This window comes from Actinorugispora endophytica, assembly GCF_004363075.1.
GTDB lineage: Bacteria > Actinomycetota > Actinomycetes > Streptosporangiales > Streptosporangiaceae > Actinorugispora > Actinorugispora endophytica.
In genome coordinates, this window is sequence record NZ_SNYN01000001.1 from 566,327 (window position 1) to 622,178 (window position 55,852).

Sequence of the window (55,852 nt, forward strand, 5' to 3'; positions counted from 1 at the left end):
CTGGGCCGCCCCTCTCCCGTCAACCGCTGGTCAACGCCGCGGAAGCGGTCCGCTCACTCCCCGCGGCCCGCCGTCTCCACCTGCGCGGTGTCGGGCACCGCCGCGGGCTTGGGCACGCCCCGGAAGGTGAACCTGGCCTCGGTTCCCTCGCCCTCGGCGTCGACGATGACGATCTGTCCGGCCTTCAGCTCGCCGTAGAGGATCTTCTCCGACAGGGCGTCCTCGATCTCGCGCTGGATCGTGCGGCGCAGCGGCCGGGCGCCCAGCACGGGGTCGTAGCCCCGCTCGGAAAGGATCTTCTTGGCGTTCGGACGGATCTCGATCCCCATGTCGCGGTCCTTGAGGCGCTCGTCCAGACGCGCGACCATCAGGTCGACGATGGTGAAGATCTCCTTCTCCGTCAGCTGGTGGAAGACGATCGTGTCGTCGACGCGGTTGAGGAACTCGGGCCGGAAGTGCTGCTTGAGCTCTTCGTTGACCTTGGCCTTCATCCGGTCGTAGTTCGTCTTGGTGTCGTCGGACCGGGCGAAGCCCAGGGGCTGGCCCCTGGAGATGTCCCGGGTGCCCAGGTTGGTCGTCATGATGATGACCGTGTTCTTGAAGTCGACGTTGCGGCCCTGGGCGTCGGTGAGGCGGCCCTCCTCCAGAACCTGGAGCAGCGAGTTGAAGATGTCGCCGTGGGCCTTCTCGATCTCGTCGAACAGCACGACCGAGAACGGCTTGCGCCGCACCTTCTCGGTGAGCTGGCCGCCCTCCTCGTAGCCGACGTAGCCGGGGGGCGAGCCGAACAGGCGGGAGACGGTGTGCTTCTCCATGAACTCGCTCATGTCGAGCTGGATCAGCGCGTCCTCGTCGCCGAACAGGAACTCCGCCAGCGTCTTGGACAGCTCGGTCTTACCCACACCGGACGGGCCGGCGAAGATGAACGAGCCGCCGGGGCGCTTGGGGTCCTTCAGACCCGCCCGGGTACGCCGGATCGCCTGGGAGAGCGCCTTGATGGCGTCCTCCTGGCCGATGACGCGGCGGTGCAGCTCGTCCTCCATGCGCAGCAGCCGGGAGGACTCCTCCTCGGTCAGCTTGAAGACCGGGATTCCGGTGGCGGTGGCCAGGACCTCGGCGATGAGCTCCTCGTCCACCTCGGCGACGACGTCCATGTCGCCGGCCTTCCACTCCTTCTCCCGCTGGGCGCGCTTGGCCTGGAGCTGCTTCTCGTCGTCGCGCAGCGAGGCGGCCTTCTCGAAGTCCTGCGCGTCGATCGCGGACTCCTTGTCCCGACGCACCTGGGCGATCTTCTCGTCGAACTCGCGCAGGTCCGGCGGCGCGGTCATGCGGCGGATGCGCATCCGCGAGCCCGCCTCGTCGATCAGGTCGATCGCCTTGTCGGGAAGGAACCGGTCGCTGATGTAGCGGTCGGCCAGCTGGGCGGCGGCGACCAGCGCGCCGTCGGTGATGGACACCCGGTGGTGCGCCTCGTAGCGGTCCCGCAGCCCCTTCAGGATCTCGATGGTGTGCGAGATCGTGGGCTCGTCGACCTGGATGGGCTGGAAGCGGCGCTCCAGCGCGGCGTCCTTCTCCAGGTACTTGCGGTACTCGTCCAGCGTGGTCGCGCCGATGGTCTGCAGCTCGCCGCGGGCCAGCATCGGCTTGAGGATGGAGGCGGCGTCGATCGCGCCCTCGGCGGCGCCCGCGCCGACCAGGGTGTGCAGCTCGTCGATGAACAGGATGATGTCGCCGCGGGTGCGGATCTCCTTGAGGACCTTCTTCAGGCGCTCCTCGAAGTCACCGCGGTACCGGCTGCCCGCGACCAGGGCGCCCAGGTCGAGCGTGTAGAGCTGCTTGTCCTTGAGCGTCTCGGGGATCTCGCCCTTGACGATCTTCTGCGCCAGCCCCTCGACGACGGCGGTCTTGCCGACACCGGGCTCGCCGATGAGGACCGGGTTGTTCTTGGTCCGGCGCGACAGCACCTGCATGACGCGCTCGATCTCCTTGTCCCGGCCGATGACCGGGTCGAGCTTGCTCTCGCGCGCCGCCTGGGTGAGGTTCCGGCCGAACTGGTCCAGGACCAGCGAGGTGGACGGAGCGGACTCCGACGCCGCGCCCGCGGCCTGCGGCTCCTTGCCCTGGTAGCCGTGCAGGAGCTGGATGACCTGCTGGCGCACCCGGTTGAGGTCGGCGCCCAGCTTCACCAGGACCTGGGCCGCGACGCCCTCACCCTCGCGGATGAGGCCGAGCAGGATGTGCTCGGTACCGATGTAGTTGTGGCCGAGCTGAAGCGCCTCGCGCAGCGAGAGCTCCAGGACCTTCTTGGCGCGGGGCGTGAAGGGGATGTGGCCGGACGGGGCCTGCTGCCCCTGGCCGATGATCTCCTCCACCTGCTGGCGAACGGCTTCGAGGCTGATGCCGAGGCTCTCGAGGGCCTTCGCGGCGACACCTTCACCCTCGTGGATGAGGCCGAGCAGGATGTGCTCCGTGCCAATGTAGTTGTGGTTGAGCATCCTGGCCTCTTCCTGCGCCAGGACAACCACGCGCCGTGCGCGGTCGGTAAACCTCTCGAACATGTCTCGTCGCTCCTCACAGAGCGGTCAGGCAGGGACGGAAGTTCCGACCCTCACTTTTCCGCATATCGGCCCCTCGGGGGAAAGCCCTCCCGTCGGAGCGCTTCCGCACCCGTCTACACCGTGCCGTCCGGTTTCCCGGGCGGCTCCACGAAACACCCATCCACGGATCTCTTCACACGATGTCGTCTAGAGACTTTCCCCGACGATAGGGCGTTCACCCTCATCCAACTACCAATCGGGCCTCTGGTGTTCCAAGTACGCCGCAAGCGAACGGCCCGCGCCTCTCTATGAGTGAGAGAACACGGGCCGTGATGCGCGTTCGCGGGTTATTTGCTCTGAGCGAACAGGATCCTCCCGCCCCTCCCGGGCGGGGGACCGGGCTTTGCGACCCACCGCGAAGCCCCCATTCGTACCATCAGCGGCGAGGCACGAATCCGCCGTCCGCCGACCGCCTGGTCAGCGCTGGGCGGCGTGGTACTCGTCCATGATCGACTGGGGGATGCGGCCCCGCTCGTTGACCTGCTTGCCCGCGGCCTTGGCCCAGGCCCGGATCTCGGCGCTGCGCTCGCGGCTGGGCGCGCTGCGCTGCTTGCCGCCGCGGACCACGCCGCGCTTGCCGGGCGCCTTGCGGGCGGCGTCGACGAACGGGGCGAGCGCCTCGCGGAGCCGGGACGCGTTGTTACCGCTGAGGTCGATCTCGTAGGAGGAGCCGTCGACCGCGAACGAGACCGTCTCCTCGGCCTCGCCACCGTCGAGGTCGTCGACGAGAAGCACCTGAACCTTTTGTGCCATGGATACAGTCCTTTCACAGTGGAGAAGTGCGTTAACAACACCCTGAATATAAAGCTATACCGATCACATAGAGAATGACAATTCAAGCCGGATAAAATTTGTTTCAGCCGGCCTTCGCCGGGCGGGGGAAATCAACATCCGGGCACGCGGAAGCCTCCAACCCGGTCGGGACCGGGCCGGAGGCGCATAACGCCGACTGCGGAGGCGTCATTCCCTACTGTCAGTGCTTAGCGGCCGCCGGGCTCCTCCCGGCCGTCCGGGACTTCGGTCGAAGACCCGGGGGCGTTCTTTGCTCCGCCATCGGCCGAGGCATTGGTATCCGGGCGCGATGCCGTTTGGACATCCCCGGCTTCGGCTTCCTTGAGCAACCGCCCGTCCGAAGTCCTCGGCGCCATCTCCTTACGGAGCACGGTGTAGACGATCGCGCAGAACACCGCCGCGACAACAGTAGGGGGGATGAGCGCCGACAATACGTCCCACATCAGGCGGGCCCCTTCTCCTGGCCGTTCCTTTATACAGTGATTACCCCAGGCGGGGGGTGGTGCGGCCGACACCGCGGGAGGGAGTACGGATCTCCCGCAAACGCGTCCCGGTCATCATAGGCAGGCCCCCGGAAGTTCCACCGGGCCCCCTCCTCGTCTCTTTAGCCGTTCGGGGCGGTCGGCTAAAGAGGACGCTGCCGAGATCTTACTCAGCCCAAATCACCCGGAGCGCCAGGCCAAAAGACGACCGCCCGTAGCCGACGCGGAACTCGAACGGCCGGCCGCTCATGGGTGCGGACCGAATAAACCGGGGGTGCGCAAAGCCCTCGCAAGGACCCGATCGGACAAGACTCCGACAAGACGCCCGACTTCCCGGCCGCAATCCCCAGATTACCGCCCCCTATCGGCCCCGCCGCCTCCCCGGCATTACCGGCTAAGGCGTCCCGGAGTTGTGGGATCGTGGCATGGTAACCGAGACGAGACGCCAGGCCCCGCCCCGGCACACCACGGGGGGCCGGGAAGCCCGCAGCCATGGGCATTGGGAGGATCCCGCAGTGGAGTTCCACGCCGATCTGCATATTCACTCCAAGTACTCGCGGGCTTGCAGTAAGGATTGCGATCTCGAGCACCTCGCCTGGTGGGCCGCCCGCAAGGGGATAGCGCTCGTGGGAACCGGTGATTTCACTCACCCCGCCTGGCGGGCCGAACTGGAGCGCGAACTGGTGCCCGCGGAGCCCGGCCTGTTCCGGCTCCGCCCGGAGATCGAGGCGCGCGTCCTGCGGACACTACCGCCCAACTGCCACCGGCTTCCCCGTTTCATGCTGTCGGTGGAGATCTCCACGATCTACAAACGCGACGGCCGCGCCCGCAGGGTGCACCATCTGCTCTACGCGCCGTCACTGGACGCGGCCCGGGCCATCACCGCCGATCTGGCCAGGATCGGGAACCTCGCCTCGGACGGCCGCCCCATCCTGGGCCTGGACTCCCGCGACCTGCTGGAGATCACCCTGTCCAGTGACCCCGGCTCCTATCTGGTCCCCGCGCACATATGGACGCCGTGGTTCTCCGTACTCGGCTCCAAGTCGGGTTTCGACGCCGTCTCCGACTGCTACGCCGACCTCGCCGGCCACATCTTCGCGGTCGAGACCGGCCTGTCCAGCGACCCCGCCATGAACTGGATGGTGTCGTCGCTGGACTCCTACACCCTGGTCAGCAATTCCGACGCGCACTCGCCGCCGATGCTGGCCCGCGAGGCCACCCGGTTCGAGACCGACCTGGACTACTACGCGGTCCGGCGGGCGCTGGAGACCGGTGAGGGATTCGGCGGTTCCGTGGAGTTCTTCCCCGAAGAGGGGAAGTACCACCTCGACGGACACCGGAAGTGCGACGTCCGGTTCACCCCGGAGACCACCCGCGAGCACGGGGGGCGCTGCCCGGTCTGCGGAAGGCCGTTGACGGTCGGCGTGTTCCACCGGATCCACGAGCTCGCCGACCGGACCGAGGGCTACCGGGTGCCGGGGGCCGCGGGATTCACGAACCTGGTCCCCCTTCCCGAGATCGTCAGCGAGATCGTGGGCGTGGGCCCCAAGAGCAAGCGGGTCATGGGCGAGGTCACCCGACTGGTGGCCGCGCTCGGGCCGGAGCTCGACATCCTGCGGACGACGCCCCTGGACGAGGTGACCGGAGCCGGCGGCGAGCTCCTCGGCGAGGCCGTGGCCCGGCTGCGGCGCGGCGAGGTCGTCCGGGACGCCGGGTACGACGGCGAGTACGGCACCATCCACATGTTCACCCCCGAGGAGCTCCGCGCCGAAGCCGAGACGATGACGCTGTTCGGCGAGAACGAGGTCGTCCCCGCCAAGGCCCGCACCCGGCGCAGGGCCGCGGCCCGCCAGAAGCGCGGCGGGGAGCGTCCGGTCCCGCCCCCCGCCGAGGACCTGCTGTCCCCTGACGCGGCGCCCGACCCGGCCGAGCGCGCGGAGGGCCCCTCAGAGCCCTCCCTCTTCCCGGAGGCCGTGGACGCCGCCCCGGTCCGCCCCCAGGGCCTCCTGGACGGACTCGACCCGGACCAGCGCGCGGCCGCCGAGCACGACTCCGGACCGCTGCTCATCGTCGCGGGTCCGGGCACCGGCAAGACCCGGACCCTGACGCACCGGATCGCCTACCTGGTGGCCGAACGCGGCGTGCGCCCGCAGGAGTGCCTGGCCATCACCTTCACCCGCCGCGCGGCCGAGGAGCTGCGTGAACGCCTGGCCGCCCTTCTTCCGGACCGGGCCGGCCAGATGACGGTCACCACCCTGCACGGCCTGGGCGCGCTGATCCTGCGCGAGCAGCACGAGCGGGCCGGACTCGGCGCGCGGTTCGGTATCGCCGACGAGGCCCGCCGGCTCGAGGTCGCCGCCGAGGTCGCGGGTTCCGAGGCCGAGGGGCGCCGGCTCCTGGCCCGTCGTGGCGAGGGGCCGGACGACGGGACCGGGGACGAGGAGACCGCCCGCTTCGAGGCCCGGCTGCGCGAGCTGGACCTGGTGGACTTCGCCGACCTGCTGCGGCTCCCGGTCCGGCTGCTGTCCGCCGAGGAGGAGCTCGCCGCGCGCTACCGCGCCCGCTGGCCCTGGATCAGCGTGGACGAGTACCAGGACGTCGACGAGACGCAGTACGCGCTGCTGCGGCTGCTCACCTCGCCCGACTCGAACCTGACCGCGATCGGCGACCCCGACCAGGCGATCTACGGCTTCCGGGGGGCCGACGTCGGCTTCTTCCTGCGCTTCGCGGAGGACTATCCGAGCGCCCGCAGCGTCCAGCTGACCCGCAACTACCGCTCCAACGCCACCATCGTGGACGCGGCGGTCCAGGCCATCGCCCCGGCCTCGCTGGTGCCGGGGCGGGCGCTGCGCGCGGTCGGGGACTTCCGCGACCCGCCCAGGATCGGCGTGCACGTGGCCGCCGACGAGCGCGCCGAGGCGTCCTTCGTGGCCCGGGCCATCGACCGGCTGCTCGGCGGAACGTCCCTGCACTCGCTGGACAGCGGCCGGGTGACCGAGGACGGGGACGACACCCTGTCCTTCGGCGACATCTGCGTGCTGTACCGCACCGACGCCCAGAGCGGGGCGATCATCAGCGCCTTCAACAGCGCGGGGATCCCGTTCCAGAAGCGCTCGCACGATCGGCTGCTGGCCCGGCCGGGGGTGCGGGCGCTCGCCGCCGAAATCCCGCACCACCCCGAGGGGCCGCTGACCGGGCGGGTACGCGCCGCCGTCGAGGCGCTGTGCGCGCGGCACGCGGAGGACCCCGACCAGGTGGTGGACCTGCGCTCGGCCGGTGAGCTGGCGGCTCCACTGGCCGAGCGGTGCGGCGCCGACCTGCCCGAGTTCCTGTCCGCGCTGGCCCTGGGCGCAGAGGTGGACGCCCTGGACCCGCGCGCCGACCGGGTCTCCCTGCTCACCCTGCACGCGGCCAAGGGGCTGGAGTACCCGGTGGTGTTCCTGGCCGGCTGCGAGGACGGGATCCTGCCGTTCCGCTTCCCCGGCGCCGAACGCGGCGACGAGGCCGAGGAGCGCCGCCTGTTCTTCGTGGGGATCACCCGCGCCCGGCAGCGCCTGTACCTGTCCCGGGCCCGCGTGCGCGCCCGGCGCGGCGCGGCGGCGGACATGGCGGCGTCGCCCTTCCTGGGCGCGATCGACCCCGCCCTGACCATGCCGGTGGACGAGGAGTCCGCCACCCGCAGGCGACCCAGGGGCCGCCAACTGCGGTTGATGTAGGAACAGCCGGTCCGGCACCCGGTGCGGCCGGCCTCCCGAGGGGAGTCCGCCGGTGGTCCGGGCGCCGGATCAGTCGTCCCCGGAGTCCAGGTGCAGCAGCATCCGGACGTTGCCCAGGGTGTTGGGTTTGACCCTCTCCAGGCCGAGGAACTCGGCGACGCCCTCGTCGTAGGAGCGCAGCAGCTCCTCGTAGACGAGGGCCGAGACAGGGGTTCCGTTGATCTCGGTGAAACCGTGCCGGCCGAAGAAATCGGTCTCGAAGGTGAGGCAGAAGACCCTGCGCACGCCGATCTCGCGCGCGGTGGCCAGGAGCGCCGCGACGATGCGGTGCCCGACCCCGCGCCCCTGCACCCGCGAATCGACGGCGACGGTGCGCACCTCGGCCAGGTCCTCCCACAGGACGTGCAGCGCCCCGCAGCCGACGATGCCGCGGTGCTCCCCGTCGTCGCTCTCGGCGACCCAGAACTCCTGGACGTCCTCGTAGAGGTTGACCGTGCTCTTGGAGAGCACGCGGCGCTCCCCGCTGAAGGTGTCGACGAGCCTGCGGATGTGGACGACGTCGCGGGTCTGCGCCCGGCGGATGGTGAAACGCTCTTCTACTGACATGGCCGGGCCAGATTACCGGCCCCGAAAACGATATGTCCGCTCCTGCGCTACGTGTGTATCCCACGGCACAAGGAGCGGACATCGTCGGTCGGCTGCGGTCGGCGCGCCGGACGGTCTTCTACCCTCATCGAGGACCGTCTCGGCTGGTCAAGTCGGTTCGAAAGATCAGATCAGGTGTCGGCGGGCGGCCCAGACGACCGCCTCGATCGGGGTGTTCACACCGAGCCGGTCGCATACCGCTCGGAGACGGCGGCGCAGGGTGCGCGCGCTCAGCTCGAGACGCCGGGCGGCCACGTCGGTGGTGACACCGGTGGCGATCTCCGCCAGCATCCGAAGATCCTCCTCGTCGAGCCCGCCGGCGTGCATGACCGCGACTCCGAGGTCGTGGGCGGTTGCCTGGGCCGAAGCGACGCTGCCGCCCTCCCGCAGCGCCGAAACGCCTGACTCCTTGACCGTCTGACGTACGAGTGTGGCCTGTTCCACTCCGTCCTCCCTCATCATGGTGAGTGCGGAACAACGACTCATCGCCGCATAGACACTCAATGAGATGTAGGCCGGAGCCTTCCGGTTCACATACTTTGGGTGTTTTCCTTGGAACCCCGAGCCACCCCGCCCCTCCGGATCCCTGGCACCGGAGCGGAGGACCGGTGCGTACCGGGCCCAAGCACCCGTTCGCGGCGATCTGGGACGGACAGATCACGCGAAGGCGTGCTCACCAGAGGATGGACGAAACGACCACGGTCGCTCCGGGTCACCCTCACTCATCGTGTTGTAGGTCCTGCGACGAACACGCGGAATTCTCCGCTCGCAGCAAAACGCTAAGCGGATGACGACAGACCGTCAAGGGCTATTTGACCACGCAAGGTGATGAAACAGCTCTCCATAGTCGCAAAAGGCGAGTGCGAGAACCTACAAAAACCATATTGACCTGCGAAAATAAACTCCATCACACGGGCGCCAGAGAAGCGTCAAGAGATTCAAACAGTATTCTCAAAGTGGCTCTCGGGACAGTCCGCCAAGCCGTGCAATTGCACTTTGGCCGCGGTCGGCCAGTCCTCTTCACGGCGCCGGCACCAATATAACCCTCCGTGAGAAAGCCGTCTCCCGCGGTCGCGGGAGACGGCCTCGCCCCGGATCGGCTGCGCTCCCCCGGGTCAGCTGGGCTTGACCAGCGGGAACAGGACCGTCTCTCGGATGTTCCTCCCGGTGAACGCCATCAGCAGCCGGTCGATGCCCATCCCGACCCCGCCCGTGGGCGGCATCGCGTACTCCAGGGCCCGCAGGAAGTCCTCGTCCAGCTGCATCGCCTCGGGATCGCCCCCCGCCGCCAGGAGCGACTGCTCGGTCAGGCGGCGGCGCTGCTCCACGGGGTCGACCAGCTCGGAGTATCCGGTGCCCAGCTCCATGCCGAACCCGATCAGGTCCCACTTCTCGGTGAGCAGCGGGTCCTCGCGGTGCTGGCGGGTGAGCGGACTGGTCTCCATCGGGTAGTCGCGCACGAAGGTCGGCTGGACCAGGGTGTGCTCCACCAGCTCCTCGAAGAGGTGCTCCACGAGCTTGCCCTGCCCCCACGCCGGGTTCCACTCGATCCCGCGCGCGTCGGCCAGCTTGCGCACGGCCTCCAACGGGCTCCGGGGGGTGACCTCCTCGCCGAGGGCGCCCGAGACCGCCCCGTACAGCGTGACCTCGGGCCAGTCGCCGCCGAGATCGATCTCCTCGTCGCCGCGCAGGACCACCGTGGTGCCGAAGACCGCGGTCGCGGCCTCCTGGACGAGGTCGCGGGTGATGTCGGCCATCACGTTGTAGTCGGCGTACGCCTGGTAGAACTCCAGCATCGTGAACTCGGGGTTGTGCGTGGAGTCCGCGCCCTCGTTGCGGAAGTTCCGGTTGATCTCGAAGACTCTCTCGACCCCGCCGACGACCATGCGCTTGAGGTAGAGCTCGGGCGCGATGCGCAGGTAGAGGTCCAGGTCGTAGGCGTTGATGTGGGTGGTGAAGGGGCGCGCGGTGGCGCCGCCGTGCACCTGCTGGAGCATCGGGGTCTCGACCTCGACGTACCCGCGGTCGTGGAGGCCGTCGCGGATCGCCCGGACCGCCTTGGCGCGCCGGGTGACCATCTCGCGCGAATCGGGGTTCACGATCAGGTCCACGTAGCGCTGGCGGACCCGCGCCTCGGGGTCGGTGAGCCCCTTGTGCTTCTCCGGCAGCGGACGCAGGCACTTGGCGGTCAGCGCCCAGGACTCGACCATGATCGACAGCTCGCCGCGCCGCGAGGTGATGACCTCGCCCACGACGCCGACGTGGTCTCCCAGGTCGATGTCGCTCTTCCAGGAAGCGAGCGACTCGGGGCCGAGCCTGTCCAGCGAGAGCATGACCTGGATGTCCCCGGAGGCGTCCCGGATCGTGGCGAAGCACAGCTTGCCCCCGGTCCGGTACAGCATGACCCTCCCGGTGAGGCCCACGCGCTCGCCGGTGCCCACGTCGGGCTCCAGCGCCCCGTGTTTCTCCCGGACCGCCGCCACGCTGCTCGTGCGCGGGAACGTGACCGGGTAGGGGTCGACGCCCTCCTGGCGCAGTCGGTCCAGCTTCTCGCGGCGGACCCGCATCTGTTCGGGGAGATCATCCAGTACTTCACTCACACAGGCGATCCTATCGGCGGTTGTGAAGACGCCAACCCTCCGCGCGAACCACGTGTGCGGTTTACACATGAGGACCAATATTGATATCGACGAAGAACTGATCACCGCTGCTATGCGGAAGTTCAATGTGCAGACCAAGCGCGAAGCGGTCGACATCGCTCTCCGCCGCTCAGTCGGCGCGCCCCTGACCAAGGAGTTCCTTCTCAGCCTGCGCGGGATCGGGTGGGGCGGCGATCTCGACGAGATGCGTTCCGGTGGGACGGACGGGCCGGAACGGGACCGGTGAAGAAGACCTACCTGATCGACACGTCCGCGTGGATCGAATACCTCAGAGCGACCGGTTCCGACACTGACGCTTTCGTCACCGAACTCCTCACCAGGGACCGCGAGATCGTCACCACCGAGCCGATCATCGCCGAACTACTGGCCGGAGCGAAGACTCCCACCGAACTCATGCAGTTGGAGCGCCTCACCGGCGGCTTGCCGCTGCTGTCAGTCGACAACCGGGTCGACTACCACGAACTCGGCAGGATCTGTCGGGGGCCCGGGTCAAGGGGAAGACCATCCGCAAGTTGTCCGCCTGCCTGATCGCGGCGGTGGCTCTGCGGACCGATGCCGTAGTCGTCCACAACGGCCGTGATTTCGACCGTATCGCGGAGGTCTTCCCAACCCTGCGCACCCAGCGCCACGACAGGAACTGATCAGGTGTTCCGTTCGAAGACCAGGCGCAGGCCGATGAGGGTGAGCCACGGCTCGTGGACGTCGACCGTCTCGCACTCGTCCACGACCAGGGGCGCCAGGCCGCCGGTGGCCACCACGGTGACGTCGTCGACGTTCGCGGTGAGCTCCTGGGCCATGCGGTCGACGATGCCGTCGACCTGCCCGGCGAAGCCGTAGACGATCCCCGAGCGCAGGGCCTCGGTGGTGTTCTTGGCGATGACCGAACGGGGCTTGACGATCTCCACCATGTGCAGCTGCGCGCCCCGCCTGGACAGCGCCTCCACCGAGATGTCGATGCCGGGGGCGATCGCGCCGCCCACGTACTCGCCCTTGGTGCTGACCGCGTCGAAGGTGGTGGCGGTGCCGAAGTCCACGACCACCGCCGGGCCGCCGTACAGCTGCACGGCGGCCAGCGCGTTGACGATGCGGTCGCTGCCGACCTCCTTGGGGTTGTCCATCCGGATCGGCACCCCCGTCTTGACGCCGGGCTCGACGATGACGGCGGGCACGTCGCCGTAGTGGCGGCGGAACATCTCCCGCATCTCGTGCTGCACCATCGGGACGGTGCAGCACATCGCGATGCCGTCGATGCTGTTCCGCATCAGTGAACCGGAGTGGATCAGTCCCTGGACGACCACCGCCCACTCGTCGGCGGTGCGACGGCCCTCGGAGGAGACGCGCCAGTGCTCCAGCAGGTCCTCGCTCTCGAACAGGCCGAGCACGGTGTCCGAGTTGCCGACGTCGATCGTGAGCAGCATGTAGGGCCTTCGGGGTCGTGGCTGGTCAGGACGTCTCGCGCAGGTCGAGCGCGATGTCCAGAGCGGGACTGGAGTGGGTCAGCGCGCCAACCGCAAGATAGTCGACGCCGGTCTCGGCGACCGCCGCGGCCCGGTCCAGGGTGAGCCCGCCGCTGGACTCCAGCCGGGCCCGCCCCGCCACCAGCGCCACCGCCTCGCGCAGTTCGGGAACGGTGAAGTTGTCGAGCAGGATCTCCTCGGCCCCGGCGGACAGCGCCGGTCCGATCTGGTCGAGGCGGTCCACCTCGACCTCCAGCGGCACGTCCGGGAAGCGCTCGCGCACCGCTCGCACCGCCTCGGCCACGCCTCCGGCGGCGGCCACGTGGTTGTCCTTGATGAGGGCGGCGTCGGCCAGGCCGAAGCGGTGGTTCACGCCGCCGCCGCAGCGGACCGCGTACTTCTCCAGGACGCGCAGTCCGGCGTGGGTCTTGCGGCTGTCCCGGACGGCCGCGCCCGTCCCCGCGACGGCGTCCGTCCACGCGCGGGTGGCGGTGGCGATGCCCGACAGGTGGGTGAGGAAGTTGAGAGCGGTGCGCTCGGCGGTGAGCAGGTCCCGGGTGCGGGCGGTGACGCTCATGAGGACGTCGCCGCGCTTGACGGAGTCGCCGTCGGCGGCGTGCCTCCGGATCTCCAGGACGCCTTCGGCGACCGTCCGGAACACGAGCTCGGCCAGCGGCAGCCCGGCGACCACCCCGTCCTGGCGGGCGACCACGTCCGCGGTGTCGATCCGGGTGGCGGGGATGGTGGCGACGGTGGTGACGTCGGCTCCCGATCCGGGCCCGCCGACACTCCCGTCCGGTCCGAACAGCAGGTCCTCGCGCAGGGTCTCGGCCACCAGCCGGCGCAGGAAGGGGACGGGCGCCTCGGGCAGGTTGGCCGGGAGGCGGTCGGCGAAGGCCGCGGCGATCTCCCCGGCGGCGGGCTCCACGGCGTCGCCCGTTCCGAAGGGCTCCGTCCAGCAGACCAGGGAGTCGGCCGCCAGCAGGGAGTTCACCCCCTTGGCCCGGGCGTCCGGCTCCGGGTGGTCGACCCGCCAGTGCGAGCCCCTGCTCTCCTCCCGCTCGATCGCGGCCCCGACGAGCGCGGTGGCGACCGTGAGCATGTTGGCGGCCTGCCAGGCGGCCACGCCGGGTTCGACTCCGCCGCCCTCCGTGCTCCCCGCGAGCCGGCCGAGGGCCCCGCGTGCCGCTTCGAGCCCTTCGGCGTCGCGGCGCACGCCCACGTGGCGCGACATGAGCGTCTGGAGTTCGGGGATCACCGCCGGGTCGACGAGGCCGCTCTCCTCCGCGCCGCCGGGGCGGGCCGGGGCTCCCCGCGGCGGCTCCTCCCCGGCCAGCCGGGCGGCGATCCGGTTCGCGAAGACGATGCCCTCGAGCAGGGAGTTGGAGGCCAGCCGGTTGGCCCCGTGCACGCCGGTCCGGGCCGTCTCGCCGACGGCGTACAGGCCGGGCACGTTCGTGCGCCCGTCCAGGTCGACCACCAGGCCGCCCGAGGCGTAGTGCGCGGCGGGGGCGACCGGGACGACGTCGGTGACCGGGTCTATCCCGTGGGCTCGGCACGACGCCAGGATGGTCGGGAAGCGGCGCTCCCACTTGGCCGCGCCGAAATGGCGCGCGTCCAGGAACACGTGGTCGGTGCCGGTCTCGGCCATCGCGCGGGCGATGCCCCTGGCCACGACGTCCCGGGGCGCCAGGTCCGCGAGTTCGTGCGCGCCCTCCATGAAGCGGCGGCCGCGCGCGTCCACCAGGAACGCGCCCTCCCCGCGCACCGCCTCCGACACCAGGGGCTGGCGGCCCTTGGCGTCGGGCCCCAGCCACAGCACCGTCGGGTGGAACTGGACGAACTCCAGGTCCTGGACGCGGGCCCCGGCACGCAGGCCGAGCGCGATCCCGTCGCCGGTGGAGACCTCCGGGTTGGTGGTGGCGGCGAAGACCTGGCCGAGGCCGCCCGTGGCCAGGACGACCGCGCCGGCCAGCACCGCGCCGACACCGTCGCGCTCGCCCTCGCCCATCACATGCACGGTGACGCCGCGGACGCGGTGCCCGATCCCCTCGTCGCCGGACTCCCCCAGCAGCAGGTCGGGGACGAAGGCGTGCTCGATCAGCTCGATGCGCTCCTCGGCCCGGACCGCCTCCACCAGTGCGCGCTCGATCTCGGCGCCCGTGGCGTCGCCGCCCGCGTGCGCGATGCGGTCGGCGCGGTGCCCGCCCTCACGGGTCAGCGACAGCTCTCCCGCCTCGGTGCGGTCGAAGGCGGTGCCCTGCTCGATCAGCCAGCGCAGAGCGTCGGGGCCCTCCTGCGCGAGCACGCGGACGGCGGCGGGGTCGCACAGTCCCGCGCCCGCCTCGATGGTGTCCACCATGTGCGCCAGCGGGTCGTCCCCCGGGTCGACGGCGGCCGCGATGCCGCCCTGGGCCCAGCGGGTGGACCCGTTGGCGAGCACGTCCTTGGTGACGAGTACGACCCTGCTCTCGGGCGTCCGCTCGATATGGCGCAGTGCGGTGCTCAGCCCGGCGATGCCGGAGCCGACGACGACCACGTCGGCCTCGACGGTCCAGCCGGGTTCCGGTGCGGTCAGCCGAAGCGGGAGGGGGGAAGGGGTCGCACTCACGACGATTCTCCCTTAACGGGTGGAGAAAGTGGATTACAACGTCATTGGCACGTTATCAATCAACCTTGTCTCACCCACCCACGCGGCCACGACGAGCACGGCGTCCCCCGTGAAGCCGTCTCCCACCTCGGCGAACGTCCTGGTGTCCACGAGTGCCAGGTAGTCCACGCTGACCGGGGGCCTGGCGCGCGACCCGTCGCCGAGCACCGAGCGGGCCGCGGCGAGAATGCCGTCCGGGCCCGAGCCGACGGCGGCGGCCCCCGCGAACAGCGCCCGGGACAGCGCGAGGGCGCTGCGCCGCTCCTGCGCGCTCAGGTAGACGTTGCGGCTGGAGACGGCCAGCCCGTCCTCGTCCCGCACGGTCGGCCCGGCCAGGACCGTGATCGGCAGGCACAGGTCCCGGACCATCCGGCGGACCACCGCCAGCTGCTGGGCGTCCTTCTGCCCGAAGACCGCCACGTCCGGGCGGACCAGGTTGAACAGCTTGTTCACCAGGGTCAGGACACCCTGGAAGAAGCCCGGCCGGAACTCCCCCTCCAGGACCTCGCCCATGGCGCCCGGGTTCACCGTGACGACCTGCCCGAAGTCCTTCACCCCGTCGGCCGCGTCGGGGTACATGACGTCCGCGGAGGGCGCGAACACCACGTCCGCGCCCTCCTGGGCGCAGACCTCGAGGTCGGCCTCGAACGTGCGGGGATACCGCTCGTAGTCCTCGTTCGGCCCGAACTGCAGGGGGTTCACGAAGACGCTGACGACCACCGAGTCGGCGTGCTCGCGGGCCGCGCTGATGAGGCTGCGGTGCCCCGAGTGCAGCGCGCCCATCGTGGGGACCAGGGCGATCCGGCCCGATCCGGGGCGCAGCGCCGCCAGCTCCTCGGGGGTGCGTGCGACGACGGGCGTCCTGCGGGGGAGTGCGGTCGGTTCGGTCACGGCTCGTCTCCGGTCTGTCGGGAAGTTCGCGTGTGTCAAGCGAGGACGTCGAGCAGCCGCTCGGCGTCCTGCGGCTTGAGCAGGCCCGCCGCGAGGGCGCGGTCCGCTGTGAGGCGGGCCAGAGCCACGTAGCTCGCGGCGCTTTCCGGGGAGTGCTCGCGTAGCTGGGCGATGTGCCTGGCGACGGTGTCGGCGTCGCCGCGCAGCACCGGCCCGCTGAGACCGTCGATACCGAGCCGGAGCGCGTTGTCCAGCGCCGCTCCCAGCAGTGGTGCGAGCATCCGGCCGGGGTGGTCGACCCCGGCCAGGTTCAGCAGTGAGGCGCTCTCGGCCACGAGGGTGACGAGGTGGTTCGCGCCTCCGGCGAGGGCCGCGTGGTAGAGCGCCCTGTGCTCCTCGGCGATCCACACCGGTTCGGCGCCCATCTCCACGACGAGCGCCTCGGCGATGGGACGCAGCGGCTCGGGCGAGGTGACGCCGAAGGAGCAGTCGGCCAGCCGGGTGAGGTCCTCGTCCCGGCCGGTGAAGGTCATCACCGGGTGCAGGGCGAGCGGCAGCGCACCCGCTCTGGTGAGCGGGCCGAGCACACTGTGGCCGTACGCTCCGCTGGCATGCGCGACGAGTTTTCCGGTGACGTCCACACCGGTCTCGGCCAGCCCTCCCGCCAGTGGTTCGAGGGCGTCGTCGGGCACCGTCACCAGGACGAGGTCGGCCGCGGCGACGACTTCGGCGGGTTCGTGGACCCGCGCGTCCGGAAGGCGCGCGGCGACCCTGCCCCGGGACGCCTCCGACACCGCGGAGGCGGCGACGACGCTGTGCCCGGCGCGCTCCAGCGCCGCTCCGAGGACCGAGCCGACCCGGCCGGGTCCGATGATCCCGACAGCGAGGCGCGCGGGACGCTGGCGTGTGGTGTGCGCCGTGTTCATAGGTGTTCTGTTCCAGTCCACTCGGGTACCGGACCTGCTGAGGGCCAGGTTACTCGCCGGTCGGCCGCGGCCGTCACGCGGGGCGGGGCCCGTGCGGACGGCGACGGCCGCCGCCGTCCGCAGGAGCGGTCGGCGGCGGCCGGATGCGCGGTTCCGGGTCTGCCCGCTAGTCGATCACGAAGGCGCCGGACTTGTAGCAGTCGGCGCCCGCGATACCGATGATCGCGATCGCGTTGCCGCAGACGTTGGCCGGCACGTTGGCGTCGACGTCGACCTGGTTGCCGCTCAGGATCGAGCCGTTGCCGGAGGTGATGGCGTCGTCACCCGAGTAGGCGGAGGCCGACGTGGCGCCCGCGAGGAGCATTCCGGCGGCGGCGGCGGTGACGGCGGCGGCGGCGAGGGCCTTCTTCAGCACAGCGAATCTCCTTGGAACGGGCCGGGCGGCAAGGGGACACCCGGCCTTTTGCTGACAATGCGTACTTCTTTGAACACATGTCGTGTTCGCCCTCCATCTAGCCACATCAACGAGCGCTCGAGAGGGTTTTCACCGAAAGTGAATAACTTAGGGGAGTTTTTCAATGACACCGAGTAGTGGAAAATGTCGTGATTTGCCAGTGGAAAATCCCGCCACCCAGACCGCGTCGAGTGACGGGAGTCACATTTCCCACGAAGACATCCCGATGACGTCGCCGTCGGTGTTCCACGACGGCGGATCGTGGAACACCGACGGCGAGGCCATCGGGAGAGGCGCGTCCGCGGCTCCCTACTGGCGGGTGTCCGTGTCGCTTCGGGTCGCCCAGCGCTCGGGTCCCCCCGAGGCCGCGCGGGCGCGCTCCGCGCGTTCGGCGACACCGTCGACCACCCGCCGGGCCTCCCCGAGTTCACGGTGCGGAGCGCGGGCGCGGACCGGACCCGGCGGGGTCTCCACCTCGACGGTGGCGGCGCCGAGCATCCGGGCCAGCGGCCCCGCCGTCAGGCGCAGGGTCTGCATCCGCGAGTGCGGGACGATCTCGACCACCCTGCAGAACAGGCCGCGCCGGGTGACGAAGAGCGAGTCGTCCACGCCGAGCGCCTCCTGGCCGGCCTGGCCCAGGTGGGCGGGGTGCAGCGTGACCGAGGAGACGTCGGTCCCCGGGAAGAGCTCCCCGACCAGCGCGTAGGCCAGCCGCTTGGGCACCACCGGAAGCAGCGTCGAGGAGTCCGTCTGCCGCTCCCCCACGTACCCGGCGACGTTCGCCTCGACCCGCACGACGTTGAAGACCCGCCACAGCAGCGGCTCGACGATGCGCACCGCCTGCACCCGCCCCGGCGGCACCGTCTGCATCCGCGCCTGGAAGACGCCGTAGCGCAGCCGCAGCCCGTCCGGCGAGAGCGAGGCGTAGAAGTCGATGTACCGCAGCAGCGGTCCGAGGAAGCCGCGCATCAGGCCCAGCAGCAGCGGGACCGCCCCGCCGAGCACGCCCGGCTCGCCGAAGGCCAGGCCCGCCACGATCAGCAGCATGAAGAGCACGAAGGCCGCCAGCACCGGGACCCGGAAGACCAGCGCGCCGATCAGCAGCGAGAACGGGAGCTTGTACAGCGGGGTCTCGGGCGCCTCCGGGGTCCGGCCGGAGAGCCCGGCGGCGTGCGCGAGCAGGCTCGCGCGCAGCCGCTCGGCCTGACCCCGTCCGAGGTAGCGCAGCCGCAGTTCGCCGCTGTCACCCCCGGCGAGTTCCACCCGAAGCTCGGCAAGCCCGATGACCTGCATGAACAACGGCCGGACCACGTCCACCGCCTGCAGCCGGCTCAACGGGATCTCCCGCGTCAACTGCCGGAACAGCCCGGTGTGCAGGACGAGGTGGTCGCCTTTCAGCCCGAAATAGGTGTTCCACCAGGCCACGAGCGAGTAGGCGGCGGTCCCCATCGCCACCGCCAGGGTGAGCAGCAGGGTCCACCCGATGCCGAAGTCCAGCAGGATCGGCCCGGGCAGCGCGAAGAACACCAGCGTGACGACGGCCGTCCGAAGCGCCACCGTCGCACCGTGCAGGCGGTGCGAACCCGTGGTGATGTCGGCCTCGGGTCTGGGCGGCAGCGAACCGGGGAGCGGAGCGGCGCCGCTCCTGGGCTGCCACGCCCCCGGAGGCGGAGCGGGCTGGGTGTACGGGGCGAACCGCACGTGCGAGCCGGTCGGCGCCGGGGGCCCGTAGTGGTGTCCGGGCGGCGGCGCGCCCGGGTGGGGGCCCTGCGCGGCCCACTGCCCGGGGGCCGGGTGCTCCGGACCCGACGGGCGGACGTTCGTCGTGGGCGGTCCGACGGGCGGCGGGTACCCCGCTCCCTGCGGACCCCCCGGAGGCGAGGCGGCCTGACCGGACGGCGCGGCGTACCCCGGGGGCACCGGCGGCACATAGGGGCGGCCCTGGGTGACGGAGGGCGGCTGCGGCGTGGGCGGCGCGTAGGCCGGCGCGAACCGGGGCCCCTGGTTCCACAGCGGCTGCCGCGGCCGTTCGGGCTCCTCCCGCGCCGGGGGGCCGGACCACAACGGCGCCGACGTCTCAGGCCCCCGACCGTTCGGGTCGGCGGGGTTTCCCGGTTCCGAGCCCTCCGCCCTCGACCCCCAGAACGGCGTCTGACCGGGACGCGCCCTCCTGGCGGCGGCCTCTTCGGGCCTCTCCGCTCCGGGAGCCGCGTCGCCGCGGCCGTCCTCGACGCGCGGGGCCTCGGCCCGGACCCCCCAGAACGGGGTCCGGCCGGGCTCGGGCGCTCCGGGTCCGGGTTCGCCCTTCCGCTCCCCGGGGGCCCCGCCCCGGTCGGAGGGCCGCTCGGGGCTCGGCGCCCGCTCGGGCCCGGCGGCCGCCTCCTGGACCGGAGGAGCCACGGGGGCGAAGCCCGGCTCGGGCCCGGGCCCCGGGGCTGCGGGGGGTTCGATGTGGGCCGCGTCGCGCAGGGCCTCGAAGGACCAGGCCGAGATCGGCGCGGGCGCGTCGATGTCGACACGGTTGGTGTCGGTGGGCGCGGTCACCTCACGCAGCGGAGGCGTGGGGTCGGGGCGCTCGGGATGGTCGAAGAGCCAGCCGTCCGAGTCCTGGCGGCCGGTTCCGGCCGCACCGTCCCCGGCCGTCCCGCTCCGGGCCGGGCCGGGGTCGGGCAGCGGCTCGGGGTCGGGCAGGTCGCCGTCGTCGTCGGACGCCTCCCGGGCGTCGAACCAGTGCGCGTCCAACGGCGCGCGTCCGACGGGCGCGGCGTGGTCGGCCTGCTGTTCCTGGGGAATCGGGCCCCGTTCCGGTTCGGTCACGCGTCACAGCCCCGTGGAGAAGGTCTCGCTGCGCGCCGCCAGCCGGTCGCGCAGTGCGGTCGCGTCCTGCAGGCTCAGCCCCGGGATGCGCGCGTCGGCGGTGGTGGCGGCCGTGCGCACCCGGACCGTGGCGATCCCCAGCGACTGCTCCAGCAGGTTCGCGGTGACGTCCACGACCTGCATCCGGCCGTAGGGAACCACGACGAGCTGCCGGATCACCGTCCCGAACGTCAGGTAGAAGTCGCTGCGCCCCTCGGCGTACCCCCACGACTCCCGGGTCCGCCCGGCGACGAACCAGACGGCCGCCCCGGCCAGCAGCGCGAGGACCGCGAGCGCCGCGCCCGCACCCCAGTTCAGCCGGACCCCGAGGCCCGCTCCGCCGAGCACGGCGACCGGCACGGCCACCATCAGCGCGAGCAGCCTGCGGTACCACGTGAACGCCGGGTCCACCCGGTTCCACGAGGTCCCCTCGGGCGCGGCGAAGGCCGCCTCGACCGGAGAGCTCTTCGGCTTCTGGACGTCGGACGCGGTCATTTCGGGCTTCTCTGGAGATTCGGCGAAATCCACGATTGCAGTCAACCATCCTCGAACGGATCAATCGTTCTGCTATGCCGGACTTCCCCGACGTTCCCGGCCTTATCCACGCGATGCGGCCGGTTTTGTGGTGGAGAAAGTCAAGATCCGTGCCACTCACCCGTCGGATCGGGAGTCCTGGTCGTCCTCCGGGACCCTGCAGGCGTACTCCAGGAACAGCGCCGCGCCGATCAGGAACAAGCCGGACAACGCGGTGCCGCCCGCGACGAACGCGTCGGTCCGGGCGTGCGGACTGTGCAGGAGGTCCAGCAGCGCCAGCCCGAAACCACCGAAGCCGCCGAGGGCGACCGCCCCGAACAGGACGCTGGCCTTCGCGAACGCCACCAGCCGGGCGACGCTGATCGCCTCGATCGGCTCGGTTCCCGGAGCCCTGCGGATGCGGCGGCGGGTCTGCACCGCGGTGATCAGCTCGCCCAGCGCCAGCAGCGACAGCGTGGGGATGGCCGTCCAGGGCAGCAGGAACAGGCTGGTGTAGGCCTGGCGCACGACCAGGAACACGACGACGCCGGCGACGAGGGCGATCACCAGCGGCATCCTCCACCCGGTGGGGCGCACCCGTCCCTCGCGGTCGTCGTGCTCGTTCGACGGGAGGTTCACTCGGGCACCCTCAGCACCAGGTCGTCACGCCGCCGGACCTCCTGGTCGCCGAGCCCCGACAGCAGCTCCCGGACGCTCCCCCGGCCGACGATCTCGGCCTCGGGGTCGGCGTCCGCCCAGGGCCGCAGCACGAAGGCGCGCTCGTGCGCCCGGGGGTGCGGGATGGTCAGCTCCGGGTCCGTGCGGGTCTCCGCGCCGTAGGCGATGACGTCCACGTCCAGTGTCCGGGGCCCCCACCGCACCTCGCGGAGCCGGTGGAACGCCTCCTCCACGCCCTGGGCCCGCTCCAGCAGCGTCTCGGGACTGAGCAGGCTGTCCGCGACGACCACCGCGTTGAGGTAGTCGTCCTGCTCCGGGCCGCCCACCGGAGCCGTCTCGTACACCGGGGACAACCCCACCAGGCGCAGCCCGCTCGTGTCGAACAGGGCGTCGACCGCGCCCTGGAGGTTCTCCAGCCGCTCGCCCTGGTTGCTGCCGAGCGCGAGCACGACCCTGCTCGCCCTGGTCCAGTCGGTTCTCATGCGCGGCTCCGGTGAATGGTGACGGTCACGTCGTCGAACGGGTGCGGGATGGGCGCGTTGGGCTTGTGTACCGTGACCTCCGCCGCCATGACGCCCTCCTCGGCCAGGCAGACCTGCGCCAACCGCTCGGCGAGCGTCTCGATCAGGTTCACCGGTTCGCCCCCGACGACCGCCGCGAGGCGGTCGCTGAGGACTCCGTAGTGGACGGTGTCGGCGACGTCGTCGCTGCGCGCGGCCGGGCGGGTGTCCACCTCCAGGAGGACGTCCACGACGAACTCCTGGCCCTCGCGCCGCTCGAAGTCGAACACCCCGTGGTGGCCCCTGGCGCGCAACCCGCGCACCGCGATCCGGTCCGGCGCCGGCGGTCCGGGTCTGTCAGTCATCGGTGCCCTCGTCCTCTTCGAGCATCACCGGCGACGCGTGGTGCGACCACAGCCGCCAGCCCTGCTCGGTCCGGACGAACAGGTTGGTGGTGACCACCTGACCGCCCGCCACGAACCCGGGGTTGTCCTCCTCCGCGGTCAGCACGTTCTCCTCACAGGTGACCATCGCGATCTCGCCGTCCACCCCGACGTGGGTCTCGGTGAGCACGTACTGGATGTAGGGGATGTTCGCCATGACCAGCGACCACGCGCGCATGATCTCGGCGCGCCCGCGCAGCATCGGCCAGCCGGGGTTGACGCAGACCAGGTCGGGAGCCTGGTCCTCGTTCGCCCACACCCGGTCCATGAGGTCGATGTCACCGGTCTCGATCGCCTGGTAGAACTCCGCGTTGGCCTCGGCCACGCGGTCCACGATCTCCTGCCGGGACTTCACTGGCCGCCCCGGGTCCGGGGCGCGTCCGCGCGGCCCTCGTCGAGGGACGCGCCCCCGCTGCGCCAGGCCTGCGCGACCCGGACCGCGTCCGCGTTGGGGCGCACGTCGTGCACCCGCACCCCCCACGCCCCGTTGGCCGCGGCCAGTGTGGTCAGGGCGACGGTGGCGTCGTCGGACCCGGCGAAGGAGCGCGGTTCGCCCTCGGCGTCGCTGAGCAGGCGGCCGAGGAAGCGCTTTCGCGATCCGGCGACCAGCAGCGGACGGCCCATGGCGGTGAAGCGGTCGAGGCGGGCGAGCAGCGCCCAGTTGTGGCCCTGCTCGGGGGTCTTGGAGAACCCGAGGCCGGGGTCCAGGACGATCTGGCCCGGATCGACGCCCTCGTCGACCATCACGGCCATGCGCTGGCTCAGCTCATCGTGGACTTCTTGGACGACATCGGTGTACACGGCGCGCTTGTGCATGTCATGACTATGCCCACGCCAGTGCATCAACACGTACGCGACGCCGGTCCGTGCCACGAGCCTTGCCATTTCCGGGTCGGCCAGCCCTCCGCTGACGTCGTTGACCAGCCGCGCGCCGGCGTCGACGGCGGCCGCGGCGACCTCGGCCCGCATGGTGTCGACGCTCACGACCACCCCCTGGCGGGCCAGCTCGGAGACCACGGGGACGACCCTCCGCAGCTCCTCCTCCAGGGGGACCCGCTGCGACCCGGGCCGGGTGGACTCACCGCCCACGTCCACGAGGTCCGCGCCGTCCCCGACCATCCGCAGCCCGTGCTCGACCGCCGCCCCGGGGTCGAACCAACTGCCACCGTCGGAGAAGGAGTCCGGGGTGACGTTGACGACCCCCATCACCAGACACCGGTCCTCGGCCGGAAGGCCGGGAAGCTCTATCGTCGTCGTCATACCGCAAGCCTACCGATCCGCTCCCGCCCGGACCCGCCGCGCTTCCGCCGATGATCTCGACACCCGACCGGCCGGGACAACCTCCCCGCTGATCTTGACCTTTCCGGGGTCTCGGAGGCGGCTGAGACCCCGGAAAGGTCAAGATCAGCGGAAAGAACGCCTACAACCGCTCGGGGGCTTCGATCCCGAGCAGGTCGAGCCCCCGCTCCAGAACCGTGGCGGTGTGCAGGGCCAGGGCCAGGCGGGACTCGCGTGTGGCGCCCTCGGACTTGAGGACGGGGCAGTTCTCGTAGAAGGTGCTGAAGGCCGCCGCGAGTTCGAACAGATAGGTGCACAGGCGGTGCGGCTGCAGGTTGGTGATCGCCGTCTGCACCGCGTCGGGAAAACGCGCGAGTTTCAGGGCCAGGTCGCGTTCGGCGGACTCGGCCAGCAGCACCGGAGCGCCGAGTTCGGGAACCCGGTCCGCGCGGCGCAGGATCGAGCGGATGCGGGCGTGGGCGTACTGGAGGTAGACGGCGGTGTTGCCGTCCATCGCCAGCATCCGGTCCAGGTCGAAGACGTAGTCCTTGTCCCGGTCGACGGACAGGTCGGCGTACTTGACCGCGCCGATCCCCACCGCGCGCGCGATCCGGGTCCGCTCCTCCTCGGACAGTTCGCCGCGCCCGGCGATCAGGCCTGCGGCGCGTTCGACGGCCTCATCGAGCAGGTCGGTCAGTTTGAGCGAAGCACCGGCCCGGGTGCGCAGCATCCGGCCGTCGGCTCCGAGCACGCTTCCGAATCCGACATGGGTGGCGACGGTCTCCGGGCTGATCCACTCGGCCTTGCGCGCGGCGGCGAAGATCATCGCGAAGTGCAGCGCCTGCGGCGCGCCGACGACGTAGACGAGGTGGTCGCCCTTGAGGTCCTGGGCACGGTAGCGGATGGTCGCCAGATCGGTGGCGTCGTACCCGAACCCACCGTCGCGCTTGCGGACGATCAGGGGAACCGGTTGGTCCTCGCGGCCGGTGAAACCGTCGAGGAACACGCACAGCGCGCCGTCGCTGTCCTCCGCGATGCCGCGGCGGCGCAGCTCGTCGGCGACGTCGTCCAGCCAGGGCTGGTAGGTGCTCTCCCCCTTGTAGTCGTCAGGGGACAGCCGCACACCGAGAAGCTCGTAGACGGCCTCGATGTGGTGCTTGGACTCTGTCAGCAGCCGCCCCCACAACTCCAGGGTGGCGGGGTCGCCCGCCTGCAGCGCGACCACGCGCATACGGGCGCGTTCGGCGAAGTCCTCGTCGGCGTCGAACTTGGTCCGGGCCTGCTGGTAGAAGACGTTGAGGTCACCGATGCTGAAGTCCTGCTCGGCGAGGCCCTCGTCGATGAGGTGCTCGACGAGCATCCCGAAGGGCGTTCCCCAGTCGCCGATGTGGTTCTGGCGGATCACCTCGTGTCCGGCGAACTCCGTCAAGCGGACGAGGGTGTCGCCGATGATGGTCGAGCGCAGGTGGCCGACGTGCATCTCCTTGGCCATGTTGGGTGAGGAGTAGTCGATGATGACCCGCTGCGGTTCGGAGGCCGGGGCGTACCCGAGTCGGGGATCGGCGGCGAGCCGGGCGGTTCGGTCGGCGAGCCAGGCGGTGGACAGGGTGATGTTGATGAAGCCCGGACCGGCGACCTCGGCGCTTTCGGCCATGCCGCCCAGATCGAGGTTGGCCGCGATGACGTCGGCGACCTCGCGGGAGGACCGTCGGAGCCGCTTGGCCAGCGCCATCGCGGCGTTGACCTGGTAGTCGACTCCCTCGCGCTGCGAGGGGCGGACCACAGCGTCCTCGATCGTGCATGCCACGCCGAACGCGGCACTGACGACAGCGGCGACCCGCTGCCCCAGATCGTCTCCGATGTCCCCTGACACGGTGACTCCGTTTCTCCTATTGGCCGGTGGGCCTGTATCGCCCAGCTCGGTGACAAGTCTGTCACGGCGCTCGGTCCGCCCATACGCTTTCCACAGTGCCGAGATGCTCCCCCGCGTCCACGTGGATCACCTGGCCGGTGACCGACGCGGTGTTCTCCAGGAAAAGCAGAGCCGCGGTGATGTCGTCAAGGGGTGCGGTCCGACGCTGCGGGCTACGCCGGAAGGCGAGCCGCGTGAGTTCGTCCTTCCCGGCGCCTGGAGGAGGAAGGACGAGTCCGGGAGAGATCGCGTTGACGCGGACCCTGGGCGCGGGTTGTTTCGCGGCCAGGAGGGTTTGCTGTGCCAGCGCGTGCTTGGACAGTTCATAGCCGGGGCGTTCACCGTCCAAGAGCGCGAGGCGCGCGTCGAGCATGTTGACGGCGTGTCCTCCGCGTCGGGGAGGGCCTCCAGAAGAACAGTGGCCGCGATCAGATGAACCTGCATCCCCCTGGTCAGGTATTGGGAGCTTGGACGAGTAGTCCGCTGAGCGAATAAGCGTCGGCCCCGACCTCTGGCGGGTCGAGACCGGCTTTTTCATGCCGTCAGGAGGCTGGTGGCCATGATGGCGATGCTGAGCAGTACGCCTATGCCCAGGATGTTCTGGAAGGTTGTGCGAACGGTTCGGCTGACGCGCTGCCGGAGAGTGGGCCTGCGTTTGCGGGCGTAGTAGTCGGGTGTGGCGTGGGCGGGCCAGTGGTCGCCGGGGCGGTGGGTGCCTGCGGCTTCGGCGCGCAGGCGGGCGATGGAGTCCACGACGTCGCGGTCGGCGGGGAAGTCCTCGCGGGTCGGCCACTGCCCGGTGACGGGATGCGGTTCGAGCGGGTGCAGGAAGCGCGGGTCGGGCAGGAAGCGCGGTGATCGCGGCGCGGGGGCCGGGACCGGGGTCGGGGGTGGTGTCCACCCGATGGCGATCTCGGGCCGGAGGTCGGCGAGTCGGCGGATGAGCGCGGCGAGCTGCGTGTCCTGCCGTCCGGTGTCGAGAGTGCCGAGAGCGGCGGGGATGCCGAGGGCACCGGGGGTGCCCGGGGTGGGGCGGTTGGCGCTCCGGTTGTCCGTGGTGTCCGTTTTTCTCGGTGATCTTGACGTTTTCGGGGTCTCAACCGCGTCCGAGGCCCCGAAAACGTCAAGATCACCGAGGAGACGCCGCCCGGCGGCTGCGGTTCAGGCGGTGTGCACGAACCGGGGCAGCCCGGCGGGGACCTGTGCGGGGTCCAGGGGTAGGTCGGCCCACACCACCAGGCCCAGGTTCAACGTGGGGTGGGCGTACACCGGGTAGAAGCCCCAGCCTTTTGCGATCGCCGACACCATGAGCAGGCCCCGGTGCCGCTCCGACTCGAACCAGTCGTCCCCCGCCAGTTCCGGAATGGTCGGCCGGGTGTCGGTGAAGCCGCCGTCGGCGACCTCCACCCGCAGCAGCCCCGCCTCGGGCAGCGACAACCGCCGCACCACCTCCCCGCCCTCGCCTCCGGAGGCGGTGTACTCCACCGCGTTGGCGAACAGCTCCGAGACGCACAACTCCACGTCATTTACCAGCAAAGCCGCGAACCCGGACAGGTCTTTGCGCACGTGCGAACGCACGACAGCGGCTTGCTTCAACGATCCCTCGTAGATACGCGGCTCCCACCGCACCGGCGCGAACACCCCAGACGACACCACGGACACCCCAAGTCGGGCTGGAACGCGTCCGAAGTGGACGCGATCACAGTCAACCTCAAGAAATAAGCAAATGCAATCTGCATTTACAAATTCCTTTGGATTGATTACCCTGGGGCACAAGGAGCGGCAGGATGAGTGCCATGACGACAAGAACTCCGACTGTGGCCCAATGGCAGCTTTCAACCGAGCTGCGCAACTTGCGCGGCGAAAGGAAGCTCGCTGAGATCGCGAAGGCCATCAAGGTGAACTCCTCCACCGTCTCCAGGTGGGAGACACCCGGGGTTGAAGGAGTGATCCCGGGGCCAGGAAGTCTGGAACGGCTTCTGCAGTACTACGACCTCGATGAACAGGCGATCTCACGCTTCATCGCCATGCGTAAGGAAGCCAGGACTCCCGGGTGGTGGCAGTCCAGTGGCGTTGCCGAGGACTACGGGACCTATATCGGCCTGGAGACCGCAGCCAAGCGCATCAAGACCCACGAGGCCACGCTCATCCCGGGGCTGCTTCAGACGGAGGACTACGTACGTGCCCTCTTCAAAGGAACGATGCCCGAAGCCGGACCAGACTTGGTCGACTCGGCGTTGGAGGTACGACTCACCCGGCAGAAGACCTGGCGTGAAAACCGTACGCACCTGTGGGCGATCGTGAGTGAAACGGCGATCCGTACGGTTCTCGGAGGGCCGAAGCTCATGGCACGGCAATTGCGGCACCTCATCGAGGCGGCAGAGGAACCGAACGTGATGCTCCAAGTCCTGCCGTTCGAGGTCGGGGCGCACGCCGCCCTGGAGATTGGCGGTTTCACGATCCTGGCCCTCGAAGAGCTCACCGTTCTGGTCACGGTAACGGACAACGTTAGCCTTTTCAGGGACCAACCGTACGATTTGGAACGGCACTCAGAGGCGTTTGAGCGACTGAGCGCTGACGCCTGGCGTCCCGCCCAAACGATCGAGTTCTTGGCCGAGACGGCCAAGACCCTGGAGGAGGAATGAGCGATGCGAGCCTCACACCTGACGTGGTTCAAGAGCAGCTACAGCGGCACCTCGTCCAACTGCGTTGAAGTCGCCCACGTCCCCACCGGCTTCCGCACGTCCAGCTACAGGCAGGGACGCTCGCAGAACTGCGTCGAGGTCGCCGACACCCCCGGAGCGTCCGCCGTGCGCGACACCCGGAACCGCCACCTCGGCGCGCTCCTCTTCGACTCCGCCGAGTGGCGCGCCTTCCTCTCCGCCACCAAGCACGACACCCTCTGATCCCTCGCTGATCTTGACCTTTCCGGGGTCTCGGAGGCGGCTGAGACCCCGGAAAGGTCAAGATCAGCGGGGAGGCCCTCGGAAAGCGTGTTCTCCGGAGCCGAACGGAGAAGGCGGGCCGCCCCTGTTCGGGGCGGCCCGCCTTCGCGTGCTCTCGTGGACGCGCCGGGTCAGCGGCGGCCCAGGATGAGGCTCATCGCCTCGGCGCGGGTCCTGTCGCTGTCCCGGAAGCCGCCGCGCACGGCGGAGGTCAGCGTCTTGGCGCCGGGCTTGCGCACGCCGCGCATGGTCATGCACAGGTGCTCGGCCTCGATGACCACGATGACGCCGCGCGGCTTCAGGTTCGTCATGAGGGCGTCGGCGATCTGCGTGGTCAGGCGCTCCTGCACCTGCGGGCGGCGGGCGTAGACGTCCACCAGGCGGGCCAGCTTGGACAGCCCGGTGATCTGGCCCTCGGCGCTCGGGATGTACCCGATGTGCGCCACCCCGTAGAACGGGACGAGGTGGTGCTCGCAGGTCGAGTACATCTCGATGTCCCTGACCAGCACCATCTCCTCGTGCCCGGCCTCGAACACCGTGGTCAGGACGTCCTCGGGACGCTGGTCCAGGCCCGCGAACTGCTCGGCGTAGGCCCGGGCCACCCGCGCCGGGGTGTCCAGGAGGCCGTCCCGGTCCGGGTCCTCGCCGATGGCCAGCAGGATCTCCCGGACCGCCTTCTCGATGCGGTGCTGGTCGACCCCCGCGGGCGGCAGGGGCTCCGCGTAGTCGCCGGCCTCCTCGTGGTACCCGCTCACGCCAGGTCCTCCGGCTCTCCCTCGGCGCCGGAACCGGCGACGCCGTTGGCGCGCTCCTCCCAGGCTCCGCCCCGGGACACCTGGCCGTTGGGCGCGGTCAGCTCCTCGACGTCCTTGGGTCCCATGAGCGCGAGCTCCTTGGGGGTGAGCACCGGCGGCTTGTCGGAGGGCAGCCGCTTGCCGTAGCCCTTGTACGACCCGCGCGACGGGCGCTTGCGCACCGGCGCGAAGATCTCCAGGACCTGCTCCTTGGACAGGGTCTCCTTGTCCAGGAGGTGCAGGACCAGGTCGTCGAGGACCTCGCGGTACTCGACCAGGATCTCCCAGGCCTCGTCGTGCGCGGACTCGATGAGGCGGCGCACCTCCTCGTCGATGAGGGAGGCGATCTCCTCGGAGTACTCGCGGCTGTGCGCCATCTCCCGGCCCAGGAACGGCTCGGTGTTGCCGTTGCCGAACTTGCGGGCGCCCAGGCGCTCGCTCATCCCGTACTCGGTGACCATGTTGCGGGCCAGCGTGGTGGCCTTGTCGATGTCGTTGGCGGCACCGGTGGTGGGCTCGTGGAAGACGAGCTCCTCGGCGGTGCGGCCGCCCAGCATCATGGCCAGCTGGTCCATCATCTCCGAGCGGGAGGTGAGGAACTTGTCCTCCATCGGGAGCGACATGGTGTACCCGAGCGCGCGGCCGCGCGGCAGGATCGTGATCTTGTGCACCGGGTCGGCGTTGGGCAGCGCGTGCCCGACGAGGGCGTGGCCGCCCTCGTGGTAGGCGATGACCTTCTTCTCCGCGTCCGACATGACCCTGGTCTTGCGCTCGGGGCCGGCCATGACGCGGTCGATGGCCTCCTCGAGGGTGTCCATGTCGATCTGGTCGCGGCCGCCCCGGGCGGACAGCAGCGCGCCCTCGTTGATGACGTTGGCCAGGTCCGCGCCGGTGAATCCGGGGGTGCGCCGGGCGATGACGTCCAGGTCCACGTCGGGCGCCAGCGGCTTGCCCTGGGCGTGCACCCGGAGGACGCCCTTACGGCCCTCCATGTCGGGGCGGTCCACCACGATCTGGCGGTCGAAGCGGCCGGGACGCAGCAGCGCGGGGTCGAGGATGTCGGGACGGTTCGTGGCGGCGATCAGGATGACGCCGCCCTTGACGTCGAAGCCGTCCATCTCCACGAGCATCTGGTTCAGGGTCTGCTCGCGCTCGTCGTGGCCGCCGCCCATGCCCGCGCCGCGGTGGCGGCCGACGGCGTCGATCTCGTCGACGAAGACGATCGCCGGGGCGTTGGCCTTGGCCTGCTCGAACAGGTCCCGCACGCGGGAGGCGCCCACGCCGACGAACATCTCGACGAAGTCGGAACCCGAGATGGAGTAGAACGGCACCCCGGCCTCGCCCGCGACCGCCCTGGCCAGCAGGGTCTTGCCGGTTCCCGGAGGCCCGTACAGGAGCACGCCCTTGGGGATCTTGGCGCCCATGCTCTGGAACTTCGCGGGGTTCTGCAGGAACTCCTTGATCTCGTGGAGCTCCTCGATCGCCTCGTCCGCGCCGGCGACGTCGGCGAAGGTGGTCTTGGGGGTGTCCTTGGAGATGAGCTTGGCCTTGGACTTGCCGAAGTTCATGACCCGGGAGCCGCCGCCCTGCATCTGGTTCATGATGAAGAAGAAGAGGGCGAGGATCAGGATCAGCGGCAGGAAGCTGAACAGCAGGGACACCCAGATGCTGTCTCCGGGGACCTCGACGTCGTAGGCCTCCAGGTTGCCGTCTTGGTTGCTCTGGAGACTCTGCGCGAGCTCATAGCCCTGTCCGCTCACCCAGTAGGCCTCGTACAGGTCGCCGTCGACGGTGGTCAGCTCGACGCGCTGATCCTTGTCGATGATTTTGGCGTCCCTGACCTGGTCCTGCTCGATCAGGGAGAAGACCTGGGAAGTATCGGTCTTGACGTGCTCGGGCGCACTGCCCCAGCCCATGAGCTGGGACGCCACCAGAAGCATCAGCAAGATGGCGATGAACCACAGCCACGGTCCACGGTACAAACGCTTCAGATTCATCTATACGGAACCCCGCCGGGCCCGTCCCTCCTGACGCGGTCCGCTCCGTGAACCCAGAGACAGTCGGTGCGGGGAACCGTCGGGCCGGACGACGAGCGCCGTACCCAGAACTCCACCGTTCCACCGCAGTGCCTCATGCCGGCCACCAGAAGCGGACCTATCGGACATGTGCTCCCTACAATGATGCCGGGATAATCGACGGTACACCCTGATCCGCCCGAGCCACCTACTCGATGCCGGGGCCGTAACCGGTGATGTCCCGTCATGACGCCAACGTCCACCGGTGCCCTTGTTGTTCCCGCTCGGCGCATCGCGTTGCCGGGCTCCGGGCGCGCGGCGCGCCCGGAGCCCGGAGCCCGGACGGATCAGCTGTACATGTGCGGCGCGAGCGTGCCGATGAACGGAAGGTTCCGGTACTTCTCGGCGTAGTCCAGGCCGTATCCGATGATGAACTCGTTCGGCAGGTCGAAGCCGACGTACCGGACCTCCAGGTCGACGTCCAGCGCCAGCGGCTTGCGCACCATGGTGCAGATCTCCACCGACGCCGGCCCCCGGGACCTGAGGTTGCCGACCAGCCAGGACAGCGTCAGGCCGGAGTCGATGACGTCCTCGACGATCAGCACGTTGCGGTTCTGGATGTCGGTGTCGAGGTCCTTGAGGATGCGGACCACTCCCGAGGAGTTGGTGCCCGCGCCGTAGGAGGAGACCGCCATCCAGTCCATCGCGCAGGGGTGGTGCAGCTCCCGCGCCAGGTCGGCCATGACCATGACCGCGCCCTTGAGGACACCGACGAGCAGCAGGTCCCTGCCCGCGTAGTCGGCGTCGATCTCGGCGGCCATCTCCCGGTGCCTGGTCCTGATCTGCTCTTCGGTGACCAGAACCTTCTCCAGGGCGTCGCCCATGTCTTTCGCGTCCACGCTTACAAGTCCTCGCTGCTCAGCTCGCGGTTGCTGGAACGCCAACCAGGATAGACGCGCCGAGCGGCCGCACCGTCAGCGCGGCGGGCCGCGCGGCCGCGGTCAGGGACCGCCCTCCTCGTCGGCGGAGACGACGATACGCCCGTCCGAGCGGCGGCCTCTGCGCACCCCGGGCAGGTCGACGTGGGCCTGGCCCCTCCAGTCGGTGACGAGCCGGTCCAGTTCGAAGACGTGCCGCGCCGTGAGCGCCCCCGCCGGGCAGCCCGCCGCCAGCGCCGCCCGGCGCAGCACCCGGCTGCGGACGGCGCGCGGCAGTCCGGCGAGCTCGGCGACGTCCAGCGCGGCCGGACCGCGCCGCGCCCGCTCCTCCGCCTCCTCAGCCCAGGCGTCCAGGGCGTCGGCGTCGTCGCGCAGCAGCCCGGCGGTGCGGGCCAGCGCCTCGGCGATCCCCGGCCCGAGCACCCGCTCCAGGGCGGGCAGCGCGTCGTGCCGCACCCGCGACCGGGTGTAGGCGGGGTCCGCGTTGTGCGGGTCGGCCCAGGCCCTGAGGTCCATGAGCGCGGCGGCCGCGTGCACGGTGCGCCGGTCCAGGTCCAGCAGCGGGCGAAGGTAGCGGCCCGAGCGCGCGGCCATCCCGGCCAGCGATCGGGCGCCCGACCCCCGGGCCAGCCGCAGCAGCACCGTCTCGGCCTGGTCGTCCCGGGTGTGGCCGAGCAGGACCACGGTGGCGCGGTGGGTGTCGGCGGCCCGCTCCAGGGCCGCGTAGCGCGCGGTCCGCGCCGCGCCCTCGGGCCCGCCCTCCGTTCCGACGGCCACCGCGATCCGCTCCACCGGATCCAGTCCGAGGCCGCGGAGCACGGCGGCGACGTCCTCGGCCCGCTCGGCGGAGCCCTCCTGCAGGCCGTGGTCCACGGTGACCCCGCCGGCGCGCAGCCCGAGCCGCGGCGCGACGAACGCCGTCGCCCCGGCCAGGGCCAGCGAGTCGGCTCCGCCGCTGCAGGCCACCAGTACGAGGTCGCCCGCCGCCAGCCCGGACAGCGCGCGGCGCACGGCCACCCGCACCCGCGCGACGGCCGGCGGCGGTCCGGTCACGTACTCTCCTCGGGTCAGGCTCCGGGCGCGGTCGTTCCGGTGTCCGCGCCGCCGTCGGCCTCCCCGTCGGGCTCGGCGTCTCCCGTGGTGATCGGGACGGGGGGGTGCAGGACGCGGGAGATCCACGCCTCGGGCTCGCGGATCTCCGCCAGCGTGGGCAGCGTCTCGGGCGACTCCCACACCTTGTTGAAGTCCGCCATTCCGACACGCGCGACCACCGTTCGCACGAAGGCCGCGCCCTCCTCGTACTGCTTCATCTTCAGGTCGAAGCCCAGCAGCTGCCGGATGACCTTGTCGATCCGGTTGCCGCCCTCACGGCGGCGCTGGAAGCGGCGGCGGATCTCGGCAACGGTCGGCACCACCTGGGGACCGACCGCGTCCATCACGTAGTCGCCGTGCCCCTCGGCCAGCGTCATGACGGCGGTGATGCGATCCAGGATCTCGCTCTGCTCGGCGCTCTGGAAGACGTCGATGAGGTTGGCCTCGTTGCCGCGGACCGCGTCCGCGACGGCCTCGCCGATCGCGCGCAGGCGGTCCAGGAAGACGGAGGCGTCCAGGTTCGACGCGCTCAGGTACAGGCGCATCTGCTCCTGCACGTAGTCGCGCAGCCACGGGTTGGCGGTGAACTGGGTGCGGTGCGTCTCCTCGTGCAGGCACACCCAGAGGCGGAAGTCGTGCGGGTCGACGCCGAGCTCGCGCTCGGCGTGCACGATGTTGGGGGCGACGAGGGTGAGGCGCCCGGTCGGGGCCCTGCCGTCGGGGTCCGGCGGCAGGAACAGCTCGTACTGGCCGAGCACCCGCCCGGCGAGGTAGGAGAGCACCGCGCCGAGCTGCACGCCGGTGACCCGCGAGCCGACCGCGGTGGTGATGCTGCCCGCGGTGGAACCGGCCAGGCGGTCGCCGCCGAGGCTGTCGAGGATGGGTTCCAGGACCACCCGGAAGCCTTCGACGTTCGCCTTGATCCACCCGGGGCGGTCGACGATGACCGCGGGACCTGCGGGCTCCAGGCTGTTCATGCCGGTGAACTCGCGCACGTGGTGCTGCGCGGTCACGGAGAGTTCGCGCAGCTGGGCAACTGCCTGGCGGGCCTCGGTGAGGTCCACCTGCGGGCCCGGCCGCACGAGGCGGACACCAGTGTTGACGGCTACGTCCCAGTCGATCAGAGTCACGCCTTCACCGTACCCACTGGGCCACCGCGAATCGGGGATCCCGCCGTGAATCAGGGGATTTCTCAGGGCGCCCCCGAGCGGGAGGCCGGGGTGCCCGGCCGGTTCGGCGCTCACCCGGAGGCGCTCCGCCGACGCCGGTGCAGCAGCGGGGCGACGACCGCGAAGACCAGCGCGAACAGCAAGGGTGTGAACCTGAGCACCGTGAGCTCTTCGGGTGGCACCCCCAGGGCCAGGTGCGCGACGACGGCGACGACCTCCGAGAGCACGAGGCCGCCGACGAACCCTCCCAGCAGACCGAGAACAGCCACTCCGGCCACCTTCAGCATCCCCGCACCCCTTTCCCTCGTCGTGTCACCCCCGACGCTAGGACGCGACAGCGCCGCCCGTCGTCACCCGCCGGGACCCATCGGCCCTACCCCTCTCGCGGCAGCCTCGGGGAAGCCGCTACTCCGACGGGGGAAGCCGGGACACGCCGGGACACGCCGGACTCCGATCGAACACGGGTTCGAACGCTTGCGATATGCTCGGGCCATGGCCGACCAGCAGTTGCCCGAGGAGTGGCCCGCGGGGGTCCGCCCGCCCTGGGCCGAGGACTTCGCCGAGAGCGCGGCCGAGTGGCTGTTCGACCTGGTGCCCGCGGACTACCGGTTGCACGGGGTGCTGCGCAGGCATCCGGTGGCGCTCTCCCGGCTGGCGCTGCGGCACGTCGAGGCCTGTCTGGAGGCCGCTCGAGAGGGCTACCGCACGGCCCGGGTGGACCTGGGCGGCCACGTGCCCCCGCCCGTACTCGACCAGGTCATGCACGCCTACCTCACCGAGGGCCGGCGGCTGGCGGGCGCGCTGCGCGCGGTCGGGCACGTGGACGGGGCGCTGCGCGCCGCCTCACCCGGGACGACCGCCGGATGAGCGGCCCGTCAGGCGGTGACCCGGACGACCACGGCCGTCTCGGTACCGGTGTTGACCAGCTGGTGCCCGCCCGCGCTGCCGAGCACACGGGCCCGGCGCTCGGCCAGCTCCTGCACCGCCAGCAGCCTCCCGCCGTCGCCGGTGACCACCGCGTGGGCGCGGCCGCTCACCAGGTAGAGCACGTCGGACGCGGACACGGACGGGCGCGCGCCGGTCAGCGGGACGAACCCGTTGGGCTCCAGCGCCACCACGGTCACCCGCATCCGGCCGCGGGTGTGGCGGCGGGCGGCCCGCGGCGCCAACTGCCAGCGCCCCCGGCGCCCCGGCCACAGGGCCCGGTCGGCCAGCGCCTCGGCGGCCCCCCTGGCCGCCGTCACGAGGCGGCCGACGGTCGGCAGCGCGCGGGTGGACAGGTGTGTGTAGCCGCTGCGCTCCCCCGCCATCACGATGTCGCCGATCCCGTTGAACGAGTCGGCGAGGGTGTCGCCCCGTTCGGGGAGCAGGTCCGTGGCGGCAGCGGAGACGGGGCTGGTGGTGGAAACGTCGTAAGACACCGGTGGTGGTCCTTCGTGGCCGAAGACCGCGCGCCCGGGTGCGGGGCCGCGCGGGGAGAGTGCTGCGGGCCCGTGTCCGACGCGCGTGCGGCGAAGGGACCGGGCGGGAGCGCGCGATGGCGCGGAGCGGACGGGGTCACCCCTGACGGGGGCGGACATCCCGCCGAACGAGGTCGATCAGCGGATCAACGACAACACGAGGAGACCGAACACAGCGCACTGGCCACACGGCGGAAGGCCACGGGGGCCTTCCGGGCCATGACCGGCCGGACCTGGAGAGTGCGCGGATGCATGGTGGTAAGCAGACCAATCCCGGCAGGCGATGTCAAGTCGGCGCGGAGCGCCGGGATGTCACCCTTCTCACGTTCGCGGAACATGTCGGCACATGTCCGCAGAACCGCCGCCCGGGAGTTCCCCCCGGACCGCAACTCCCGATGTGCGCCGGCCAGTTTTTCGGCAAACTCATTGCGATTCCGAGGGTTCGGGTGATGGCATTGGGCACTACCGGGGTTGCTGGGACTCCGATGCCGCGTGGCCCGGAGACCGCACGACGCGGGGCGGCGCGAATCCGCCCACACCAGAACACGGCTTTCCACGTCCCGCGGGAGCGGCCACCGCCCGCCCGCGGACCGCGAGGAGAGACACTCGGCCGGTCCGAGGCAGCGGCGTGACCGGCTCGGCCGGTCCGCGCCACGCCCCGACCGGCCCGCAGAGCCAAGGACGGCGACCCCGGTCCACGGGGCTCGCGCCGGAGGTGACACGTGGGGCAGGGCGGACACCCTCGTCCGGAAGGACCCGGGCGACCCGCCGTCGTGTCCGACTCGGTCGGCGCGCGGCTGACGCGGTTCGCCGCCCGGTCCCTGTTCGTGCTGGCCGCAGGCGTCATGGCGGGCGGCTTCCTCGGCTGGCGCGCGGGCCTCCTGGTAGCGGCGCTGGTCGCGCTCAGCCATCCGCTGCTGGCCGTGCTCGGCCCGCGCCTGCGCGCGCCGTACGGACGTGGACGGCTGCTGCGCGCGCTGCACCGCAACGGCTACCACGTGATCCCCGACGGGCACTCCCGGCATCTGGCGGTGGGCCCCGGCGGCGTCTACCTGCTGGAGACCCGCGTGTGGCAGCACGCGGTGTCCTGGAACGGCGACGACTGGATGGTCGGGAACCGGCCGGCGGCCCACGTGGTGGAGCGGCTCGGCTCCCACGCCGCCCGGCTGGAGCACCTCCTGCACCTGGCCGAGGACTGGCCGGGAATCTCGGTGGTGCCGGTGGTCATGGTCGCGGGCCGCCTGCCCGAGCCGGTGATGCGCGCGGGCCGGACGATCATCGCCCGCCCTCGCAGCGCGGTCGGACACGTCCTGGCCCAGCCGACCGTCCTGGATCCGAGGGAGGTGGACGGCGTCGCGGAGCGGATCGACCACCTGGTCCGCTGATCCCGCCCCCTTGGACATCCGATGATCCAGGGTCTTTTGTCCCTGATCTTGCGGAAAAGCCGGTACCGGACACGGAGTGACCGTAATTTTGTGTCCATGACGGACCGGGAGCTCTTCAGGGCGCTGCGATCGAGCGGATACACCGCGGCGCACGCCTGCGGCCTGCTCTTCGACGCGTACGGCGAGGAACTGTACAGGCATTGCCGGGCGGCACTCGGCGACGACGACTCGGCACAGAGCGCGCTGCGCGACACCGTCATCGTCGCCAGGGCGCATATCGGGCGGCTTGCCGACCCCCGGCTGCTGCGGGAGTGGCTCCTCGCCCTCGCCGACGCCGAGTGCGCGCGGCACGCGCCCGTCCCGGACCGCTTCTGCGGTCCGCGGCCGCGGACCGCCGCCGCGGCGGACGCCGAGTCCGCCGCGCGGCCCGCGGCGCTGCGCGTCCGGGTGCTGAGCGGGGCCGCCGCCCCTGAACTGACCGGATACCGCGACCACGTGGCGACCAGGGCGGACCACTTCGACCGGCGGGGCTTCCCCCTCCCCGCCTCGGTCGAACGAACGCCGGGGCCCGGTTCCTACCTGGTCCCCGGACTGGTCGTCAGCGTCGGAGTACTGCTGGCGCTGGCCCTGGTGCTGGTCCGGCTGGCGGCCGGAGCCACCTGGTTCGGCTAGCGGCGCGTCTCGCGGACCACCTCGGGCGCGCGTGCGCCCGGAACGGTCCGAGGACGCCTCCTAGTCCAGCTTGAAGTGCGTGGTGTCCCCGTGGTGCCCGTGGTCGGCCGCGCGCTTGATGGAGTTCTTGATCTCCTCCTCGGCGTCGTGCCGGCCCACCCAGGTCGCGCCCTCGACCGACTTGCCCGGCTCCAGGTCCTTGTAGACGCTGAAGAAGTGCTGGATCTCCAGCCGCTCGAACTCGTTGACGTGGTGAATGTCACGGAGGTGCTCCATGCGCGGGTCCGTGGACGGCACGCACAGCACCTTGTCGTCACCGCCGGCCTCGTCGCGCATGCGGAACATGCCGATGGCGCGGCATCGGATCAGGCAGCCGGGGAAGGTGGAGTGCTTGAGCAGAACGAGAGCGTCCAGGGGGTCGCCGTCGTCGCCCAGGGTCCCTTCGATGAACCCGTAGTCGGCGGGGTAACTGGTCGAGGTGAAGAGCATGCGGTCCAGCCGGATGCGGCCGGTCTCATGGTCCATCTCGTACTTGTTTCGCTCACCTTTAGGGATTTCGATCGTAACGTCGAATTCCATGCTGTTTCTCGGCTCCCCTTGCGACTAGTGTCGCTGCATAGTTCACAGGTTTCTCGCGATGCCAACGTAAGGCAGGTACCGGAAGTGCGGCACGATCGGGTTTGGGCTCTCCTCACCTTGGCGCTGCTCAACGTATTCGTGCTGACCACCGGCCTGGTCGCCCGCGATGTGATCGCTGCGCGCCCGCCGGAGACCGTACCTTTTCCCGTTGCGGACGCCGAGACGGTTCCGCTTCCGGCGGCCGCGGACGCCGCGACCGTCGATCCGGCTCGGCTCGCGGATAAGCTCGATGATCCCATGGCGCTCTCGGGGATCGGCGAGGGGCTCTCCGCATACGTCGTCGACGCGGAGACCCACCAGGAACTCTACGCGCGCGACGAGAGCACCGGCGTGGTCCCGGCCTCCACCACCAAGGTGGTCACCGCCGTGGCCGTCCTCCACTCCGTCGGCCCCGACGCCCGCATCACCACCGAGGTCGTCCAGGGCGCGGCCCCCGGCGAGGTCGTCCTCGTCGGCGCGGGGGACACCACCCTCACCGAGACCGCCGACCCGGACCGCTACCCCCGCCTGGCCTCCCTCGAGGAACTCGCCGCGGACACCGCGGACGCCCTGGAGGCCGCGGGCGTCACGTCGGTCCGGGTGGGCTACGACGACTCCGCCTACTCCGGCGAGGCGCTCGCCCCCGGCTGGAAGCAGGGCTACATCGACGAGGGCAGCACCGCCGCGGTGCACGCGCTGATGCTGGACGGCGGCCGGATCGACCGCGACGACAAGTACAGCTCGCGGGTGGACGACCCGCCGCTGGCCGCGGCCGAGGCGTTCGCCCGGCAGCTGTCCCGGGCGGGCGTCACCGTGGAGGGCACCCCGCGGCCCGCCGAGGCCGCCGACGACGCCGCCCTCCTGGCCGACGCCGCGTCACCGACGATCTCCGCCCTGGTGGAGTGGATGATGACGCACAGCGAGAACAACATCGCCGAGGCCCTGGCCCGGCAGACCGCCCTCGCCAGGGGGATGGAGCCCAGTTTCGGCGGAGGCGCGGAGGCGACGCACGCGGTCATGGCCGAACTCGGCGTCGAGGGCGTGCGGGTCAGCGACGGCAGCGGCCTGTCGGTGGAGAACCGGATCAGCGCCGAGGCCCTGGTGGAGCTGCTCCTGCTCGCCTCCGACCCCGAACGCCCCGAGTTGTACTCCACACTCTCGGGCCTGCCCACCGCCCGCGCCACCGGGAGCCTCGCCTACCGCTACACGCCCGACGGGGGCGCCGCCGCGGGCGCGGGCGTGGTCCGCGCCAAGACCGGGACACTCAACGGGGTCAGCGCGCTCACCGGAACCGCCTACGACGCGGACGGCCGCCTGCTGGTGTTCGCGTTCGTGGCCAACGACCCCGCCGCGACGGGCACCGCCCTCGACCTGTTCGCCGCCGCCCTGGCCGAGTGCGGCTGCTCCTGAGTTTCCCGGTGTTCGTGGCCTTGTCGGGGTCTCGGCCGCTTCCGAGACCCCGACAAGGCCACGAACACCGGGAAGAACCCCCTGCTAGGTGGCCGCGCCTCCGGCCGTCTCCTCTTCCTTCCGGCGTTCGAGTTCGACCCTGATCGCGTTCTCCGCCGCGTCCACCGAGGCCCGGGCGGTGATCGCGTTCGTGTGCGCCCGTTCCAGATCCCCGAGCGCGATGCAGTCGAACGTCACCCGCGCGTCGTGGATGGCCTGCTCCAGTTGGCGTGACGCCTCTTCGAGTCCGACGCTCATACTCTCCCCCTGATCCACGAGTCCCATGAACGATCAATATGCCCAGGCGTCCTCGTGGTACTCACCGGAGACGGATCCGCCTGCGGAGTGCGGCCGAACCGGTCCGTAACGTCTCTACCCGCCGATAAGTTCGCCTCATGACGGACAACAGCGTGACCGCGACCGACTGGCTCCTGCGCCCGCTGGCGGCCTTCGACCTCGAGACGACCGGCGTGGACCTCGAACAGGACCGCATCGTGACCGCCGCCGTGATCGAGACCGCCGCTGACGGGACCCCCACCGCCGAATGGTCCTGGCTGGTCGATCCCGGGGTGGAGATTCCCGAGGCCGCCGCCGCCATCCACGGCGTCACCACCGAGCGGGCCGTCGCCGAGGGCGTGCCCGCCGCCGGGGCCGTCGCCGAGATCACCGGCGTGCTGGAGCGGATCCTGTCCTCCGGAACCCCGCTGGCCATCATGAACGCGCCCTTCGACCTGACGATCCTGGACCGCGAGTGCCGACGGCACGGCGTCGTCCCGCTGTCGGAGCGGCTGACCGAACTCGGACCGGTCCTGGACCCGCTGGTGCTGGACAAGCACGTGGACCGCTACCGCAAGGGCAAGCGCAACCTGGAGGCGCTGTGCGCGCACTACCGGGTCCGCCACGGCGGAGCGCACGAAGCGGGCGCCGACGCCGCGGCCGCCGCCGCGGTGACCAGGCGCATCGGCCGGTCCGCCTCCCGGCTGGCCGGGATGTCCCCGTCCGAACTGCACGGCCTCCAGGTCCGCGCCGCGGCCGACCAGGCCGCTTCCTTCCAGGCGTACCTGCGGCGCAGCGGCCGGACCGACGCCCTGATCGACCCGTCCTGGCCGCTGTCCCCCGTCCCCTCCGACGCGGTGTGACCGCCCCGTCGCCCCGACCCGTCCCCCGGAACCGCGGTTCCGCGTCGGCCGTCCGGGCAACGGCCCGGCCCGGACACCGCAAATACCCGGCCGGGTCCGCATAACAGCCCCTGACCGGGGCAGCAGGCTGCGCAGATGTTCCAATGCTCTGCTCTCCTGCCGGTAAGGAGGCGGCGCGTGCACGCGCCGGTTCGCCGTGGTACGACAAGAACCCCATCCATCCGGGGAGCCGGCTCACACCTCTCCCTCCGACGCGCGGGACCTGCTGTGGGAGCCGCCGCCGGTTCCCGCGGCCGATCTGACTCCCCGCACCGACTGGGTCGTCTTCGCCGTGGCGGCGGTCCTGACCCTGGCCTTCGTCCTCTGGGGCGCGTTCGCCGGGGGGTCGCTGGGCGCCATCTCCGACACCCTGCTCGGAGGCCTGCTCCACTACGGCGGCTGGGGGTTCGTGCTCTCCGCGTCGACCTTCGTGGTGATCGCGCTGTGGCTGGCGTTCAGCAAGTACGGCCGGATCACCCTGGGCCGGGACGACGAGGAGCCCGAGTACAACACGGTGTCCTGGATCTCGATGCTCTTCGCGACCGGCATGGGCATCGGGATGATGTTCTACGGGGTGGCCGAACCGCTGACCCACTACGTCTCGCCCCCGCCGGGGACCGGGGGCGGCAGCGGGGAGCAGCAGGCCATGACCGCGATGGCCACCACGCTGTTCCACTGGTCCCTGCACCCGTGGGCGATCTACGCGGTGGTCGGCCTGGCCATCGCCTACGGCACCTACCGTCGCGGGCGCCGCCAGCTGATCAGCGCGGCGTTCATCCCGCTGATCGGGGAGAAGGCCGCCGACGGACCGGTCGGCAAGCTGATCGACGTGCTCGCCATCTTCGCCACCCTGTTCGGCTCGGCGTGCTCGCTGGGCCTGGGCGCGCTCCAGATCGCGGGCGGGTTCCAGATCCTGGGCTGGGTGGAGCTCGCCACCACCGGCCTGCTCGTCGGCATCATCGCGGCGCTGATGGCCTGCTTCCTGCTCTCGGCGCTGTCCGGGGTGAGCAAGGGCATCCAGTGGCTCTCCAACATCAACATGGTCATGGCCGCGCTGCTGATGGTCTTCATCCTGGCGGTGGGGCCGACCGTGTACATCCTGGACCTGATCCCGGGCACGGTGGGCAGCTACTTCCAGGACTTCTTCTCGATGGCGGGGCGCACCGACGCCGCGGGCGGGGAGAGGACCGCCACGTGGCTCGCGACGTGGACGGTCTTCTACTGGGCCTGGTGGATCTCCTGGACCCCGTTCGTCGGGCTGTTCATCGGCAAGATCAGCCGCGGCCGCACCATCCGGCAGTTCGTGGCGGGCGTCATCCTGGTCCCCAGCGTGGTCAGCCTGGTCTGGTTCACCGTGCTCGGCGGCACCGCGATCGACCTTCAGGCCTCGGGGGTGGACCTGGCCTCACAGGGCGGGATCGAGGAGCAGCTGTACGGGCTGCTGGCGAACTTCCCCTGGGCCACGGCGGTGAGCGTGCTGGCCGCGCTGCTGGTCGCGATCTTCTTCGTGACCGGCGCGGACTCGGCCTCGATCGTGATGGGGACGCTGTCCCAGCGTGGCGCGAACGACCCCCGGCGACCCATGACGGCGTTCTGGGGCGTGCTGATCGCCGCGGTCGCCGCGATCATGCTGGTGGTCGGGCAGGGGGAGGGAAACGCCCTCGAGGGCCTGCAGAGGATCACCATCCTGGTGGCCGCGCCCTGGACGATCGTGATGCTCCTGCTGTGCCTGTCGCTGCTGAGGGACCTGCGGAACGACCCGCTGATCATGCGTTCGCACAAGGCGCGCGAGGTGGTGGCGGCCGCCGTCGTCACCGGTGCGCAGGTCTACGACGGCGAGTTCCGGATCGACGTCTCGGCCGCGGACGAGAAGGGGTCGAGGCGGGTCGGTGTGGAACCGGTGCGCGGATCGCGTCGGGCCCCGAATAGCGAGGGCGACGAGGGTAGTGGTGACGGCAGGACATCCCGACCCTGACCCCCGCGGAGGATTCGATGCTGCGACTGATCCTGCTCCTACTCGCCGTCTGGCTGGTTCTCGCCGTTCTCGGCCTCGTCGTCAAGGGCCTGTTCTGGCTGTTCGTCATCGGCGCCGTGCTGTTCGCGGCGACCGCGGTCTGGGGCTGGTTCCAGAACCAGCGGCGGTGACGCGGCGGCGCCGCGGGCTGGTCCGGCCCGCGGCGCCCGCACCCGCGCCGGATCAGCCCGCCGGGACGATCCGGCGCAGGGTGGTCCGTTCGGCCACCGTCCAGGCGGTGCTCGTGACCAGGTAGACCCCTGCCGCGAGCGGGGCGACGAAGGCCACCAGGAGGACGGTGTAGGGCAGATAGCCGACAACGCCCATCCCCGGCAACTGCTGCTGCCCGCCCGCCGCGCCCTCGGCGAGGGCCGGGAGGGTCAGCCAGCGCCTGGTCGCCCAGGCCCCGGCCGCCAGCAGCGCGAGCAGCACCGCGAAGACCAGGACCGGTCCGACGCTCCCGCCCCCGAGGGTCTGGGTGAGGGTCGACCCCAGCGGAACCCCGGCCAGGCGGTGCGCGAGCAGCCCGTTGGGCTCGCCTCCGACACTGGAGGTCACGAACAGGCCGTACAGGGCGATGAACACCGGGGTCTGGGCGAGCCCGGGCAGGCAGCCCGCGAGCGGGGAGGTGCCCTCCTTCGCGTAGAGCTTCCGGGTCTCCTCCACCAGCTTCTCGGGCTTCTTGCCGTACCGTTCGCGCAGTACGGCGAGTTGCGGCGCGAGCCGGGCCCTGGCCTTCTCCCCGCGCACCTGGAGGTAGTTGAGCGGGAGCACGAGCAGTCGGACGAGGACGGTCAGGCAGACGATGGCGACGGCGGCGGACGCCGTCCCGAGCGTCGGGGTGAGAGCATCGGTCAGAACGGTGACGACGGTGTGGGCGGCGCTGATGGCAGCGGCGATCGGTCCGAACGTGTACATGGGTTGGCCCCTCGGCTGGAAGATCGGTCACAGGCGAGAAGGCCGCGTCGGACAACGGGAGAGGGGACCGGTTCCCCGGAAGGGGTCAGCCGGTCGGCGGGGGTCGCCCGGTCACGCGGCCTCTTCAGGCCGCGCCGGGGGCTCGGGGCCGGGGTTTTCCCGAGGCGTCGGGATCTCGGGAGACGATGGCGCCCGCGCGTCGCTCCCGTCGGCGCATCGCGCCGCGCCGGGCGTGGATCTCGGTCTCGCTGAGCGGCCGGACGCCGTACCCGTGCGCCGTGATCCACACGACGGCCGCGCCGACCGCCAGGACCGCCAGCACCGTCGCGAGGGACCCCACACCGAGCTGTGTGCCGTCCAGCCCGAAGAAGAGCACCTGGAGGAGCGCGTAGCCGAAGTCCATACCGCTCCCTTCCCGAGTCGAGGCCCGCTACAGAGACGTTCGGGGCGGGGAAAGGGTTCCCGCGGTCCGGATCGGACCGCGGGACACGGGGTCAGGCCCCGATGAGGGCGCCGACCCCGCGGCTGAGCAGCGCGGCGGAGACGCGGGTGCCCAGGCGGGTGGGGCGGTTGGGGGCGTCGTGCTCCCGGACCTCGACGAGGTGCCTGCCGTCCCGGGTGAAGGCCATCCCGCGCAGGGCGAGCCTGCCGTCGGGCAGGGTCTCGCAGTGGCCGGCGATGGGGCTGTCGTAGTGCGCCTTCAGCCCGTGCTGGAGGGTGCGCTCGGCGGTGACGTGGGAACGGGTGACCGGGTCGTCGACCGTGTAGAGCAGGTCTGCGAGGCGGACGTCGTCGGTCCTGCACGCCACCCCGACCGCCGCCGCGCCGATCGGCGGGCACATCACGGCCAGGCTCAGCGTCTCCACGGCCCGTCCGGGGGCGAGAGGACGGGCGATCTCCGACCGGGCCAGGACGACGGCCTCGTAGCCCGCACCGGCGTCGAGGGCGTCGATCTGGCTGTCCGCGTCGCCGGAGGTGGTGCGCACGCGCAGGTCGGGGCGGTACCGCAGGAGCTGCCCGCAGCGGTGCACCGAGGAGGCGCCCACCGCGCTGCCCCGGGGGAGTTCGGCGAGGGAGCGGTAGGGCGAGCCCGTCCGGAAGACCGCGGCGTCGTGGATGTCCTCGCGGCGCAGGTAGGCGCCGAAGGTGAGGCCCTCGGGAACGGTGCAGTCGCTGGGGACCTCCTTCATCCAGTGCACCGCGAGATCGATCCGGCCCTCGAGGAGCTGCCTGTCCAGCTCGTGCTTTGCCGCGGCGCGCCCGTGCAGCGAGGCGAACCCGCCCGCGCGGCGCTCAGCGGCCGTTTCGATGGTGGTGACCTCCGTCTCGACCTCGGGGAGGGTCTTGGCCAGCAGGTCGCGTACCTGGAGTGCGTGTACACGGGCTGTGGGGGATGTGCGGGTACCGATGCGCAACAGCTCTTGTTCTACGGACACACTCACAAAGATAGGCAAATCACGCGCCCTCCAGCGGGAATTTAACAAGCTCGAAACATCGAAATCCGGCATTGGAACCTCGCGTCCCTCCCGCCCCGAACAAGAATCGGAACGAAAACGGCGACACACCACCCGAAGACCTTCTGTTCACCCAGGGTGACGGTTAAACAGCCATAGGAAGAAACCCGCGCCACCCGACCGAGGAAGTCAACCGTGCCGATCCGCCCGCAGAACCTCGCCACCATGTCCGCCACCATCGCGGGAGCCGCGAGCTCGGCCGCCAACCGCCGTCCGGGGGCCGGTCCGGTGACGGTCGTCTTCGAGACGGGGTACCGGCAGGTGGTCGAGGGGCCCACCGGACGCCCCCTCGCGCACGGCCAGGGCGGGATCGTGGCGCTGGAGACCGGGGAGGACACCCGCCACACCCTGTTCGCGGGCGCCACCTGCCATCCCACCCTGCTCCTGCGCTCGGGCCGCGGCCCCGCCGCCTTCGAGGTCCCGGTCCGGGCGGGTTCGATAAAGATCGGGTGAACCGCGGAAAGGGACGGTTCCCCACACCGCCCTCCCCGTCCTCTTCCTCGCGCTCGCGGAAAAGGACGGAAAGACCGTTCGGCACCGCACCGGTCGGCGCAGAAACGCGGACACGTCCGCGATGACCGTTTTTCCCGGCGTTCTCGGCCTTTTCGTCCCCAAACGCCTTGGGGCCTCGAAAAGGACGTGGACACCGGGGAGACCGCCGCGAGCCGGACGTTCCTCCGCGCTCCCGCCCGGCCCCGCCGCTCCGGGCACGAACCCATGGACGGCCCGCCTCGCGGACCTCCGGCGCTACGGCGTGTCGGCCTCGCGGAGGCGGGTGTTCTCGTCCTGGAGGTCGAGGATGCGCCGTACCCCGGCGAGGTTGACTCCCTGGTCGACGAGGGCGGTGACACGGCGCGACCGGACGATGTCGTTGTCGCTGTACAGGCGGGTCCCCCCGCTCGTGCGCGTGGGGGCGAGGAGCCCGAGGTTCTCGTACGACCGCAGGGTGCGAGGGGAGACCCCGGCGAGCTGGGCCGCCACCGAGATGGTGTACAGAGCGCGGTCGGGGTCGGGGTGGTCCGGGGTCATCGTCGCGGTTCCCGCTCTGCCCTCCCGGTGCCCGGGGTGTCCTGGCGACGACCCCCCACCAGGTGCGGAGTGTCCCGGTCAAGCACGGTCGACCTCCTCTCGGTCAGTGATTTACCTGCCTGACGGTGTTTAACCTACAACGGTCGCGGTATAAAACCTGCGTCGGCAAGCATCAAGTCTACTGGCAGCAATGGAGGTGTCCCTGATGCTGATGCGTACCGACCCCTTCCGCGAGTTCGACCGGATCACCCAGCGCCTCTTCGAAGGCGCGCAGGCCGGCGCGATGCCGCTGGACGCCTACCGGGACGGCGAGACCTTCGTGGTCCACTTCGACCTTCCCGGAGTGCGCGCGGACTCGATCGACCTGGAGGTCGAGCGCAACGTCCTCACGGTCCGGGCCGAACGCGGCAGCGTGACCGACGGGTACGAGACGGTCGTCGCCGAGCGCCCTTCGGGAACCTTCTCCCGCCAGCTGTTCCTCGGCGAGACCCTCGACACCGCGAACATCTCCGCCGAGTACACCGACGGCGTCCTCACCCTGCGCGTCCCCGTGGCCGAGCAGGCCAAGCCGCGCAAGATCAGCGTCGTCGGGGGTTCCGGCCAGGCCAGGCAGATCAACGCCTGAGATCTGGCGGGGCTCCGCCCGCGCGGTCCGTCGGGTCGTCTGATCCGTACACGCGAAGCGGAGGGACCGGGTCCCGGTCCCTCCGCTTCGCGTGTACGGATCAGACGACCCGACGGGCGGAGTGGAAGTGGGTGGTGTAGTGCCCGACCATGCTCTCGACCTGTACCCTCCGGCCGGGCTTGGGCGCGTGGATCATCTTGTCGTCACCGACGTATATGCCGACGTGGCTGATCCTGGAGTAGAAGAAGACCAGGTCACCGGGCTGCAGATTCGAGCGGGACACCGGAGTGCCCTGCTTGACCTGTTCATAGGTCGTGCGTTTGAGCGTCACCCCGGCCTGTCTGTACGACCACTGCACGAGCCCCGAACAGTCGAAGGAGCTCGGCCCCGTGCCGCCGCGCCTGTACGGCGAGCCGATCTTGCTGCGGGCGTACCTGACGACCTCCTCCGTGACCTCGTGGCTGTGCGAGGGCCTGCTCTCCCGCACCTCCCGAACCTGGCCCGCCGCGTGGCCCGCTCCCACCAGTCCGACCGACGCGGCCATCGCCAGCGTCGAGAGGGCCGTGGCGACCCGGACCATGGCGCGCAGACCGTTATCTCTCCGCGACCGACCAAAACCCCTGCTGCAGAACATCACGATTTTCCCCAAGTAAATGGACAAGTAGCACATTCACCCAACGAGGTGAATGTCGCTGCCCACCGAAACACACGGGAATGACTGCTTCGGAAATGAAAAAGAGGTCGGCGTGTCGTTGCGAATCACTTTTCAGCCCCGCTCTGAAGCGAGGAATACGGAACTCGCGGAACGCGCCCACCGGTCCGCGCGCCGACGGCCCCGCCGCGGGCGCGCCCTTCCCGGCGGGCGGCGGACGCCACCGGGAAACCCCCTGTCCGGCAGCGGGTCCACTCCTCCCCGGAGGGTCGGCCCGGCAGCCCGGAATGATCCGATGACCCATTGACCGAAAAGGCGCGGGCCATGATCCGAATCCGCTACCGAATCCCGGTTCGCGGCCCTGTGGAAAACTCCGCGACCGGCACCCCGCATGCGGTTTGTTGACTGCCCGTTGACTCTTTCAGAACCGCGGCCGCCCCCCGCGAGAAGGGCTCAGGAAGGGTGATATCGTCCATGTTTCGGGGGATATCCGAACGTCATCCGCCCGGGGACACGGACTCCTCCAGGCAGGCCTCGATGATCCGGGTGAACCGTTCGGTCAGCTCCCGCCGGTCACACTCGGCGAACGCGGCCCCGCCCTCGACCCGGCGCAGCCCCGCCAGGCCCAGCACGACGGCCGCCACCGACAAGGCCCGTGTCCGGGCGCCGGCCCCGCCCAGGTACTTCTCCAGCGGTTCCAGGACCGCGGACTTGAGGCGCTCGTCGTAGACCGCCTTGAGGTCGGGGTCGCCGCTCGCCCCGTCCAGCGCCCGCTGCAGCGGCGTGGCCTCACCGTGCACCCGGGCCGCCAGCCGCTCGGCGATGCGGCGCGCCAGTGTGGCGGGGTCGCCCTCGAAGACCCCCGGATAGACCGCCTCGCCGGCGATGACCTCCGCGAGGAGCCCGCGCTTGGCCCCGAAGTACCGGTTGATCAGGGCGACGTTCACCCCCGCGTGCGCGGCGATGCGCCGCGACGACACCTGCGTGTAGCCGTCGGCGGTGAACAGCTCCCGCGCGCTGTCCAGGATGCGTCGGCGCGTCGCCGCCCGGTCGCGCACCCGGGCGGAGTCCGCCGCGCACTCCCGCGCCGTCTCGGACCGGTCCATCCCAGGGCCCCCGCTCACGTCCGGCGCGCCTCTCCGCGCTTCCCCATCATGGGGCATCCGGTCCGCGTGCCGCCAACCGGCCTTCTTGACGTGTAAGCGCCGTCCACCCGCGTCGGCGGGGTCCTCCCCGCGCGACGGCACGGCCGCGCCCCGCCGCCCCTCGCGGCGGCGCTCTTCCCGCGCCCCGCTCCGCCGCGGCCGGGGGGCCGAGCGCTATGGGTGCTGCTGTGAGGCATCGCCAGCCTTGTCGGCTACGATGCCGAAAGCCATGATTATCCGTGCGGCCATCCGGTCTGACCTCGGCGCGATTCTGCGGCTCTTGCGTGACCTGGGCGATACCGCTCCCGCGCAGAGTGGCACCGTTCGCATGTCCTCGGCGGCGGTCCGGGCCTGGACCCGGATCGAGAACGACCCCGAGCGCACCGTGCTGGTCGCCGAGCGCCGCGGGCAGATCATCGGCACCCTCGACCTGATCGTGGTCGCCAACCTCACGCACGACGCCCAGCCGTGGGCCGTCATCGACAACGTGGTGGTCGACGCGGCCTGCCGGCGCACCGGGATCGGCCGGGCCCTGATGGACGACGCGGTGGTCCGCGCCGCTCGGGCCGGGTGCTACAAGGTCGAACTGCTCTCCCACGAGAGCCGCGACGGCGCGCACCCCTTCTGCCTCGCGATGGGCTTCTCGAACTCCGCCGAGGGCTTCCGCCGCTACCTGTGATCCTCCCCGCCCCGCCCCTCGGGGAACGGGAAGAGGGCGGGACCCCGGCGGCCCCGCCCTCGACACCGGACTCTCGTCGCGCCGTTACGGCTTGATGACGCGTACGCCCTCGTCGGCCTCACCGGTGTCCCCGGGCTTCTTCGGGGCCTCCGTGCCGGGGTGGCGGTAGATGCCGGTGAGCCCCGGGTCACCGGCGGGCGGCACCGGGGCGGTGGGCTCCTCCGGGGAGGGACCCGCGTAACGGAAGCCCTGGGGGGTCTGGGGCGCCTGGGGGGACTGCGGACGCGGCGGGTGCTGGCGGACCGGCTGGGAGGCCGGCGCCGGACGCGGCGCCCGACTGTCGGGCTCCATCCGGACCGTGGCCTCGTCGTCGGCCGGGGTGATGCGTACCGTGGCCTCGTCGTCGGCCGGGGTGATCCGGACGGTGGCCTCGTCGTCGACCGGAGCGGCGGGCTTCGCCGCGGGGGCGGGCCTGGCCTGCTCCACGGGGCGCGCCGCCGACTGGGCGGGGCGGGACGGCTGAGCGGGCTTGGCGGCCTCCGCGGGCTTGGCCTCGGCGGCCGGCTCGGCGGCCTCGGTCCTGGCGGACGCGGCGGGCTTGGCCTTCTCGGACCTGCCCTCGAAGTCGGACCGCTTGAGCCCCTCGTCCAGGACTCCGGCCTTGACCTCCGCCTGCAGCAGGTCGGCGAGGGTGTCGCGCATGTCGTTGAGTCGGCGGACGGCCTCGCCGTGCGTCGCGGTGAGCGTCTTCAGGCGCCGGTCGGCGGTCTCGTGGATCTTGTTCGCGCGGTCCTCGGCCTCGCTCAGCTTGCGCTCGGACTCCTTGTTGACCTGGTCGCGCAGCTGCTCGGCCTCCTGCTTCGCGGAGGCCAGGAGGTCCTTGGCCTCGTCGCGGGCGCTGCCCACGATCCGCTCGGACTGCTCCTGCGCGCTCTTGACCTTGGCCTTGGCCTCTTCCTGGGCCTTGCTGCGGATCTCGTCGACCTCTTTGTCGACCTTGGTCCGCTTGTCCGCGGCCTCTTCGTCGGCGATGCGCAGGATGTTGGCCAGGCGCTCGCTGATCTGCTCGTGCTCCGGCTTGACCGCGGCCTTGGCCTTGGCCTCCGCGAGCTCGCGACGCAGCTGCTCGAGCTCGTCGTGGGCGCGTGCCAACCGCTCCTGCAGGTCGCGGAGCTGGTTGTGGTTTCGGACGACGAAGTCGTCAACCTGACGCTTGTCGTATCCGCCCTTCCGCACGGTGGGAAAGGCGTCTTCTCGAAGCAGATTCGGCAGTATCTCTGTGCTGTGCTCGTTCATGTCCTAATCAACCAGGTCGACAGCGGGTGGGAGGGGATGCGCGTTTCTCTCTACCTATCATTCCCATAACGCCCGAAACGCGCGCGCATCGCGGGGATTCCAATTTTTTAACCCCGGGAGGCGATCAGCGGAGGGGAACGCTTTGCTCACGGAACGTGATTTCACGGCCTCCGCCAGCGCGTTCACAGTATTGGGGTGTCCCGCCCGACCTCAATGGCTCCGGCGGGCGGTGTGCGCCCGCCCCGTCACACCGGGCCGGATACTCCCCTACTAAGGTATGTGCGATCAGACTCGCGCGTGGATGGTATCGGTCATCCCGTTGCCCGCGCGTGGCCCGTCCCAGAAGGAGGACCCGCATGTCCGCTCCCGGCCCGCGGATCGGCTCGGCCCCCTTCGGCGAGCCGGTGGTCCACCCCGACGCCTGGATCGCGCCGGGCGCCGTGGTGGTGGGCCGCGTCCGGATCGGCGCCGGGAGCAGCGTCTGGTACGGCTCCGTGCTGCGCGCCGACACCGAGGACATCGTCGTGGGCGACCTCTGCAACCTCCAGGACCTGTGCTGCCTGCACTCGGATCCGGGGGAGCCCGCGGTCCTGGGCGACCGGGTCAGCCTCGGGCACAAGGCGACGGTGCACGGCGCGGTCGTCGAGGAGGGCGCGCTCATCGGCATCGGCGCGATCGTGCTGGGCGGGGCCCGGGTCGAGGCCGGCGCCCTCGTGGCGGCGGGCTCACTGGTGCCTCCGCGCAAGACGGTCCCCGCGGGGACCCTGTGGGCCGGGGTCCCCGGCCGGGTGGTGCGCGAACTCACCGACACCGACCGCGAGGGCTTCGCGCGCACCCCCGAGAAGTACGCGGGCTACGCCGAGCGGCACCGCGAGGTCGAGTGGCGGCGGTGATTTCGCGGGGGCGCGTTCTCCTTCCGGCCCCCCTCTCGGAATGTAGGGAAACTACGCGGGACGAACAGTAAACCGGCAAAAAACAACAGACGTCGCATTCGGCGATCTTCGGGATTCCGCAAAAGAAACACCCCTTTGCCCGCCCCTTCGGCACGACCGTGCCCAAACGCCGTACCAGCAGGTCGCGAGCACAGCACGGGTTTTCCTATTTCCGCACCACAAAACAGGGGTTCGGGACTGCCGATTCGGTTGCCCTGGTCCGCATGGTCGCCGAAATGCCGTGAATCCATGGCATTGAAGAACTAGATCGGCGGGTGGCTCGAAAATGGTCCCTATGGGTCATGCCCTCACCCCTACTGCCGCGTAGCCTTGGGAACGACACTGACGGTGGCCCTCCCCTCGGCTCCTCCGAATCGGTAGGGCTTCCCCTGCGCGGGGTTGTTCGGGATTGGAGGTGGTACGGGTGGACACCGGCCTCGACACACGCCTCCACGACGACGTGGCACTGGCCGAGATCGACCTCTACACCGACGTCCTGATCGCGGCTGGAGAGGCCGACGCGCCGCTCACCCTGGAGGAGCTCGACCAGGTCCTCGGCCTGCTTCCCCCCTCCCCCGAGCCGGCTCCCCCGCCCCGGGCCCCCCACCGCGAGAAAGCGCCCGTTCCGTGGCGTTTTCCCCGCTGATCTTGACCTTTTCGGGGTCTCAACCGCCTCCGAGACCCCGAGAAGGTCAAGATCAGCGGGAGAAGCGGACACCGCGCGCCCTGCTCTAGCGGAGGCGGGCCAGCAGGTGGGCGTCGAGGAAGCCCCGCTCCGAGGCCGGGTCGTGGAACAGCCGGGCGAACGTGGCGAACCCGGCCCCGGCCAGCAGCGCGGCGAACCGGTCCGCCGGCCAGCTGTAGGCGGGCGCCACCTTGTGGTCGAAGCGGACCGGCTCGGGCCCGTCGGTCGCGAAGAACGAGACCAGGAGCAGGCCGCCCGGCGCCAGGACCCGCGCCTGCTCGGCGAGCAGCGCGGGCAGTTCCCCGGGAGGGGTGTGGATCATCGAGTAGTGGGCCAGCACGCCGCCGAGCGCGCCGTCCCCGACCGGCAGGGCCTCCATCCGCGCCTCGTCGAACCGCAGCGCCGGATGGGCCCGCCGGGCGTGGTCGACCATGGCCGGGGAGAGGTCGAGCCCGAAGGCGTCCAGCCCCAGGTCGCGCAGCATGGCCGTCAGATGTCCGGGCCCGCAGCCGACGTCGGCCGCCCGCCGGTTCCCCGTCCCGCGCACCAGCTCGGCGAAGGTGCCGATCATATTCCGCGAGAAAGGCTGCGTCTCCAGCCGACCAGCGAACATCGACGCGTACAGCTCGACGATCCCGTCGTAGGCCGCCCTGGTCCCGTCCTGGTGCTCCACCACGGGAGGGAGGCTAGCATCCGCGCGTGGTCGCGGCTTCTCCACCCCGTGCCGCCCCCGCCCCTCAGGGGCCGCCTGTCCGGCCGCACGATCACGGGACAGGCCCTGGGACGGGTCCGCGGGCGTCCGCCGAACGGTCCTCCCCGGCCGCCGGCGACGACGTCCGGCGGTGGCCCGGACGCCCGCGGGCGTCCGGGCCACCGCCGCGGCGGGTGACGGTCAGACCGTCTCCCTGGCCTCCGGCCGGTCGCTCCTGGCCGAGAGGAGCAGGAGCTGGGCCACGTCCATGACCTCCAGCTCCTCCTTCGCCTCGTTCTTGGCCTTCTTCTCGTTGACCGCGTCGCTGACCATGACCTGGCAGAACGGGCAGCCCGTCGCGATCATGTCGGGCCTGGTGGTCAGCGCCTCCTCCACGCGCTCGGTGTTGATGCGCTTGCCGATGCGCTCCTCCATCCACATGCGCGCACCACCCGCGCCGCAGCAGAAGCTCCGCTCCCGGTTGCGCGGCATCTCGGTGTTGGTGACGCCGGGGACCCCGTCGATGAGCTCGCGCGGCGGCTCGTAGACCTTGTTGTGGCGGCCCAGGAAGCACGGGTCGTGGTAGGTGATGTTCTTGTCGATCCGCTCGACCGGGGCGAGCCTGTTCTCCTTGACGAGTTCGGCGAGCAGCTTGGTGTGGTGCACCACGTCGTAGTCGCCGCCGAGATCCGGGTACTCGTTGCCGAGCGTGTTGAAGCAGTGCGGGCAGGTGGTGACGATCTTGGTCGCGCCCACCCCGTTGAGCGTCTCGATGTTCTGCTGGGCAAGCATCTGGTAGACGAACTCCATGCCCAGTCGGCGCGCGGAGTCACCGGTGCACATCTCCATCGAGCCCAGCACCGCGAACTTCACTCCCGCGATGTGCAGCAGCTCCGCGACGGCCTTCGTGGTCTTCTTCGCACGGTCCTCCAGCGCGCCGGAGCAGCCCACCCAGAACAGGTACTCGGTCCCCTCGGGCAGCTTGTCCTCGACGACGGGGACCTCGAAGTCGACCTCGGAGATCCAGTCCATGCGCTTGTCTTCGCTCATGCCCCACGGGTTGCCCTTGTTCTCAAGGTTCTTGAGCAGGGTGTTGGCCTCGGAGGGGAAGCTCGACTCGATCATGACCTGGTAGCGGCGCATGTCGATGATGTGGTCGACGTGCTCGATGTCCACCGGGCACTGCTCGACGCACGCGCCGCAGTTGGTGCAGGACCACAGCACGTCGGGGTGGATGACGCCGTTCTCCTCCTCGGTGCCCACCAGGGGGCGGCTCAGCAGGGCGAGCACGTCGGTGCCGGCGTGGCTCTCGTCGCTCTCCTCGTCGAGCCCCTGCATCAGGTACGGGGCCTTGGCGTAGGCGTGGTCCCGCAGGTCCATGACCAGCTTCTTCGGGGAGAGCGGCTTGCCCGTGTTCCAGGCGGGGCACTGGGACTGGCAGCGGCCGCACTCGGTGCAGGTCGTGAAGTCCAGCAGGCCCTTCCAGGTGAAGTCCTCGACCTTGCCGACGCCGAAGGGGTCCTCGTCGGGGTCGGCCTCCTCGAAGTCCAGGGGCTTCCCGTCCTTGTTCAGCATCTGCTTGGCCGGGCCGAGCGCGACGCTGCCGTCGGCGTTGCGCTTGAAGTAGATGTTGAAGAAGGCGGTGAAGCGGTGCCAGCCGATGCCCATGGTCAGGAGCTTGCCGATGACCGCGAAGAACAGGAAGGACAGGACCAGCTTGACCGTGGCCACGACGGAGAGCCCGAGCTCCGACGGCGGCAGCACCGCGCCCAGGGCGTGGGACAGCGGAGTGGCCCAGACCGGGTAGACGAAGTCGTCCATGGCCACGCGGAACCCGCGGATCAGGAAGATGCACAGGTAGATGCCGAGGATGTACGCCTCGACGTAGTACGCCTGCCAGTGCGTGGAGTTCTCGAAGCGGGACTTGCGCCCCAGCCGCCGCGCCCCCTTGACCTGGCGGTAGACCGCCAGGCCGATGATGGCGATCATACCGAGGCCCGCGATGAGCTCCATCGCCAGGCCGTAGACCGTCCAGTGGCCGATGACCGGCAGTTCGTAGTGCGGGTTCCACACCTCGGCGAACGCCTCGACGATGGTGAAGAACAGCGCGCCGAAGGACACCATGACGAACCAGTGCGCGACGCCGATCCAGCGCCACTTGAGCATGCGCGTGTGACCGAGCGTCTCGATCAGCATGTTCGTCAGGCGCCTGGTGAACGGCCCGCTGCGGTCCGAAACCGGTTGGCCGAGGCGCACCGTTCGCACGATATGGCGGATGCCAAACGCGAACATCACGGTCCCGACCACGGCGAAGGCGATCGTAAAGATCCCCAGAATGACGTGGATCATCGTCCGCGGCCTCCCATCCTGCTGGTTCGTATCTCCCGATGCGCCACACATCGGAGCTCGAAATTATGTTACTAGCGGGTAATAACACTTGGGGACGCGCCCTGCGGACAGGCGCATACCGAAGAGTATGCAGACTCCTACGTTAGTGATCGGCGCTC

At 70.6% G+C, this 55,852-nt stretch carries 57 protein-coding genes; 17 read left to right on the plus strand and 40 right to left on the minus strand.

The window, feature by feature from the left end:
* Positions 1 to 53: 53 nt before the first annotated feature.
* The 3 genes from EV190_RS02620 to EV190_RS02630 all read right to left on the minus strand — a co-directional run bounded on the left by EV190_RS02620 (position 54) and on the right by EV190_RS02630 (position 3,832).
* On the minus strand, positions 54 to 2,558 hold the full coding sequence (locus tag EV190_RS02620) for an ATP-dependent Clp protease ATP-binding subunit (protein WP_133739761.1): 2,505 nt from the start codon (positions 2,556 to 2,558) through the stop codon (positions 54 to 56).
* Positions 2,559 to 3,014: 456 nt separating this feature from the next.
* Complete coding sequence (locus EV190_RS02625; RefSeq protein ID WP_133739762.1) at positions 3,015 to 3,350, minus strand: histone-like nucleoid-structuring protein Lsr2; 336 nt, start codon at positions 3,348 to 3,350, stop codon at positions 3,015 to 3,017.
* Between the two features lie 227 nt (positions 3,351 to 3,577).
* A complete protein-coding gene (locus tag EV190_RS02630; RefSeq protein ID WP_133739763.1) occupies positions 3,578 to 3,832 on the minus strand; it encodes a hypothetical protein in 255 nt (84 codons plus the stop codon).
* 554 nt (positions 3,833 to 4,386) lie between these two features.
* On the opposite strand from EV190_RS02630, the gene EV190_RS02635 reads away from it, so the two are divergent.
* Positions 4,387 to 7,587 (plus strand): UvrD-helicase domain-containing protein, encoded by a 3,201-nt coding sequence (locus tag EV190_RS02635; RefSeq protein ID WP_133739764.1) that lies wholly within the window; start codon positions 4,387 to 4,389, stop codon positions 7,585 to 7,587.
* A gap of 69 nt (positions 7,588 to 7,656) precedes the next feature.
* Here the strand turns inward: EV190_RS02635 and EV190_RS02640 are convergent, their stop codons facing one another.
* The 3 genes from EV190_RS02640 to lysX all read right to left on the minus strand — a co-directional run bounded on the left by EV190_RS02640 (position 7,657) and on the right by lysX (position 10,832).
* Positions 7,657 to 8,193, minus strand: a complete 537-nt coding sequence (locus EV190_RS02640) for an amino-acid N-acetyltransferase (protein WP_133739765.1) — start codon at positions 8,191 to 8,193, stop codon at positions 7,657 to 7,659.
* A 165-nt stretch (positions 8,194 to 8,358) separates the two neighbouring features.
* Positions 8,359 to 8,676: a hypothetical protein gene (locus EV190_RS02645; protein ID WP_243742291.1), complete on the minus strand. Its 318-nt coding sequence runs from the start codon at positions 8,674 to 8,676 to the stop codon at positions 8,359 to 8,361.
* Between the two features lie 671 nt (positions 8,677 to 9,347).
* A complete protein-coding gene (gene lysX, locus EV190_RS02650; protein ID WP_279536600.1) occupies positions 9,348 to 10,832 on the minus strand; it encodes a bifunctional lysylphosphatidylglycerol synthetase/lysine--tRNA ligase LysX in 1,485 nt (494 codons plus the stop codon).
* Between the two features lie 67 nt (positions 10,833 to 10,899).
* Between lysX and EV190_RS02655 the strand changes: the two genes are divergently transcribed.
* Both EV190_RS02655 and EV190_RS02660 read left to right on the plus strand, forming a co-directional pair.
* Positions 10,900 to 11,118, plus strand: coding sequence for a type II toxin-antitoxin system VapB family antitoxin (locus tag EV190_RS02655; RefSeq protein WP_133739768.1), 219 nt, complete (start codon positions 10,900 to 10,902; stop codon positions 11,116 to 11,118).
* A complete protein-coding gene (locus tag EV190_RS02660) occupies positions 11,115 to 11,420 on the plus strand; it encodes a PIN domain-containing protein (RefSeq protein WP_243742292.1) in 306 nt (101 codons plus the stop codon). Before EV190_RS02655 ends, EV190_RS02660 begins: the two co-directional genes overlap by 4 nt.
* Before the next feature lie 113 nt (positions 11,421 to 11,533).
* On the opposite strand, the gene EV190_RS02665 is transcribed toward EV190_RS02660, so the two are convergent.
* From EV190_RS02665 to EV190_RS02740, 16 genes are all read right to left on the minus strand, one after another.
* On the minus strand, positions 11,534 to 12,310 hold the full coding sequence (locus EV190_RS02665) for a type III pantothenate kinase (RefSeq protein ID WP_133739769.1): 777 nt from the start codon (positions 12,308 to 12,310) through the stop codon (positions 11,534 to 11,536).
* A gap of 25 nt (positions 12,311 to 12,335) precedes the next feature.
* Entirely contained in the window at positions 12,336 to 14,960 is a 2,625-nt protein-coding gene (locus EV190_RS02670; protein WP_133739770.1) for an L-aspartate oxidase, read from the minus strand.
* A 33-nt stretch (positions 14,961 to 14,993) separates the two neighbouring features.
* Positions 14,994 to 15,890 (minus strand): pantoate--beta-alanine ligase, encoded by an 897-nt coding sequence (gene panC / locus EV190_RS02675; RefSeq protein WP_133739771.1) that lies wholly within the window; start codon positions 15,888 to 15,890, stop codon positions 14,994 to 14,996.
* 35 nt (positions 15,891 to 15,925) lie between these two features.
* Positions 15,926 to 16,816: a Rossmann-like and DUF2520 domain-containing protein gene (locus EV190_RS02680; protein WP_133739772.1), complete on the minus strand. Its 891-nt coding sequence runs from the start codon at positions 16,814 to 16,816 to the stop codon at positions 15,926 to 15,928.
* Between the two features lie 166 nt (positions 16,817 to 16,982).
* Positions 16,983 to 17,231, minus strand: coding sequence for a chaplin family protein (locus EV190_RS02685; protein ID WP_133739773.1), 249 nt, complete (start codon positions 17,229 to 17,231; stop codon positions 16,983 to 16,985).
* A gap of 348 nt (positions 17,232 to 17,579) precedes the next feature.
* Positions 17,580 to 20,087, minus strand: a complete 2,508-nt coding sequence (locus EV190_RS24465) for a PH domain-containing protein (RefSeq protein ID WP_394345481.1) — start codon at positions 20,085 to 20,087, stop codon at positions 17,580 to 17,582.
* 3 nt (positions 20,088 to 20,090) lie between these two features.
* Positions 20,091 to 20,621: a PH domain-containing protein gene (locus EV190_RS02695; protein ID WP_133739774.1), complete on the minus strand. Its 531-nt coding sequence runs from the start codon at positions 20,619 to 20,621 to the stop codon at positions 20,091 to 20,093.
* Positions 20,622 to 20,777: 156 nt separating this feature from the next.
* The gene (locus EV190_RS02700; protein WP_341770505.1) at positions 20,778 to 21,278 is read right to left on the minus strand and encodes a DUF3180 domain-containing protein; all 501 of its coding nucleotides are present in this window, start codon (positions 21,276 to 21,278) and stop codon (positions 20,778 to 20,780) included.
* Positions 21,275 to 21,799, minus strand: coding sequence for a 2-amino-4-hydroxy-6-hydroxymethyldihydropteridine diphosphokinase (gene folK / locus EV190_RS02705; RefSeq protein WP_133739775.1), 525 nt, complete (start codon positions 21,797 to 21,799; stop codon positions 21,275 to 21,277). Before folK ends, EV190_RS02700 begins: the two co-directional genes overlap by 4 nt.
* Positions 21,796 to 22,182 (minus strand): dihydroneopterin aldolase, encoded by a 387-nt coding sequence (gene folB, locus EV190_RS02710; RefSeq protein ID WP_133739776.1) that lies wholly within the window; start codon positions 22,180 to 22,182, stop codon positions 21,796 to 21,798. The genes folK and folB overlap by 4 nt, the downstream gene beginning before the upstream one ends.
* Positions 22,175 to 22,615: a nuclear transport factor 2 family protein gene (locus tag EV190_RS02715; protein WP_133739777.1), complete on the minus strand. Its 441-nt coding sequence runs from the start codon at positions 22,613 to 22,615 to the stop codon at positions 22,175 to 22,177. Before EV190_RS02715 ends, folB begins: the two co-directional genes overlap by 8 nt.
* Positions 22,612 to 23,520 carry a dihydropteroate synthase gene (gene folP / locus EV190_RS02720; RefSeq protein ID WP_133739778.1) on the minus strand — a complete coding sequence of 303 codons (909 nt, stop codon included), beginning with the start codon at positions 23,518 to 23,520 and terminating at the stop codon, positions 22,612 to 22,614. Before folP ends, EV190_RS02715 begins: the two co-directional genes overlap by 4 nt.
* Positions 23,521 to 23,680: 160 nt before the next feature.
* Positions 23,681 to 25,411 (minus strand): arginine--tRNA ligase, encoded by a 1,731-nt coding sequence (gene argS, locus EV190_RS02725; RefSeq protein WP_133739779.1) that lies wholly within the window; start codon positions 25,409 to 25,411, stop codon positions 23,681 to 23,683.
* Positions 25,412 to 25,472: 61 nt separating this feature from the next.
* Positions 25,473 to 25,823, minus strand: coding sequence for an SDR family oxidoreductase (locus EV190_RS02730; RefSeq protein WP_243742293.1), 351 nt, complete (start codon positions 25,821 to 25,823; stop codon positions 25,473 to 25,475).
* Positions 25,824 to 25,984: 161 nt separating this feature from the next.
* Entirely contained in the window at positions 25,985 to 26,203 is a 219-nt protein-coding gene (locus EV190_RS02735) for a hypothetical protein (RefSeq protein ID WP_133739780.1), read from the minus strand.
* A gap of 408 nt (positions 26,204 to 26,611) precedes the next feature.
* The gene (locus EV190_RS02740) at positions 26,612 to 27,103 is read right to left on the minus strand and encodes an ATP-binding protein (RefSeq protein ID WP_243742294.1); all 492 of its coding nucleotides are present in this window, start codon (positions 27,101 to 27,103) and stop codon (positions 26,612 to 26,614) included.
* 134 nt (positions 27,104 to 27,237) lie between these two features.
* Here EV190_RS02740 and EV190_RS02745 point away from each other — a divergent pair, with 134 nt between their 5' ends.
* Positions 27,238 to 28,095, plus strand: coding sequence for a helix-turn-helix domain-containing protein (locus EV190_RS02745; protein WP_133739781.1), 858 nt, complete (start codon positions 27,238 to 27,240; stop codon positions 28,093 to 28,095).
* 3 nt (positions 28,096 to 28,098) lie between these two features.
* The gene (locus tag EV190_RS02750) at positions 28,099 to 28,356 is read left to right on the plus strand and encodes a DUF397 domain-containing protein (protein ID WP_133739782.1); all 258 of its coding nucleotides are present in this window, start codon (positions 28,099 to 28,101) and stop codon (positions 28,354 to 28,356) included.
* A gap of 170 nt (positions 28,357 to 28,526) precedes the next feature.
* On the opposite strand, the gene folE is transcribed toward EV190_RS02750, so the two are convergent.
* The 6 genes from folE to EV190_RS02780 all read right to left on the minus strand — a co-directional run bounded on the left by folE (position 28,527) and on the right by EV190_RS02780 (position 34,672).
* Positions 28,527 to 29,150 carry a GTP cyclohydrolase I FolE gene (gene folE, locus EV190_RS02755; RefSeq protein ID WP_133739783.1) on the minus strand — a complete coding sequence of 208 codons (624 nt, stop codon included), beginning with the start codon at positions 29,148 to 29,150 and terminating at the stop codon, positions 28,527 to 28,529.
* Complete coding sequence (gene ftsH, locus EV190_RS02760) at positions 29,147 to 31,186, minus strand: ATP-dependent zinc metalloprotease FtsH (protein WP_133739784.1); 2,040 nt, start codon at positions 31,184 to 31,186, stop codon at positions 29,147 to 29,149. The genes folE and ftsH overlap by 4 nt, the downstream gene beginning before the upstream one ends.
* Positions 31,187 to 31,551: 365 nt before the next feature.
* Positions 31,552 to 32,103: a hypoxanthine phosphoribosyltransferase gene (gene hpt / locus EV190_RS02765; protein ID WP_133739785.1), complete on the minus strand. Its 552-nt coding sequence runs from the start codon at positions 32,101 to 32,103 to the stop codon at positions 31,552 to 31,554.
* A 102-nt stretch (positions 32,104 to 32,205) separates the two neighbouring features.
* Positions 32,206 to 33,195 carry a tRNA lysidine(34) synthetase TilS gene (gene tilS, locus EV190_RS02770; RefSeq protein ID WP_133739786.1) on the minus strand — a complete coding sequence of 330 codons (990 nt, stop codon included), beginning with the start codon at positions 33,193 to 33,195 and terminating at the stop codon, positions 32,206 to 32,208.
* Between the two features lie 14 nt (positions 33,196 to 33,209).
* Positions 33,210 to 34,358, minus strand: a complete 1,149-nt coding sequence (locus EV190_RS02775) for a zinc-dependent metalloprotease (RefSeq protein WP_133740142.1) — start codon at positions 34,356 to 34,358, stop codon at positions 33,210 to 33,212.
* 116 nt (positions 34,359 to 34,474) lie between these two features.
* Complete coding sequence (locus tag EV190_RS02780) at positions 34,475 to 34,672, minus strand: DUF5957 family protein (RefSeq protein WP_133739787.1); 198 nt, start codon at positions 34,670 to 34,672, stop codon at positions 34,475 to 34,477.
* Between the two features lie 223 nt (positions 34,673 to 34,895).
* Between EV190_RS02780 and EV190_RS02785 the strand changes: the two genes are divergently transcribed.
* Positions 34,896 to 35,270, plus strand: coding sequence for a hypothetical protein (locus tag EV190_RS02785; RefSeq protein ID WP_133739788.1), 375 nt, complete (start codon positions 34,896 to 34,898; stop codon positions 35,268 to 35,270).
* Between the two features lie 8 nt (positions 35,271 to 35,278).
* Here EV190_RS02785 and EV190_RS02790 read toward each other — a convergent pair whose 3' ends face one another.
* Complete coding sequence (locus EV190_RS02790; RefSeq protein ID WP_133739789.1) at positions 35,279 to 35,824, minus strand: hypothetical protein; 546 nt, start codon at positions 35,822 to 35,824, stop codon at positions 35,279 to 35,281.
* An 812-nt stretch (positions 35,825 to 36,636) separates the two neighbouring features.
* On the opposite strand from EV190_RS02790, the gene EV190_RS02795 reads away from it, so the two are divergent.
* Both EV190_RS02795 and EV190_RS02800 read left to right on the plus strand, forming a co-directional pair.
* Positions 36,637 to 37,248: a hypothetical protein gene (locus EV190_RS02795; RefSeq protein ID WP_243742295.1), complete on the plus strand. Its 612-nt coding sequence runs from the start codon at positions 36,637 to 36,639 to the stop codon at positions 37,246 to 37,248.
* Between the two features lie 96 nt (positions 37,249 to 37,344).
* The gene (locus tag EV190_RS02800; protein ID WP_133739791.1) at positions 37,345 to 37,920 is read left to right on the plus strand and encodes a sigma-70 family RNA polymerase sigma factor; all 576 of its coding nucleotides are present in this window, start codon (positions 37,345 to 37,347) and stop codon (positions 37,918 to 37,920) included.
* Positions 37,921 to 37,980: 60 nt separating this feature from the next.
* Here the strand turns inward: EV190_RS02800 and EV190_RS02805 are convergent, their stop codons facing one another.
* Entirely contained in the window at positions 37,981 to 38,499 is a 519-nt protein-coding gene (locus EV190_RS02805) for an inorganic diphosphatase (protein WP_133739792.1), read from the minus strand.
* Positions 38,500 to 38,616: 117 nt separating this feature from the next.
* On the opposite strand from EV190_RS02805, the gene dacB reads away from it, so the two are divergent.
* Entirely contained in the window at positions 38,617 to 39,948 is a 1,332-nt protein-coding gene (dacB, locus tag EV190_RS02810) for a D-alanyl-D-alanine carboxypeptidase/D-alanyl-D-alanine endopeptidase (RefSeq protein ID WP_394345482.1), read from the plus strand.
* A gap of 84 nt (positions 39,949 to 40,032) precedes the next feature.
* Here dacB and EV190_RS02815 read toward each other — a convergent pair whose 3' ends face one another.
* On the minus strand, positions 40,033 to 40,245 hold the full coding sequence (locus EV190_RS02815) for a hypothetical protein (RefSeq protein WP_133739794.1): 213 nt from the start codon (positions 40,243 to 40,245) through the stop codon (positions 40,033 to 40,035).
* A gap of 137 nt (positions 40,246 to 40,382) precedes the next feature.
* On the opposite strand from EV190_RS02815, the gene EV190_RS02820 reads away from it, so the two are divergent.
* The 3 genes from EV190_RS02820 (at position 40,383) to EV190_RS23245 (ending at position 43,310) form a co-directional block, all read left to right on the plus strand.
* The gene (locus EV190_RS02820; protein ID WP_133739795.1) at positions 40,383 to 41,126 is read left to right on the plus strand and encodes an exonuclease domain-containing protein; all 744 of its coding nucleotides are present in this window, start codon (positions 40,383 to 40,385) and stop codon (positions 41,124 to 41,126) included.
* A 196-nt stretch (positions 41,127 to 41,322) separates the two neighbouring features.
* A complete protein-coding gene (locus tag EV190_RS02825) occupies positions 41,323 to 43,140 on the plus strand; it encodes a BCCT family transporter (protein WP_133739796.1) in 1,818 nt (605 codons plus the stop codon).
* Between the two features lie 17 nt (positions 43,141 to 43,157).
* Positions 43,158 to 43,310 (plus strand): hypothetical protein, encoded by a 153-nt coding sequence (locus EV190_RS23245; protein WP_166655357.1) that lies wholly within the window; start codon positions 43,158 to 43,160, stop codon positions 43,308 to 43,310.
* Between the two features lie 52 nt (positions 43,311 to 43,362).
* Here the strand turns inward: EV190_RS23245 and EV190_RS02830 are convergent, their stop codons facing one another.
* From EV190_RS02830 to hemC, 3 genes are all read right to left on the minus strand, one after another.
* Positions 43,363 to 44,097, minus strand: a complete 735-nt coding sequence (locus tag EV190_RS02830; protein WP_133739797.1) for a YidC/Oxa1 family membrane protein insertase — start codon at positions 44,095 to 44,097, stop codon at positions 43,363 to 43,365.
* Between the two features lie 124 nt (positions 44,098 to 44,221).
* Complete coding sequence (locus EV190_RS02835) at positions 44,222 to 44,500, minus strand: DUF6412 domain-containing protein (RefSeq protein WP_133739798.1); 279 nt, start codon at positions 44,498 to 44,500, stop codon at positions 44,222 to 44,224.
* 91 nt (positions 44,501 to 44,591) lie between these two features.
* The gene (hemC, locus tag EV190_RS02840; protein WP_166655358.1) at positions 44,592 to 45,533 is read right to left on the minus strand and encodes a hydroxymethylbilane synthase; all 942 of its coding nucleotides are present in this window, start codon (positions 45,531 to 45,533) and stop codon (positions 44,592 to 44,594) included.
* 213 nt (positions 45,534 to 45,746) lie between these two features.
* On the opposite strand from hemC, the gene EV190_RS02845 reads away from it, so the two are divergent.
* Positions 45,747 to 46,064 (plus strand): hypothetical protein, encoded by a 318-nt coding sequence (locus EV190_RS02845; protein WP_133739800.1) that lies wholly within the window; start codon positions 45,747 to 45,749, stop codon positions 46,062 to 46,064.
* A gap of 294 nt (positions 46,065 to 46,358) precedes the next feature.
* Here EV190_RS02845 and EV190_RS02850 read toward each other — a convergent pair whose 3' ends face one another.
* Positions 46,359 to 46,640, minus strand: a complete 282-nt coding sequence (locus EV190_RS02850; protein ID WP_133739801.1) for a MerR family transcriptional regulator — start codon at positions 46,638 to 46,640, stop codon at positions 46,359 to 46,361.
* Between the two features lie 190 nt (positions 46,641 to 46,830).
* On the opposite strand from EV190_RS02850, the gene EV190_RS02855 reads away from it, so the two are divergent.
* Positions 46,831 to 47,265: an Hsp20/alpha crystallin family protein gene (locus EV190_RS02855; protein WP_166655359.1), complete on the plus strand. Its 435-nt coding sequence runs from the start codon at positions 46,831 to 46,833 to the stop codon at positions 47,263 to 47,265.
* Positions 47,266 to 47,365: 100 nt separating this feature from the next.
* Here the strand turns inward: EV190_RS02855 and EV190_RS02860 are convergent, their stop codons facing one another.
* Together EV190_RS02860 and EV190_RS02865 are read right to left on the minus strand one after the other, a co-directional pair.
* Positions 47,366 to 47,845 (minus strand): C40 family peptidase, encoded by a 480-nt coding sequence (locus EV190_RS02860; RefSeq protein ID WP_243742296.1) that lies wholly within the window; start codon positions 47,843 to 47,845, stop codon positions 47,366 to 47,368.
* Positions 47,846 to 48,414: 569 nt separating this feature from the next.
* Positions 48,415 to 49,041: a TetR/AcrR family transcriptional regulator gene (locus EV190_RS02865; protein WP_394345483.1), complete on the minus strand. Its 627-nt coding sequence runs from the start codon at positions 49,039 to 49,041 to the stop codon at positions 48,415 to 48,417.
* Positions 49,042 to 49,291: 250 nt separating this feature from the next.
* Between EV190_RS02865 and EV190_RS02870 the strand changes: the two genes are divergently transcribed.
* Positions 49,292 to 49,741 (plus strand): GNAT family N-acetyltransferase, encoded by a 450-nt coding sequence (locus tag EV190_RS02870; RefSeq protein WP_133739803.1) that lies wholly within the window; start codon positions 49,292 to 49,294, stop codon positions 49,739 to 49,741.
* An 84-nt stretch (positions 49,742 to 49,825) separates the two neighbouring features.
* Here EV190_RS02870 and EV190_RS02875 read toward each other — a convergent pair whose 3' ends face one another.
* Positions 49,826 to 50,977 carry a hypothetical protein gene (locus EV190_RS02875; RefSeq protein WP_341770506.1) on the minus strand — a complete coding sequence of 384 codons (1,152 nt, stop codon included), beginning with the start codon at positions 50,975 to 50,977 and terminating at the stop codon, positions 49,826 to 49,828.
* Positions 50,978 to 51,393: 416 nt separating this feature from the next.
* On the opposite strand from EV190_RS02875, the gene EV190_RS02880 reads away from it, so the two are divergent.
* The gene (locus EV190_RS02880) at positions 51,394 to 51,930 is read left to right on the plus strand and encodes a gamma carbonic anhydrase family protein (protein WP_133739805.1); all 537 of its coding nucleotides are present in this window, start codon (positions 51,394 to 51,396) and stop codon (positions 51,928 to 51,930) included.
* A gap of 463 nt (positions 51,931 to 52,393) precedes the next feature.
* A complete protein-coding gene (locus EV190_RS02885) occupies positions 52,394 to 52,615 on the plus strand; it encodes a hypothetical protein (RefSeq protein ID WP_133739806.1) in 222 nt (73 codons plus the stop codon).
* Between the two features lie 85 nt (positions 52,616 to 52,700).
* On the opposite strand, the gene EV190_RS02890 is transcribed toward EV190_RS02885, so the two are convergent.
* Together EV190_RS02890 and EV190_RS02895 are read right to left on the minus strand one after the other, a co-directional pair.
* The gene (locus EV190_RS02890) at positions 52,701 to 53,330 is read right to left on the minus strand and encodes a class I SAM-dependent methyltransferase (RefSeq protein ID WP_133739807.1); all 630 of its coding nucleotides are present in this window, start codon (positions 53,328 to 53,330) and stop codon (positions 52,701 to 52,703) included.
* 216 nt (positions 53,331 to 53,546) lie between these two features.
* Entirely contained in the window at positions 53,547 to 55,694 is a 2,148-nt protein-coding gene (locus EV190_RS02895) for a (Fe-S)-binding protein (RefSeq protein WP_133739808.1), read from the minus strand.
* Between the last annotated feature and the right edge of the window lie 158 nt (positions 55,695 to 55,852).

What these genes read in the sequence shown, in the direction of transcription:
- EV190_RS02620 (WP_133739761.1), bottom strand. Translation starts at nt 2,558, where the DNA reads ATGTTCGAGAGGTTTACCGACCGCGCACGGCGCGTGGTTGTCCTGGCG.
- EV190_RS02625 (WP_133739762.1), bottom strand. Translation starts at nt 3,350, where the DNA reads ATGGCACAAAAGGTTCAGGTGCTTCTCGTCGACGACCTCGACGGTGGC.
- EV190_RS02630 (WP_133739763.1), bottom strand. Translation starts at nt 3,832, where the DNA reads ATGTGGGACGTATTGTCGGCGCTCATCCCCCCTACTGTTGTCGCGGCG.
- EV190_RS02640 (WP_133739765.1), bottom strand. Translation starts at nt 8,193, where the DNA reads ATGTCAGTAGAAGAGCGTTTCACCATCCGCCGGGCGCAGACCCGCGAC.
- EV190_RS02655 (WP_133739768.1), top strand. Translation starts at nt 10,900, where the DNA reads ATGAGGACCAATATTGATATCGACGAAGAACTGATCACCGCTGCTATG.
- EV190_RS02665 (WP_133739769.1), bottom strand. Translation starts at nt 12,310, where the DNA reads ATGCTGCTCACGATCGACGTCGGCAACTCGGACACCGTGCTCGGCCTG.
- EV190_RS02680 (WP_133739772.1), bottom strand. Translation starts at nt 16,816, where the DNA reads ATGAACACGGCGCACACCACACGCCAGCGTCCCGCGCGCCTCGCTGTC.
- EV190_RS02695 (WP_133739774.1), bottom strand. Translation starts at nt 20,621, where the DNA reads ATGACCGCGTCCGACGTCCAGAAGCCGAAGAGCTCTCCGGTCGAGGCG.
- folK (WP_133739775.1), bottom strand. Translation starts at nt 21,799, where the DNA reads ATGAGAACCGACTGGACCAGGGCGAGCAGGGTCGTGCTCGCGCTCGGC.
- folB (WP_133739776.1), bottom strand. Translation starts at nt 22,182, where the DNA reads ATGACTGACAGACCCGGACCGCCGGCGCCGGACCGGATCGCGGTGCGC.
- folP (WP_133739778.1), bottom strand. Translation starts at nt 23,520, where the DNA reads ATGACGACGACGATAGAGCTTCCCGGCCTTCCGGCCGAGGACCGGTGT.
- EV190_RS02730 (WP_243742293.1), bottom strand. Translation starts at nt 25,823, where the DNA reads ATGCTCGACGCGCGCCTCGCGCTCTTGGACGGTGAACGCCCCGGCTAT.
- EV190_RS02745 (WP_133739781.1), top strand. Translation starts at nt 27,238, where the DNA reads ATGAGTGCCATGACGACAAGAACTCCGACTGTGGCCCAATGGCAGCTT.
- EV190_RS02750 (WP_133739782.1), top strand. Translation starts at nt 28,099, where the DNA reads ATGCGAGCCTCACACCTGACGTGGTTCAAGAGCAGCTACAGCGGCACC.
- ftsH (WP_133739784.1), bottom strand. Translation starts at nt 31,186, where the DNA reads ATGAATCTGAAGCGTTTGTACCGTGGACCGTGGCTGTGGTTCATCGCC.
- EV190_RS02785 (WP_133739788.1), top strand. Translation starts at nt 34,896, where the DNA reads ATGGCCGACCAGCAGTTGCCCGAGGAGTGGCCCGCGGGGGTCCGCCCG.
- EV190_RS02800 (WP_133739791.1), top strand. Translation starts at nt 37,345, where the DNA reads ATGACGGACCGGGAGCTCTTCAGGGCGCTGCGATCGAGCGGATACACC.
- EV190_RS02805 (WP_133739792.1), bottom strand. Translation starts at nt 38,499, where the DNA reads ATGGAATTCGACGTTACGATCGAAATCCCTAAAGGTGAGCGAAACAAG.
- EV190_RS02815 (WP_133739794.1), bottom strand. Translation starts at nt 40,245, where the DNA reads ATGAGCGTCGGACTCGAAGAGGCGTCACGCCAACTGGAGCAGGCCATC.
- EV190_RS02820 (WP_133739795.1), top strand. Translation starts at nt 40,383, where the DNA reads ATGACGGACAACAGCGTGACCGCGACCGACTGGCTCCTGCGCCCGCTG.
- EV190_RS23245 (WP_166655357.1), top strand. Translation starts at nt 43,158, where the DNA reads ATGCTGCGACTGATCCTGCTCCTACTCGCCGTCTGGCTGGTTCTCGCC.
- EV190_RS02830 (WP_133739797.1), bottom strand. Translation starts at nt 44,097, where the DNA reads ATGTACACGTTCGGACCGATCGCCGCTGCCATCAGCGCCGCCCACACC.
- EV190_RS02835 (WP_133739798.1), bottom strand. Translation starts at nt 44,500, where the DNA reads ATGGACTTCGGCTACGCGCTCCTCCAGGTGCTCTTCTTCGGGCTGGAC.
- EV190_RS02850 (WP_133739801.1), bottom strand. Translation starts at nt 46,640, where the DNA reads ATGACCCCGGACCACCCCGACCCCGACCGCGCTCTGTACACCATCTCG.
- EV190_RS02855 (WP_166655359.1), top strand. Translation starts at nt 46,831, where the DNA reads ATGGAGGTGTCCCTGATGCTGATGCGTACCGACCCCTTCCGCGAGTTC.
- EV190_RS02860 (WP_243742296.1), bottom strand. Translation starts at nt 47,845, where the DNA reads ATGGTCCGGGTCGCCACGGCCCTCTCGACGCTGGCGATGGCCGCGTCG.
- EV190_RS02870 (WP_133739803.1), top strand. Translation starts at nt 49,292, where the DNA reads ATGATTATCCGTGCGGCCATCCGGTCTGACCTCGGCGCGATTCTGCGG.
- EV190_RS02880 (WP_133739805.1), top strand. Translation starts at nt 51,394, where the DNA reads ATGTCCGCTCCCGGCCCGCGGATCGGCTCGGCCCCCTTCGGCGAGCCG.
- EV190_RS02895 (WP_133739808.1), bottom strand. Translation starts at nt 55,694, where the DNA reads ATGATCCACGTCATTCTGGGGATCTTTACGATCGCCTTCGCCGTGGTC.